Here is a 57,671-nt window from a genome sequence, read left to right as displayed (position 1 = left end):
CGCTTTTGTCTGTTCGAGGGTCCGCCCACTGGCGGTCCAGTCGGCATCGGCTTCGGCCTGCAGCCGGTTCCATTCCGACTGGAACTCGGCCACGAAGGTCCGCACGAGGTCCGGCGTGAACAGGGCGGACTTCAGACCCTCCAGCACGCGGGCCTCTAGTGCCTGGCGAGCGATCGTCCGGTCGTTGTCGCAGGTGCCGCGGTTGCGATGCCCGGCACAGCCGTAGCGGGCCTTGCCGACGATCGTGTAGGTGGCTCCGCAGGCGCCGCACTGGAGCAGGCCGGAGAGCAGGTGACGGGGGCGGTGCTGACAGATCGATCGTGCCGTGGCCCGCTGGTTCTGCCGAGACCCGGCCGGGATCATGGATGGACCAGATGCTCTTCAATGATGCTGGCTCGGACGTTTGGCATGAGATTCGCTATCGCTCGTTCCGCTCAGGCCTGCCGCGTGACTCCGGAGGCGAGGAGTGTCTCGATCTCTTCCGCGGAATAGCCCGCTTCACCGAGGATTTCCGCACTGTGTTCGCCCAGATGCGGTGGCAGTGTGCGTACTGATGACGGTGTTCTCGAGAAGCGCACGGGGGGATTGGTCATCCGCAGCCGGCCTTCGGTCGGATGTTCTTCGAAGCGCCAGAACCCGGTCGCATCGAGTTGTTCATTTTCAAGCAGCATTTCCTTGCTGTTCACGACCATCACGGGAATGTTGGCCGTACCCAGCGCCTCCTGCCACTCGCCGGTCGTGCGTGTCGCGACCATGTCTGCCAGCAAGCCGTAAATCTCCTGCGAATGCCGTACCCGCGTTGCCAGATCGGCAAATCGGGGGTCGTCGATCAACTCGCCTCGGCCGGCAATCGTGAGAAAATCACGCCAGTTCTGATCCGTGTAGGGCAGAACCGCCAGATAACCGTCTTTCGTCCTGTAAGGCTTTCGCGCCGTATTGAGCAGGCGGGCGTAGCCCATCTGGTCGATCGGCGGATCGAATGCGGCGCCGTACAGGTGCTCGACCATCACGTAATCGACCAGCGATTCGAACATGGGAACCTCGATCGCCTGTCCCCCTCCGTGTCGCTCGCGATGCAGCAAGGCAGCCAGGATCGCCGAAACGACGTAGTGTGCGGTTGTCTTGTCGGCAACGATCGTCGGTACGTATCGAGGCTCGCCGGCGGTGATTGTCTGCAGTTCGGCTATGCCGCTCGCTGCCTGGATGATGTCGTCGTAAGCCGGCGTGTTGGCCAGGGGACCGCCGGATCCGAAGCCGTAGGTCGCGCAAAAGATCAGTTCCGGGTTGGCCTCCGCGAACGCCTCGTAGTCCAGACCGAGCTTCTTGGCGGCCTTAGGGCGGAAGTTATGGAGTAGGACATCCGCAGACCCGGCGATCCTGAAAAGCGCCTCCCGACCGGCATCTTTCGTGAGATCAAGGACAATGCTGCGCTTGTTGCGGTTGGTGGCCAGGAAAAGAGACGCCATGCCGCTATTCCGTCGTGGGCCGGAGTAACGGGTTGTGTCTCCTGCGGGAGATTCGACCTTGATGACATCGGCGCCCATGTCTCCCAGCATCTGAGAGGCCCAGGGCCCGAGAATGACCGTCGACAGATCGACGACACGCAAACCTTCCAACGTTCCCGCCATCAGGGAATTCTCCTAAACGTCCGCGACTCTACGAAAATGCGCCGGGATCAGCTGATTGCCGATGTCATGCCGCACCGGTCACCCAGGCAACGATACAGGAACTTGGACCCTCGGTGCCCCCTACGAGGCACGAACAATCAAGATCTGGTCGGCAGCAGGCGCACATCAAACCATATGTCCAATTCTGGCCGGTCAGGCAGTGCCGCTTTCCCCCTTTGGTCATTGCGCAGCAGATCGATGCTGTCATGCCTTCAGCGACGTTCTGAGCCGGCTATCGGCGAGGGTCGATCATCGCGACGATATTTGTCCAATGCATTCGAACGACCTTCGCATTCGAACAGTGAATGTCGTCCCGTGGCCGCCCAAGATCTCGCGGTTTTGATGCGGGCCCTGGCACGTCGAGTTGATCAGCGCATGCCGCCCGAGTTCAGGGTGAAAGGTTGCCGATACCCGGATCGTGCGACGGGAAATCCATTCTCCAAATGAATGATAAAGCTCCAACTTCGCATTGGACAAATGGCGGTTCGGTTCCGATTAGATTGGTCGCAGCAACACGAAGTGGCGAGGATCGGCAAAAAGGCCGCGTCGGAGAAATCGGCCGCAGTGTGCGTAACGAAGCTTTGGCGGTCTCGCGGACAGGTCGTCACTACGCTCCGCATCCTGTCGGAAAGAATGGACAAGGAAAAGGCAGACAAGATGGCGACGTCAAGGCCGAGAGGCATGTACTATGAAGAGTTTGAGATCGGCATGGAACTGCGCACGCCCCGGCGCACGGTGACGCTCACGGATATCGTCAACTTTGCGGGCATAACCGGTGATTTCAACGCGCCGCACAGCGATCACGAATTCTGCAAGACCCAATCCTACGGGGAGCCGATCGCGCACGGTCCCTTGGTGTGGTCGATGGCCGGCGGGCTTGGCTATGCGAGCGGCATCACCGATGGAACGGTTGTGGCGATGCTCGGTGTCGACAAGTGGCGGGTTCACCTGCCGGTGAAGCACGGAGACACGATCCATGTCGTGCAACGCGTGATCGCCATGCGAGAGACGAGCAAGCCCGACAAGGGCATAGTGACGTTCGACCGCGAGATCCGTAACCAGCGTGACGAAGTCGTGCAGTCGGCCATCGCGACGAACATGTACCTGAGGCGACCGCCGGCCGAAACCGCACAGGGATGACCGGCGTGACCCAGAGAAGGAACGGGATCAGGGGCGCGGTCGCCGTCGCGGGGATCGGGGAGACGACTTACTACAAGCATGGTCATGCCGCCGAGTCGGAATACGTCCTGGCATTGAAGGCAATTCTCCGTGCCGCAGAAGATGCCGGCATCGATCCGAGAGACATCGACGGCTTCGCCTCCTATTCCAACGATCGCAACGACCCTTCCCGCATCGCCGCAGCACTTGGGATTCGCGAATTGCGGCTCGCAAACATGCACTGGGGCGGGGGCGGTGGTGGCGTGGCAGCGGCGATCGCCAACGGCGCGGCCGCCATCGTGGCGGGATTCGCCGAATGCGTCGTTGTCTTCCGGGCTCTTGCGCAGGGGCAGTTCAGGCGTTTCGGCGAAGCGCTGCCAGACCGCGCGGTGACAGGGGACGCAGCCTACCTGTCGCCATACGGGGTGCTGTCGCCGGCGCAGAAATATGCAATGCGGGCGACCCGTTTCATGCACGATTACGGCATCGGAAATGACGCACTGCGCGCGATCGCAATGGCGTCCTATAACCATGCGCAACGGAATCCGCGGGCCATCAGGTACGGGCGGCCGCTGGACCGACAAACCTACGACGAGAGCCGCTGGATCGTCGAGCCGGTGAACCGGCTTTATGACTGCTGTCAGGAGAATGACGGTGCCGCCGCCCTGATCCTCGTGTCAGCCGAACGCGCGAAGGATCTGCCGAAGAAGCCGGCCTATATCCTCGCGGCCGCGCAGGGCTCGGAATATCGGAGCGCGGCGCCGGCTCTGAATTCCGCGCTAATGCCCACGGCGTCCTTCTCGACGGTGGCGCCGCGCCTCTACGAGGCTGCCGGCCTGACGCCCGCCGACATCGATGTCGTCCAGAGTTACGAGAATTTCACGACCGGTGTGCTGATGGCCATCGTGGAACACGGTTTCTGCAGCCCAGGGGAAGCAGACGAGTTCTTCACGCTGGAGAACCTGAGCGCGCCATCCGGACGAATGCCATTGAATACCTCGGGCGGCAACCTTGCCGAAGGTTACGTGCATGGCCTCGGCCTGCAGCTTGAGGCGGTGCGCCAGATTCGGGGCGATTCAAGCAACCAGGTGCCGAACGCCAAGCTGGCGCTGACGATTGGCGGCCCCATGGTCAGCCCGGTCAGCAGCCTGATCATGGGATCCGAGGAGACCTTGTTGTGAGCGGAGCATTCTATCTTCCCGAAGGCATGCCGGCCCCGGAGCCGGCGGCGGACGGCCTCGATGCGGCGTTCTGGAAAGGCACGCGCAACGGGGAGCTTCGAGTCCAGCGATGTGGCCAGTGCGGAACATGGCAGTGGGGACCCGAATGGCTCTGCCATCAATGCCAGTCGTTCGATATGCGCTGGGAGAAGGTCGAGGGCAGGGGGATCATCTACAGCTGGGAGCGCCCCTGGCACCCGGTGCATCCCGTGCTTCGCGAGTTCGGGCCGTATCTGGTGGTGATGGTCGAGCTGCCGCATGCCGGCGGAGTTCGCATGATCGGCAACCTGCTGGGACCCGTTGGGCAGGAGGTCGAGATCGGGGCCGAAGTGGAGGCGGTGTTCGAACCGCACGACGAGGCCCCCGTCCCCTATACGCTGGTGCAGTGGCAGCATGTCTCGTGAGCAAGAAAGGCCGTCTCCGGCAAGGCCGTGACGAGCATCGGGGTGTCAGCTGGATGATACATTCTGAAGACTGGATCGCGTATCACGCCGCCGCTTCCCCGGATCGCGAAGCGCTGCACGACCTGAGTTCGGGGCGGCACTTCAGCTATAGCGAAATGGACGGGAGAGTCCGCCGCGCCGCGCTTTATCTCCGCGGCGACCTCGGCGTCGAAGAGGGCGATCGGGTTGCCGTCCTGAGCCAGAACGACAGCGACGTGTTCGAGATACAGTTCGCCTGTCGCCGTCTCGGCGCGATCTTCGTTCCGCTGAACTGGCGGTTGGCGGTTCCGGAACTCGAGTATATATGGGCAGATTCATCGCCGAAGGTTCTGCTGTACGGCGAGGAATTCTCGGACGTCGTTGAGCAACTTCGCGAGCGCGGTGGTATCCGGACGACGGCGAGCCTGAACAACGGTAAAGAGAGCGAGTACGAGAGCGGCCTTTCTCGGGCGGACGGATGTCTCGAGTCAGTACAGCCCGGGCTCGACGACATCTGGACCATCCTCTACACCTCCGGCACCTCCGGCCGGCCGAAGGGCGCGCTGATCACTTACAGCATGGCGCTGTTCAATGCGGTCGATTGTGCGATTGCCGGCGACCTCACTTCACGGGCGAAGAATCTCGTCCTGCTCCCGACCTTTCACACCGGCGGGCTCAATGTCTGGGCCAACCCGCTGTTTCAGGCCGGCGGCTGCAATGTCGTGATGCGGGTCTTCGAGCCCGCCCTCCTGCTGCAGTGTCTGAGCGACAAGCAACTGAACATCACGCACACGCTGGGCGTGCCGACAAATTTTCTGATGATGGCGCAGGAACATGGCTTCGCGGACGCCGATCTTTCACACGTGAATTGCCTTTGCGTCGGCGGCGCGGCCGCGTCGGAAGCTCTCATAAGGGATTACGACGCGGTCGGCGTCAAACTTCGGGCAATGTACGGCATGACCGAGATCGGCCCCCTCGGCCTGTCGCTGCCCGGCGACAAAGGCCTCGCGAAAATCGGGTCCTCAGGTCTGCCAACAATGCATACGGAGATGAAGATCTGCGAGCCAGGCGGTGGTGCGGTAAAGTGTGGCGACGTCGGCGAACTGATGATCAAGGGGCCGTCGGTCACTCCGGGGTACTGGAACAAGCCCGAGGAATCTGCGGCGGCCTTCAGCGAAGATGGTTGGTTTCATACCGGAGACGCGGCGCGCCAGGATGAAGATGGCTTCTACTATATCGTCGACCGCTGGAAGGACATGTTCATCTCCGGCGGCGAGAACGTCTATCCGGTCGAGGTGGAGAACGCCATCTATCAGTTGAAGGGTGTTCTCGAGACTGCGGTTGTCGGCGTCGCGGACGAAAAATGGGGCGAAGTCGGTCGCGCCTTTGTCGTTCTGAAGGAGGGTGCCAAAGTTGATGAGGCCGCGGTAATCGCGCATTGCAAGACGCGCCTCGCGGGCTACAAGGTCCCCAAGCAGATCCGACTGGTCAAAGAGTTGCCGCATAACGCGACGGGTAAGATCCTGAAGCACCAGCTTCCGAGAATCTAGCTGACGGAAAACAGGCGACGGTGGGTGGCGGCGGTACTTTCGTGTCTCTGTACGAACGAAGGGTCCTCTGGCGCCGGGGCCTGGAGATCCTGTTCCAGTCTTCCGCCGCCGTTGCCCCGTAAGGGGGACCCGCGATGCCACGAACAGCCCGCCCGCCCGACAGGCCGTTGAAACGCTGCCTCTGCGTCGGGTGGCGTCAGCCAGTACTCCGGGTCGGCTCCCGCTGAATTGCCATTCATAACATGAATATCTGCCCCCTCGTTTAGCATTGGACATATGGCAGCCTGTGCCCTTTCTATGAGCCTGCTGCGTCATGGGAAGGAACAATCTCGTGTCCGGCGCTCGCGGGAGGGAGGCGTCGTCGGGATCGGCGGCACCCGGGTACATCGCAATGAAGCCTCTGAAAGAAAAAGCGCGGGATGGCCAGGCCGGCCTCAGAAAATCCCGGTGATCAAGGGAAGAGAAAGGACCGTAGATGCGAAATCGGACTAAGCGACTCGTTCAGGGCGCGGCGATAGTCGGTACGCTGCTGGCTTCCGGCAGCGCCGCCCTGGCGGAAACAAAGGTGGTCTATGGCAGTTTCATGCCGGAACCGCATCTGGTCCACAAGGCCGGCCTCGAGCCCCTGTTCAAGGAAGTCGAGGCTGCCACCAATGGATCATTGACGTTCGAGTTGTTTGTCGGGGGAGCCTTGGGTGGGGCCAAGGCAAGCTTGTCGAACGTTCGAGATCGTGTGACAGATTCGGCCCTGATCATGAATGTCTACGTGAAGAGTGACCTGCCGGCGAGTTCGTCGCTGACCGAACTGGCGGTGCTCGGGACGGATGCCATGGCGATCGCCGGGGCCAGTAACGAGATGCAGCTCCTGGCCTGCGAGCAGTGTGAGAAGGAACTCGCCCGCAACAAGGTCAAGGCACTGGCCTACTACTCCACCGCCACCTACAACCTCATGTGCACCAAGCCGGTGTCGACCCTGGAAGACATCAAGGGGCTCAAGATCCGTGCCGCAGGCGCCTTCGGGGCGCTCGCCTCCGAACTCGGCGGTACGCCGGTTTCGATTTCCGCAGGCGAGATGTACGAGGCGCTGCAGCGGGGGCAGGCCGATTGTACGCTCGGCGCTGCCGCGCATCTCAAATCCTACAATCTTCAGGATGTCATCAAGTCTGTGGTTGATCTCCCGCTCGGGACCTTTCATGGCGTCCTGGCATTCCCGATCAATGCCGGGACTTGGCGGGACATGACCAAGGACGAGCAGCGGGCATTGATCAAGGCGATGCCAGGGCTGGTCAGTCGATTGGTCGTTGGCTACGAAGACGAAAGCGCCGAAGCGTTGGCAAACGCGAAAAGCAACAACGTCTCGGTGCTGAAACCCGGTCCGGACCTCGTTGCCAAGGTGGCGGCGCATCGGAAAGGTGAGTATGACCGCGTCCTCGCTTATGCCAAGGACGCCGGTGTCGAGGATGCCGAACAGATGGTCGACCGGTTCATCAAACTGGTCGACAAGTGGGAGAAGCTGGTGATCGGCTTCGATCGCGAACCGGCCAAGTTCGAAGAAGCCCTTTGGGAGCATGTGTACTCCAAACTCGACGTGATGAACTGAGCCGGTCGGGTGTCGGCAGGGTATCCGCCGACACCCGTGCCTGGTCGTGCCGTTGCAAAGATCGGCTGCTCCGACACCACTCGGCTTCTGGCGATCAACAAGGTTGCAGAATAGATGAAAACCCTTGAGCGCGCGTGCTCATCACTCTCAGACATTGCTGCCTTCGCCGGTGGCCTGGCGCTGGTGATGATGATGCTTCAGATCACCGTCGATGTGCTGGGGAAGTACCTGTTCAATGCGCCTGTGCCCGCGACGCTGGAAACGGTTTCCAGCTACTACATGGTTGCGCTCGTCTTCCTCCCGCTGGGCCAGGTGACCCGGCAGCGAGAGCACATCGAGGTCGAGCTTTTCACGCAGCATCTGTCGCCGCGAAAGCTGGCGGGCGTCACTGCATTGGCCAGCATGATTGGCCTGATTTATGTGGGCATTCTTGCCTGGCGTTCCATGGACGAGGCCATCTACATGACCGAGATTCGGGAATCCTGGGGGACCGAACTCTGGGACATGCAGGTCTGGCCGACGCGATGGTTCGTCACGGTCGGCTGTGTTCTGATGGCGTTCTACCTGCTTCTGCACGCGATCGACGACTGGGCGTACGCGATCAGTGGGCGGCGCTTGCTCGACGCGGTGAACGAGGGCGGCCCGCAGAGCCCGTCGTCGGTTGATCCAGAGTCAGCGCGGTAGTGGATTCCATGGATAATCTTACACTCGGGTTTGCAGGGGTCGGTGTCGTACTGGCTCTCCTGGCGATGCGCGTTCCGATAGCCGTGGCATTGGGGGGCGTCTCGATAGTCGGCATCGCGATGATCCGCGGAATAGGCCCGGCGCTCGGCGCTCTTGGCACCTTGCCGTTCGATTTTGCCGCGAACTGGTCCTTGTCTGCCATTCCCATGTTCCTTTTCATGGGGTCCATTGCCTTCCACACGGGCCTGACAAGCAGCCTCTACAATGCCGCCAGGATATGGTTGAATCGCCTGCCGGGCGGGCTCGCAGTTGCGACCAATCTCGGCGCGGCGGGCTTCGCTGCCGCGTCCGGTTCCAGCCTCGCAACGGCCGCGGCGATGGGACGTCTCGCCATTCCCGAGATGCTGAAGTTCGGCTACGACAAGGCCCTGGCAACCGGAACCGTTGCCGCTGCGGGCACTCTCGGCGCACTCATTCCGCCTTCCGTGGTGTTCATCATCTACGGGTGGTTCACGCAGCAGCCCATCGGGAAGCTATTGATTGCGGGCATCATTCCCGGGCTCCTGACGGCTCTGGTCTATACAGTAATGATCGTTGGTCGCTGTATAGTAAAACCGTCACTGGCGCCGCAGATAAAGATCGACGTGAGCTGGGCGGACAGATGGCGTACGCTGCGACAGGTCTGGCCATTGCCGCTTCTGATTATGGGGATAGTCGGCGGAATTTATGGTGGACTGACCACTCCGACGGAGGCGGGGGCGTTCGGGGCGTTCCTGGCGCTGGTCATCAGCTTGGCGCAAGGCCGGCTGACATGGTCGAGCTTCCGGAAAAGCGTCGAGGAAGCGATACGGACGACCGCGGCTGTGTTCTTTATCGCAATCGGAGCCATCCTGCTGAGCCGGTTTCTTGCCCTCGCGGGCGTTCCGGCGCATATGGCCGTTCTGGTGAACGAGTTGGGCCTTTCGGAAATCGGCCTCATCGTCGCAATGTGCGCCGTCTATCTCGTCCTCGGCATGTTTCTGGATCCACTTGGCCTGATGCTGCTGACCCTGCCGGTTTTCCTGCCGGTATTCGAAGTCATGAATCTGGATCTGATATGGATCGGGGTGCTGGTCGTGAAGCTGATCGAGATCGGCTTACTCACACCGCCTGTCGGGCTCAACGCCTATGTCGTCAAGGGTGTCGTCGGAGACTCGGTCCCTCTTTCGACAATTTTCCGCGGCCTGCTGTGGTTCATCGGCTGTGAAATCTTCATCATGTTGCTGCTGGTCGGATTTCCGGAACTCTCGACCTGGTTGCCGGGTCTGATGCGCTAGGCGCGCTTCCCCACCACCGCACGGTTAACAGCTTGAGAAGGAGGCTGCGGCGCCATTCTTCTTCTCCGCCCCGCCATTCCGGGGTGGCGCGCGGCGCGCTACAACCGGCCGGTGATTGCGGGCCTTGACCCGCACAGCGGAATTCGTTCCGATCCTTGATTGTTGCCTTGCATGAACTGAGCGAATGGATCGGGATATGGCAATCGGCCTCAGAAAGCTCCGTCACGTGGTCGAAACCGCTCGCTTCGAAAGTGTAACCCGAGCTGCCGACGCCCTGTTGATCACGCAGTCAGCGCTTACACGAAGCATCGCGGAAGTGGAGGCGGAGCTGGGCATACAGCTGTTCGTTCGCCTTCCGAGAGGTGTGCGGACAACTGAGGCGGGGCGCAGTTTCGTCGAGAAGGCGCTTCGCATCATCGGCGATGTCAATTCGCTCGTGTCGGGTGTCGAGGATTACCGCAATCTAAGGTCCGGACGGCTTCGTCTCGGCGTTGCGCCTGCCGGCTATCAGCGGTTCGTCTCGGAAGCCGTGGCCTCACTCGCCGGTGAGAATCCGAGTCTCGCGGTCGAAGTGACCACTGGCTCTTCGGAGACGCTGGCGCCAAGGCTGACCAGCGGAGAGTTCGACGCGATTGTCGGGCATGCCCGATTGCTCGGTCGCTGGCCGGACCTCGAGGTCACCGATATGGCGGATTTCTACCTTGCGATGATGGTGCGCAAGGGGCACCCGCTATCGGTCAATACTAAGCTGCTCGAAGCGGATGTACTTAAATTCCCGCTGTTGCTTCCGTCGACAATCGAACCACTTCAGAACGGTATCGCGCTCCGTTGCGCCCGGAACGGCCTGCCTCCTCCGAATCCCCAGTATGTCTTCGACGATTTCGAACTGGTGTCGGCGATCATCGACCGTACGGACGCCTATACCCCGGTCATCAGCCTGAATCCGTCGTTCGGCAGACTGCGGGAGAGGTTCCTGCTGATACAGGACGTTGTGGAATTGCCGTCCCAACATCTCGGCTTTGCCGTCAGCCGCACGCGGTCGCAATCTCCGGCAGCGATTGCCATGATGGAGAAGCTCAAGGCGACGCTGGGAACTCGGCAATCGTGATGCGATTTGATATTCATTTGATGAATGATAAGGAGTTTCGTTCGCATTAGACAAATGGCAGGTCGGTGCTCGACAATCCGGGTATCAAGCCTCGTCGGAGGCATCTCCCAAATGCCAGCGGATAATGAACGCCTCTACCACTGCAATCCACAGACTTGGATCGGCGCCCTGGAATCCGTTTCGGGCTGACGGCGAGGTTGCAACAAGACAACCGAGCCCGGGCCTGGCGAACCGGTGGCCACTGAGAGCGTCCGCCCGATGATCGGTGAGTCTGACGCGACTGAAACGCGGGTGGAAGAGCCGCTGCCAGTCCGGAATCTTGTCGACGCGGTCTCGGAGGCTGATCTCCGCGTTCTTCTGATGGTCGTCTTTCATCTGACCGGCGATCCGAAATGGCTGGACGCACCCTTTCGTCCGAAGCGGGACGTCAAGCTGATCGCTGACGAGGACGCCGGTCTTTCGCCCGAGGCGTCCGCCGAGATCCGAGGCCAGGCGGTCGCCCTGTTGTCGGATCCGGAACGCCAGCCGGCCATCGACGACCCCGGAAACGAGCTCATGGTCCGGATGATGAGCGCCTGTCTCGGTGAGGCGGTGCCTCCGGAGTACGCACCCATGATGAGGGAGGAGATGGGGTTGTGCCGCCGCCAGGTCGACTGGAGTGGTGAGGCCCCTGCGGCACTTGAGTCGGCCCGGCCGGTCATTATCGCCGGGGCCGGAGCCAGCGGGATTGCGCTGGCTGCAAACCTCGAGACGCTCGGTATTCCTTACCGCATCGTCGACAAGAACGATGATGTCGGCGGCACCTGGTTCGAAAATGTCTATCCCGGCTGCGGTGTTGACACGCCGAACCACGCCTATTCCTTTTCCTTCGGAAAACCCTATCGGTGGAGCCGCTATTTCGCTCCCCGCCGGGAGATTTACGACTATCTTCGCCGATGCGCCGACGAAGCGGGAGTGAGACGGAAAGTCGAGTTCCGGACCCGCGTCTCGCAGGCCGACTGGGACGAAACGGAGCAGTGCTGGCGCGTCCGCATTGAGGGTCCCCAGGGCGGGGAACTTCTGCAGGGATCGGCCCTCGTCAGCGCTATCGGTCAGCTCAGCCTTCCGTCCGTTCCGGAGATTCCGGGCATGGAAACCTTTGAGGGCCCGGTATTTCATTCATCCGCCTGGCCCGACGATCTCGAACTGTCGGGCAGGGATGTGGCGGTTGTCGGCACAGGTGCTTCGGCGATGCAGATCGTGCCGTCGATCGTCGACCGTGTGAAATCGTTGACCGTCTACCAGCGAAGCCCGCAATGGGCGCGGCCCATCCCGCGATATCACGACCCGATCGGAACGGGCGCCCAATGGCTGCTGGAAAGGGTGCCGTATTACGCCGCCTGGTATCGGTTCGCGATGTTGTGGCGCTACGGCGACGGGCTTCTCCCGACGCTCAGGAAGGATCCGAACTGGGATCATCCGGAGCGATCGCTGAATCGGATAAACGACCGTCATCGGGAAGAGATGACGAAACACATCGTTCGTGAACTTGGCGACCGTCAGGATCTGCTGAAGAAATGCATTCCGAACTACCCGGCCTATGGCAAGCGGATCCTGCTCGACAATGGCTGGTATGGGGCCATTACGCGACCGAACGCCGAACTCGTGACCGACAACCTGCTGCGCATAACCGCTGACGGATTGATCGCCGGGGACAATAACTTCCGGAAGGCGGAGGTCATCGTTCTCGCGACCGGTTTCAAGGTCGGGCTGATGGCCGCCCGCTTGAACGTTACCGGCCGGAGCGGACGCCGACTGGCCGAGGCGTGGCACAACGACAATCCCACTGCGCATCTCGGAATAACGGTGCCGGGCTTCCCGAATTTCTTCTGCATGCAGGGCCCCAATACGGGTCTCGGCCATGGCGGCAGTGCAATCTTCCAGGCCGAGTGCCAGGCGCGCTATATCGCCGGATCCCTGGTGCGAATGTTCCGGGAGGACATCGCCGCGATCGATGTCAAACAAACGGTGCATGACGAGTATGTCCGCCGCGTAGACGCCGAACACGAAGCGATGATCTGGACGCATCCCGGAATGTCTACCTACTACCGCAATCGCCAAGGGCGGGTGATCTCGGTCATGCCGTGGAGGCTGGTCGACTATTGGGCAATGACGCACGAGCCTGATTTCGATGATTACCACCTCACCTTTCGTGACGGCGGAAGGGCGACTGAATGAAGAAGTCGACGCGCTCGGGCAATTGTCCGTCAGCCACCTGAAGGTACGAGGTCGTGAAATGAGCGAAACCGAAACGACTCGGCAATTTGGGCATCCCGATGACCGGGGTGTCGTGACTTGCCGGATCGAATCCCGGGACGGCGGCGAGGTCGCGCGGATTACGCTCGATCATCCGGGCAAGATGAACTCGGTCGGAAGCGCCATGATGACCGCGCTTACGGAGGCGTTTGCCGGCCTCGGCCGGCGGCCGGGATTGCGTGCGGTGGTGATCCGGGGCGCGGGCAACAAGGCGTTTGTCGGAGGCGCCTTCCTTCCCGAACTGTTCACGCTCGATCCTGCGCAGGCGCGGGACTTCATCTGGCGAATGCATCTCGTGTTCAAATCGATACGGGATTGCCCGGTGCCGGTGATCGCGGGAATTCACGGTTATTGCCTGGGCGCCGGGACTGAACTCGCGGCGGCGTGCGACATTCGAATTGCTGATGAAACGACGACCTTCGGCATGCCCGAAGTCAGGGTCGGCATGCCTTCGCTGATCGAGGCGGCGCTGTTGCCGTTGCTGATCGGCTGGGGAAAGACGCGGGAAATGCTCATGACCGGCGCCAATTACTCCGCGCGGGAAGGGTTTGATATGGGGTTCTTCCAGACAGTCTGCGAGGCGGGAGGCGTCGATGCGGCAGTCGAGAGGACGGTCAGTAATATTTTTGCCGCTGGCCCGCTGGCTGTCCGAGCCCAGAAGCGGCTCATCAATACCTGGGAGGAACTCACGCCGGACGAGGGCATTGCACTCAGCGTCGACTACATGGCCGAGGCCTACGAAGGCGGCGAGCCCCAACGAATGATCGCGCCGCTGATCTCGAGAAAGAAGTCGTGACAGTCATGATGTGTCTTCGGTCCGGAAAGCACCGCGTCTTTACCCGGAAGGAGTGTTGAAGTGTCGGGACCGTTGGAAGGCGTCAGAATACTCGATTTTTCCCGATTCATTGCCGGGCCCTACTGCGGCGCGCTTCTGGGCGATCTCGGTGCCGACGTTATTCGCATCGAAAAAGTGGCAGGTGGCGAGGACCGGTATATCACGCCAGTGTCGGAGGACGGGATTGGCGCGAGTTATTTGCAGATGAATCGGAACAAGAAGTCGATCACGCTTAACCCGAGGAAGGAGCGAGGCAAGGAAATCGTTCGGAAACTCTTGCGCACGGCGGACGTCGTTCTCGTCAACATGCCACCGGACGCCCTGGTCGAACTTGGGCTCGACTACAAAACGCTTCGGGAGACAAAACCGGACATCATCTTGACCTCGACCACCGCGTTCGGTGAGGGCGGCCCCTATGGCAATCGCGTCGGATTCGACGGCATCGCCCAGGTGATGAGCGGCGCCGCCTATCTCGCCGGATCTCCCGGACGTCCGCAGCGTTGCGTCGCGCCGTATGTCGATTTCGGCACCGCGATGGCAAGCACGATCGGCACATTGGTCGCGATCATGGAGCACCGGAGATCCGGGAAGGGACAAGAGGTCGGCTGCGACCTCCTTGGTACCGCTCTGAACGTGTTCAACATGCAGTTGATAGAACAGGCGATTACCGGAGTCGGACGGGTAGCGACGGAAAACCGAAGTCCCACGACCGCGCCGACCGACATCTTCCGCTGCACCGACGGTTGGATCATGATCCAGGTTGCCGGCCAGCCGCTCTGGAGGCGGTGGATCGAAATGGTCGGCGCGACGGAGTGGCTGACGGACGAGCGTTTCAAGGATGATCTGAGTCGTGGCGAGAATGGCGAGGTCGTCAGTGCGCGAATGGCCGCTTGGTGTGCCGAGCGGACCGTGAGCGAGGCGCTGACCGCGTGCGAAGAGGCGCGCATTCCGTGCGGGCCGGTATATTCACCGCAACAGACCCTCGACGATCCGCATGTCAGGGAAAGGAATTACTTTCGGCCCGTGACCTACCCGGGAGTCGATAAACCCGTCCCAATCGCCGACACGCCGTTTCGGTTGTCCGGTTCGGACGTCCGGATCAGGTGCCGTGCGCCGTTACTGGGTGAGCATACGGACGAGATCCTGAACGAGCTTGGCTACACCGGGCCGGAGATTGCAGAACTCCGGGAATTGCGCGTGGTCTGACTGGAGCGCCGCCCACGGAAACTGCGCCCGAACACTACCGAGAACAGGTATGAAATGGATTTAAGTTACTCAAGAAAGCACCGGGAGTTGCAATCGGAGGTCCGTGCATTCGTGCGCGAGAAAGGCCATCTGTCACCGAAGTTCGGCGGTGGGCGCAAGCGACCGAACCGGCAGGAACTCGACTGGCAGGGACTTCTGCTGGAAAGAGGCTATATCGCTCGCTCTGTCCCGCGGAAATACGGCGGATTTGGTGCCGAGCCCGATATTCTGGAAACGGCAATCGTTGCGGATGAACTGTCGAAAGCCGGGGTTTCCCCCGGCCTGCTCAATCAGGGTGTGCTTATCGTTGCGCCGACAATGCTGGAGTTGGGAACGGAAGCGCAACGCGAACGCTGGGTCGCGCCGACCCTGCGCGGCGAGACGATCTGGTGCATCGGTAATTCCGAGCCCGAGGCCGGCAGCGATATGGCAAATGCCCGAACCAGGGCCGTCGTCGAGGGCGACACGTTCGTCATCAACGGGCAGAAGATCTGGACCAGCTCCGCGCATTACGCGGACATGATGCTGTTGCTCTGCCGGACGGAACCGGACGCGCCGAAGCACAAGGGGCTGTCGTATCTTCTGGTGCCGATGGACGCCGATGGCATCGAGGTTCGTCCGCTCGTCACCATGACCGAGCGGGCCGAGTTCAACGAGACCTTTCTCTCCGATGTCCGGGTGCCGACGGACCAGATCGTCATGGGGCGTGGCGATGGCTGGAAGGTTGCCATCGCGTCGTTGAAGCATGAAAGGGTGATGCTTGGCGATCCGAACAAGCAGCTGCAGCGCTTTCACGCCATTCGGAAGCTGATGCAAGGCGTGACCATCGACGACCGGCCGGCGATCGAAATGCCGGAGTTCCGCGATCGTCTCGTGCGTCTGCAAGCCGAAGTGATGGCCGCGAAATTCCACCACATGCGATTACTTACCCTGCATGACAGGGGGGAGGATGCCGGGGTCGCGGGCCTTGTCCAGAAACTCTACGGCACGGTACTGAACCACAAGCTCAGTGCGCTCGCAGTCGACGTTCTGGGCGAAGGCGGTCTGGCGTACGACCCTCACGAGATCTCGGAAGATGACCCGGCGACGACCTGGCAGATCGACTACATGTACGACATCGGGCTGATCATCGGTGGCGGGACGTCGCAGATTCAGAAGAACATCATCAGCGAACGCGGGCTCGGCATGCCGCGCGAACCCAAGGTGCAGTTGTCGGAAAAGCGAGCCTAGGCGATGGAATTCGGATTGGACGAGAACCAGAAACTGATCGAGCAGTCGCTGCGCGGATTCCTGTCGCGGACCGTGACGCTGGACAAGATCCGTCAGGTCGTGGCGGACAGAGGCGGGTTCGATGGGGCGCTCTGGGACGGAGTTCTTGCGCTCGGGTTGCCGGGCCTGATGGTGCCCGAGGAATTCGGTGGCGCCGGGCTCGGGGTTTTCGAGGCCGCGCTTGTCGCCGAGGCGCTCGGTCATGCGGCAGCTCCCATCCCGTTCGTCGCGACGAACGTTGTCGCACCGCTGGCGATCAGTCTGATGGGGACGGCAGAGCAGCAGGGGGCCTTCCTGCCAGCGGTCGCCGCCGGCGAGGCAAGGGTCGCTTTGGCGGCGGGTGCGCTCTCGGGTGCGACGGGAACGACCGACCTTCACCTTGTCGGTGGACGCCTGTCGGGCCGGGCGAGCGGTGTGATCGATAGCGGCGGCGCAAGCCATGTGCTCGTGCTGCTTGCGGATGGACGCGCGGTTATCGTTGCCGTCGACGATGAGGGCGTAGAGCTGTTGCCCTGGCCTAGCCTTGACCGGACGCGACCGCTCGGGACTCTGGTGCTTTCCGACGCGCCGGGCGAGCTGCTCGACGCGAACCCGGACGTGATGGGAGCGGCGCTTGGTCTTGTCGATACGGCCCGCCTCATGCTTGCGGCCGATACACTGGGTGCGGCCCAGCGCATGATCGAGAAATCGGTCGAATATGCGAGTCAACGTGTCCAGTTCGAGCGAGTGATCGCCAGTTTCCAGGCGGTCAAGCATATGTGCGCGGAAATGGCTGCCAGTCTCGAGCCCTGTCGTTCCCTGATCTGGTATGCCGCACATGTGCAGGACACCGGAAGCGCTGATGAGCGCCGAACAATGGCCTGTCTGGCAAAGGCCCATCTGTCCGAGGTCGGTCGCGACGTGGCTCGTACCGCCACCGAGGTTCATGGCGGGATGGGTTTCACCGACCTCATGGGGCTGCACTTCTGGTTCAAGCGCATCGGCTACGACCGACAGGTTCTGGGCGGCCCGGAGCGCTGTCGCCAGGAGGCGGTTGAAGTACAGGACTGGCTCGCCGCCTAGCTGTTTGCGAGGCGCGTGCTTTCCCGAAAGCTGGGGGCCGGAAGTAGCGAGACAGACCCGGATCTTGGCCGCCCCGCACTCTTTGCATCGCGAAGGACTTCCGTGAACCTTTGAGTCGGGGCGCGATGTTTCAGCGGTCGGGAACAGCCCTGTCGTTATGGCTGTCTCGCGGGCCTCATTCAGCAAGGACGAGCAACGGCGCTTCCGAATTCGAGTGTGCAGGACACGGGAGTGGTTGCGTGATGCAACATCGTCGGCGACGCGAGGCAGATGGTGATGTGAGGTAACTCTCGCTTTGTCGCGGGACGAGTCTTGGCCTGACAGAGTGCTTGCCGAAGCCGCCGATGACGGACGACCAGGCCCCGCGGAGGCCCATACAGAAGTCGCTTTGAACGTCCCGCAGTCTGGTTTTCCGTCCGGCCTGACTGATCCCTGGGATCAGGGGCTGGGTTCCGGCCGGCGTGCGTGCATGTTTCGAGAACTCGCGAGAAGAAGATTTCCGGTCTGGGTCTATTGCGGAAGAGGTTTGAGTTTGATTGTCGAGGCAAGCTGCCGTGATTGTTGCTGAGAGTTGTTTGGTGACAAGACCACTGGCCACTCGTCTGGGTCCTCGGAAATCATTGCGCCATGATTGCCCCACGGCAGGATCTTGGCCGATAAGGGCCAATCGCCCTAGAGCGCGCCGAAAAAGACCAGGAGTTCGCGCAAGGCAAGCCCGCAAGTCAGTGCAAAACCCAGAATGCCGATCCAGCGGCGGCTGTGCATCGGGCCCGCACCTGCCCTGGTGCCGAGCACCACGAGCGAAAGGTTGACGGACGCGAAGACCAGCAGCGTCAATGTCGTCGTGGCCCGTGCCAGCGTCGCAATCGGGAAGGCGAGCGCCAGCGCCGCGACCAGTGTGGCGACAAGCCAGATCGCCACGAAAGGCGTGCGCCGAGTGCCGATACGGCCGAGCAGGGCGGGCATCATATCTTCGCGGGCCATGCCATAGAGCAGACGGCTCGCCATGATTACCTGGACAATCACACCATTGATGACCGCGATCAGGGCCATTGTCGACAGCCATGTGCTCGACAGTCCCGTCAGTTGTGTCCACATTGCGGCTAGTGGGGCGGAACTGCGCGCCAGCGCATCGGTGTCGGGTGCGCCAATGGCAATCAATGCGAGCAAGACGTACAGCGTGGTGGTGACGGCCAGCGTGCCGAGGATCGCCTTGCCCATGACGCGGTCGGGATTGACCGTTTCCTCGGCCATATTGACGATATCCTCGAAGCCTATGAAGGCGAAGAAGGCCAGTACCGCTGCGGTCACGATACCCGAGACGGGCAGTACGCTGCCTGTTCCGAACGCGGCCGTCCACGGCTCGATGGAAACCAGCTGCGGCATACCGGCGACGATCAGAGCGAGCAGAATGCCGATTTCCACGATGGTAATCACGGCCGCCACGCCCACACTTTCCTTGACACCCCGCTGAACGAGAAGGCCGATAGCCGCAACTGAAACGAGCACCGTAACAGAATGCGGGATCGCGATGAGCTCCGCCACATAGCCAGTGAAACCGACAATGATGGTCGCGCTCGAAACGATGCCGGTCAATGCAACGCCGATCCCGACGGGCAGTCCGACACCACGGCCGAACGCCGCTTTGACGTAGAGAGACGCACCCGCAGCCCTAGGAAACCCGCGTGAGAGGGTGGCGTAACAGATCGCTGTCACACCGGCGATAGCGGCGGCGGACAGAAAGGCGAGCGGTGCTCGTGGACCGGCAAGTCCGACCACGGTGCCGATCATGACGAAAATGCCGGCCCCGACGGTCACGCCGACGCCATACAGGATGAGCAACGGCAACCCGAGCACACGCAGCAATGCTCGCTCGCTGTGCTTGTCCGTTTGGTCGCCCATACGGCGGTGTCCTTTCCTGAAGCGAAATCAACACTAATTGACTGGTCCCACAGCCTGGCTCGCCAAGCCGGGCGGTTTCCGGCTGCCGGCCTCAACCGCATAGCAACACTAAGCCGAGGGGCGGCGTGAAACTAGGCCACTGGCGTAAGGCGGGGGCGACAGCAATGGATCCGATCGGGACCTTTGTTATATCGGCGGCGATAGGTTGGGGATCAGGTGATCTCGCCAGTCCCGGCGTTGACGGGTTCGAGCGCAGGGCACGCAAAGTGAGCTAAACGCTCTCCACCAGATCCGGACAAGTCCACATGCGTCAGAACGTGCTGCTGGCGCCCGTCGAATGCGAACGGCAGCCGGAGATGAGCACCGAGGGCGTCTGGAAAACTCGGGGCTATTCAGTTTTAGCACCGGGAGTACTCCTCTGTTCCCCGCACGCGCGGGGATGAATCGCCGGAATCTTTGAGCCCGGGGCCATTTCGCGTCATTCAGATCACCGCGTGCAGTATCAACTCTCGTTGGTTGCGCGCCCCCGCAACCACCTTGATCGAACAGGCCGTATCCTCACCGGATGCGGCCTGTTTGCGTCTGGGATCCCCCGCCAGGTCCCAGCATCGCCACCAGGTCGCCCGAGAGCGCGACCTCTAGGCCCTCGCCGTCGCGGCGGAGCACGACCGTCTCGATCAGCGAGCGCAGGATTGTGGTCGCCTCGTCCCGGAGGTCGGGCGCTCCGAGCGAGGCCTGGAGTGCCGCGACTTTCTCCGCGTAGAGCTTCGAGAGGTTGGGATGGAAGCGCGGGCTCCTGGCCGGTGCCGCCTCGATCTCCGCCTGCAGCGCCTTCTTCTGCCGGTCCAGCGCCTCGAGCCGTTCCTTCACCGCCTCGGCGCCGCTGGGGGCAGGACGGAAGGCGCGATTTCGACGAATTCCTTGAACGGTCCTTATTGCCGCTTGATGGTATTGTCCCAACCGGGGTGCCCACGCCGGGCCGGATTCCTGACCCTGCCGACGGAGGCGGCTCCCTTCCGCCAACCGCCCGTATCAGGGGGCACGAAGCTTACGACGAGGCTGAAGCGCGGAAAGGGGCCGGAAAGGAAGATTCTAGCTGGAACCTGGGAGACCGCAAAGAGCTTCAATGAGGCCGGGCGCTATGGCCCCCGGAAAGTTTCCCTGCCCGGCCCGGCGGTCAATGGGGCCGATGTGGCTTCAATGGGGCCTTGGCGTGCTGCCTTGATCGCACGAAGAAATCCAGGACCTCACCTGCATTGTCGACAGCTGCCCCTAACCAGTGACGCCGCTCGCGGGTAGCGATGATCTTTTCGTCGGGTTGCCGGAAATCGTTCGGTGCGGGCCGCATGCGGCGCAAGTTCATGGCGATAGATGCGCCAAACCTGAGGAGCCGGCATCCTGCGCACTCACAGGAAATTTCCAGACCCTGCTCCGCCAATAGATCCTCCACGTCTCGCTTAACGCAAAGTGAAGCGGACATGGAGCCATGCGCCGTGACGAATGATTTCAAGTGGAGCGCGGCGGAGTTCAAAGCGGCTGTCACTCATTCCGGCAGAATACCGCGGATATCGGTGAGTATCAGGACGTCCATGTGGGAATGCCTTCTGACGGGCCGGCGCGCGACTTCTGAGTAGAATCCGAGTCTGACGTATCCCGGGGGTCTTGTGGCATCTTTTCGCTTCGATGTTTCAAGTTTCAATGCCGTAGGGCTGTTGCTGATCCGGCCCGAAGTTAGATCTGAAATCCCGTCAAGTACCGATCCGAAAACGAAAATGGAGCCCGTTCGACACGCTCGACAAGGTGGGCTGATTACTTTGGAGAATAAAGTGGCTATCGAAACCCAAGAGCTTGTTCAATATCTCCCACATCTCCGGCGTTTCGCCTGGTCGCTGACCCACCGCGCCGCGGAAGCTGATGATCTCGTGCAGGATTGTCTCGAACGAGCTGTCGGACGGATCGAGCAGTTTCAGCCCGGCACCAACCTGCGCGCCTGGCTCTTCAAGATCATGCACAGCATTTTTGTGAACGGCTGCCGTCGCCGGGCGCGTCGCGGCACCGAGGTCGAGTACCTGGAATGGCGCGACGGTCCCCCGTGCGCGCCGGTTCAGGAACGGCGTCTTGAGATCCGCGACTTCCGGCGGGTGCTGATGAAGCTGCCCCGGGACAGCCAGGTCATATTGATGCTGGTCGGGGCCCAGGGGGCGAGCTACCAAGAGGCTGCCCAGATCCTCAAACTGCCGATCGGCACGATTCGTTCGCGGCTGTCGCGCGCCCGGGAAACCCTGCGCAAGCTGCTGGACCCGAGCGTCGAAACAGCGGTTGCCGACCGAACGGCGAAGAAAGTCGGTCGGCGAGCGTCCATGCCCGTCGCGGCCTACGCCTGAACAATGCCAAATCATGCGAGTTGTCGAACGGCCCAAGTTCGGTGAACTGCGTTGACCCGCCAGGTTGGTGGCCGGTCCGAGCAGGGGCCGCTACCATCGGTGTATGAGCCCAGACCCTTTCAAGCACTGCCATTCTCAGCCCGCGAGGTCATCCGCAGCTTCGCCGCGCTGCCACTATCGCCAATGTCCGCACGCAGGATATCGGCCGAGGGAATTTGCCACGCGCTCCCTGAACGGGTAGCGCGCCTGTCCCGGACGCATCTCAATGGGTCGCGGCGGTCGAGCCGGCAGGCGGCCGCAGTGACAGGCAGAGGATGATCGCCACGCAATTCAGGCCGGTCGCTATCCCGTAGGCGAGTGCGAAACCGCCGGTCCAGTCGGCGAGGAAACCGGCGCCGGCCGGACCAAGCACCTGGCCCGCCGCGAAGACCAGCGTGAGGATGGCGAAGACGCCGGCCGCCCTCTCCGGGCCGAAATAATCGCCCGCGGCTGCCGAAACGATCGTCGGGAGGCTCCAGGCCGAGAGGCCGAATAGCAGGACCGAGGCCAGGAGCCCGATCATACCCGTTCCAGCGGCGATCAGGGCATAGGCAACAGCCTGGGCGGCCAGGGCCGAGACGATGCCCGCGCGATGGCCCCATCGGTCCGATACGTTCCCGAACAGCGGGCCCGAGAGAATACTGAGCCCGCCGACAACCGACCACAGCACGCCGGCGGTGGCCCTGGGGACCGACAGTTCATCGATCATCGTCGTCACGATGAACGTCATGTAGGTGATCATGGTGACGGCAAACAGCGCATAGATCGCGCCGAGGCGGAGGAGGATCGGCCCGCTCCGGATGGGCTTCGGCGGCAGGTCAGACGCCGCGCCGCGGCTCCCGTTCGGTCGCCCGAAGGGGGTCAGCCCGATCTCTTCCGGCCGATTCCGCAGCAACACCAGGGCCATCAGGAAGAACGATCCCGTCAGGCAGGCGAACATCAACCAGATGATCTGCCAGGAGGCAAAGCCGAATGCGCCGCTCGTATGCGGCACGATCAGCCCCGAGAACAGGATCGCGACCCCGGCACCGGCGGTGGCCACGCCCGCGGCCCGAGCCCGGTGCGAGGGATGGAACCAGTATGACGGCAGGGTCATGGCCCCGATGAAGGCGGCGCCACTGCCGAGGCCGGTGATGAAGTAGCTCGCCGACAACAAGGTGTAGTCCCGCACCAGGGACATCGCCAGCAGGCTGAGGGCCACCAGGGCCATGCCCCAGACACACAGACGCCTGGGGCCCAGCCTCGGCGCCAGCCATGGCATTGGCGCGACGATCGAGAGGTATCCGAGGAAGTAGCTTGTCCCAAGGATTCCCTGTTCGCGATAGTCGAGAGCCAGGTCCGCCGCCATTCCCGGCAGGATCATTCCGAATGAGAAACGCGCCAGGCCGATCACGCACAACACCACGAGCATTGCCGTTCCGGCAATCACCCAGGCGTAGTGGACGCCCGGCTGGCGCTTGAGGCTCATCGTCTCGACGCAACACTGGCCGGATCGACGACGTGAAAGTGTTCCCCACGGGCGTGGATTACGTCACGTAGCCTGACCGGATCGTCGCTCTTCGCCGCCATTTGGGATCAAATTCTGAGCATGCCCGCGGAAATGCCGGAAGCAGGCCGTTGGTGGATACACGCAGACATGCCGAAAGCTTAGTTCAAGTGTCGACGGACAGGAACAACGGCCTTATTCGCGATGCCGAGCATTGGATTTCAACAAGGGCATGCGACCTTGCACGGAATATTGCCAAACAGTGAGTGATCGAGTGTCGGCGTCCAAAAATGAACGCCGCGAACGAGAAAGCGGATTTGGCCGGTGTTCGCGCATCATGCAGCCGGCCACATGCCCATAGGTTGCAGCGGCAGTGTTGCGCGGTTCTCGGTTCTGTCGAAGGAAATCAGGATTGGCGCCATTAAGTGCCGCGCGTTTCGAGATGATCGGTCGCGTCTGCCTTGGCCGGGCCGGCTTCCAGTTCGATCGCCATGCTGGCCAGGGCAACGCCCTCCGGTCTCGTTGCGGGCCTTGCGCAGATGGGCGATCTTGTTCGCGCTTCTCGGAACGTGATGATTGATTGACGGGATCGGTTAATTTCGCCGCCAGATGGGCGTCCCGAGATCGATCTGGTCAGGATCGGTGAGGGCACCGGCGCCGGCACCGATCGCACCGCCGATGAGTGCGCCGGTAATGGGATCGCCGAGCAGCAGGCCGGCCGCCGCACCGCCACCCGCCCCGATCGCACCGCCGCTAAGGGCGCGGTCTCCGGTCGTGTTGCCACAGGCCGCCATGCCCAGCGCCGATAACAGGAGTGTGGTGGTGAGAAGAATGCGTTTCATGATCTGTCTCCGTGTGAACGTTTGCGGCGCGCAAGAGGCGCCAAAATTGGCTACTTCACGATAAGATCGTTCTTTACTGAAACTACGCCGTTCACTGACTTCGCGACCACGCCGGCTTGTGTGACCATTTCCGGCGTATCAACGAATCCGCTCAGCTGGACGACGTTCTTGTAGGTCGTTACATCGATCTGCAACACCTTCAGCGCCGGGTCCTGCAAGATCGCTGACTTGACCTTGCCGGTGATCGCGGAATCGTCGAGATACGCACCGGCGCTCTCGTTGTTACTTGTTTCGGCACAAGCGGTGAACGCGAGCACGGACGCGAGCGCGATGGCCGGCATACTGAGATGTCTGTTCATCTGGTTTCCTCGATTGCGTTGTGTGAAGATGATCGCGGTCTCGGCAGGCTGCACCTGCGCTGCACGTTCCGGGGCAATTCTGAAGATCTTGCGCTGCCTGCGCCGAGCGTATCCCGCCGTCGCAATCCGGCTGTATCGCCTCGATCTTGACCTCTGGCCGAGTCCGCTGTCGCTGCATCGGCCTGCGTCCGGCTCCGCTCGACACCTTGTCTCGGTGACCACCGGAGAGGCAGCAGACTGCATCGTAGGCAAATCTGTTAGAGGACGAGTTACAGCATATAGAGCGACGTGATCCTCGCGATAGGATCGGAAACTACCTACCCGCCCGTCCATGCGGCCTTTTCGACTTTCGGGTGCCGCCAACGGGGCATCAGATGGGTGTACTTTCGAGCGCCTGCCGGCGTGTCCACACTGGATACGCGACCGTCGGCGGGCATTGCCGAACGACCATCACCGGATCGCAAGTTTCGTTTCCTGCCGATCGCAGCCCTCGGCCATGATCGGATCCCTGCGGGTGTGGCGGGCGCCAGTTCGGGCGAGTATCGCCGGTTTCGTGACCCGGAGCAGCGTGATCTTGTCGCCGGCGAAATGCTTTCGCGGCGCGAGACGGAGCCAGGCAACTAGGCTGGACGCCCGGTACTGTGAAACCTGACCAGATATGTCTGAGTAGAATCCGAGCGTGGCGCGCCGGGTTCACCGGCGCCTATGCTGCCTTGGTTCGGCCGGAAGTCGGCCGCGCGTCTGATGGGCGTACAAGCAATCGCGCCGTTCATGACTGCCAGAACAGACCTTGAAGGCACCGTTCCCGTGAACTCGCGCATGGTTTCGCCGTCGAGCAGTCCCGCTCAGGGCTTGGCTGTCGCGGCTTGACACCGGTGCCTCGCGCCGTCGCTGGCTGCGACAGTGCGTGCGTAACAGAACGACACATACAGGGATTTCACCATGGACAAGGATCGCATCGAGAACACGGTCAAGCAGGCCAAGAGCACCATCAAGGATGCTTTTGCTCTGCAGGCAAGGCGCGCGGTGATGCCAAGATGGCGAATGAGGGCAAGCGCAACACCCTGGAAGGCCAGGGCCGGATTGCCACTGACGTCGCGGAGAACGCTATCAAGAACACCTTGAAGGAATAGCGCCAGGCACTTCGTTCGCTTCGAGACTGCCGATATCAGGAGCCAATCGTGAACGGGCCTACCGCGCGGGAAGATGTCCTCCCGGTCTCATCGCGGAGGTTGGTACCTGCTGACACCCGATCCCAGACACACGGCCCCAGTGGAGAACGCACATGAGCCTTAGCACCATATTGCTGGTCGTCCTGGTCCTGGTCCTGCTCGGCGTGCTGCCGACATGGGGCCACAGCGCGAACTGGGGCTATTTCCCGAGTGGCGGTGTGGGAATCCTGCTCGTCGTGGTGATCTTCCTGGTCTTTACCGGCCGGCTGTAACGCGACGGTCGGACCATTGACCGCAAGCGCGTGTAACCGACCGCGCAATGAAGACGGGGTGGCGGTCAGGTCGAAGGACCGCCGACCCGTTTTCGTGGCTGGCCGCACAACGGCCAGGTTGACAAACGGTCGGAACTCACCGGTGGTCTGCCTGACCGGCGGGCTTGGCTGGACCGAGTGGAACCGGGGTGCATCAGGCCGCTCCGGTGATCTCATCGGTCCAGACGCGAAAACTCTCGAGGGTATTGGGGCCAAACGTCGTCGTGATGGCGACATCCGCTGCGTCGCGGCCGCGCGCCAGCAGGATCCGGCCGATGCGGGGCATGTTGTTCCGCGGGTCGAACATATGCCAGTGCCCATCCAGATAGGCCTCGAACCAGGCGGCAAAATCACCGGGCGGATATGGCGGCGCAGTCCCGACGTCGCTCAGGTATCCGGTGCAATAGCGGGCAGGGATGTTCAAGGCGCGGCAGAACGCCACGCCCAAGTGGGCGTAGTCGCGACACACCCCCCGACCTTCCTGATATGCTTCCGATGCGGTCCGGGTAGCGCGCGCGTGCTCGTAGCCGAACGCGATGTGCCGATGCACGAAGTCACAAATCGCCTGGACACGCTCCCAGTCCGGCTTTGCCGTTCCGAAAAGCGTCCAGGCCAGATCGAGCAACCGATCGCTGTCGCAGAACCGGCTCGGCAACAGGAAAACCAGCGCCTCTTCCGGAAGCTCTTCAACCGGAACTTGCTTCGCGTCGCGTGCTACGGAATCAGGCAGGCCATTGTCTCGCACAATGAAATCGCCGGAGATCCGCATATGGCCGGCCGGGGCGAGTAGCCGGCTGCACCAGTTGCCATAAATGTCGCGATAGCCGGAGACGGGAACAGGCGGGTCGAGCAGGATGTGATCGGGCATTTCGAGATCGGACGCCCGAGTGAAATGAACACTCAACATCAGGATAACCGGCGTCGGATCCGGAAACTCGTATTTCAATTCATAGCCGATCCGGAATTTCATGCTTTCGTGACCCTCGCAAGACCATGTTCAAGCTTTCCGGACGAATTCCATAGCGCTTGACGTGATGCCCGAGTTCCATCAGGTCGCGGGCAAAGCCCTTTGACCATGTGTGCTTGCCCGGCCCGATGGTCCGACGGAAAGGGGCGGGAAATCCCGGACATTGCGCAGTGTCCATTCCCGTTACTCGCCGGGTGCGCCGCGCCTGGCGTAAATGGCAACGACGTCGTTGCCATGATTGTCGTTTCCTTCCGCGATGCAGATACCCGGCGGCGGCGGCGGGGCGACGTTCGAGCGATCGCTGACGACAAACCAATGCGCATGGGGCCGCAATTGTTGATCGAGTTCCTCAAACGTTCGTCATGGCGACTTGTGCTCCCGGCGCGACAAACAGCTATACGAATACCAGGTTCAGCAGCCAGAGCCACGCGGCGGTGACGGACAGGTAGAGAGCAGAAAACGCCGCAAAAGAAACATGTCCGGAAACATCAGGTACCTGCTCGACAACATCTGTCATCAGACGAATCACGGCGATATTCCTGTGCGGGCCAATCCGATCGGAAGTATCGGCGATCGACGCCGGCCGCGGAAACGTCGGAATCTACCTATATGGACCTTTCGACCGGACACTGCGGGCGGGCTGGGCGACCGCCTCCGAATCTGGGTAGTTTCCGAACCTTTCGGATCGCATTGGCAAGCGGCTAGCCTGAGCGTTGGCAATGTTGGAAGGGGAGAATTCCGATGGGTATCGCAGGCCGGACGTATCGCAATCGATTGAGGCTCGTTTTTGACAGCGACGTATTCCTCGTCAATGTCGCACCCAGCACCACGATCGGTGATGTTGCCGCCCTGTTACGCAGCCATTTCGATCGTCGCCACGGGAACCTGGCAGGCATCAGTGTGACCTTGCCTTCGAGGCGGCCGCCGGGTCGCCCGCATGATGTCCCGGACGTTCGGCATACGCATGCCTCGTCGGGGGGGCGCCCGGCGGGTACCCGCGCCGACGCGCGAAGAAACACGGCGCTCAGTGCTGCGCTTGCCGAAAAGCGCCAATAGCGCGCCGCCGATCATGGCGGCTGGGTCCAGTGCGGGGTGCCAGATGTCCAGTCCGCAAATCGGCCGGGCAGCAAGGGTGCCGCGAACCCGTTGAATTCGCCCCGCAACCACAAGCCGCCGTGTCGCCGCCCGCGCGGTATTGACGCCGCGTTCGCACCCCGACGTCATCGCTTCAGGCTTGTACTGCCAGCTGAGTTTCCGTGCGTGCGTCCTTTGCCGCCCGTTCCGGGAAACAGGCTGTCTCGGAGTCCACGGAACCGGCAGCAGTTCAGCCCGACATCCCTGACGCCACGCGGATCGACGCGGACAGGTGCGAAAGCTACTTAAACCCAGACTTTCCTGCTACATTCCTGCATTGTCGCATTGTACTGCAGGAATCCAGACAGACGCTGCGGATCGTTGCCAATGCGTCGTTCCCTACGCGAGCCATCGTTCCCGAAGGGAAAATCAAATGCCTACGGGTCGCACTGTGCGGGGCAAGGCCGTCCGATCGAAATCCGACCGACATGTCGCCGTTTCGCGCGCCGTGGGCAGCTTTCCAGTCGTTGCAATCGGTGCTTCCGCGGGTGGCCTGGATGCCTGTCGCAGGCTGCTGGACGCGCTGCCGGCCGGTCACGGCATGGCGTTCGTATTCGTGCAGCACCTCGATCCGACCCACAAGAGCATGTTGGTGGAACTGTTGTCCGGCCACACGTCGATGACGGTACGTCAGGTCACCGACGGGATGGCGATCGAGCCCGAGCATCTCTATGCCATTCCACCGGGCACCTATCTATCCGTCGTCGACGGAATCCTGCACCTGTCGCAACCGCAGGCCCGGCATGGCGCCCGCCTGCCGTTTGATTTCCTGCTGCACTCGCTGGCGGTGGACCTTGCCGAGCGCGCCATCTGTGTCGTGCTTTCCGGTTCCGGCTCCGATGGCAGTCTCGGCCTCGTGGCGGTTCGCGATGCCGGCGGGCTCGTCGTCGCGCAGGACCCCGGGGAGGCCGACTTCGACGGCATGCCGCACAGTGCCATCGCTACGGGCGCGGTCGACCTCGTACTGCCGGTGGCGAGAATCCCGGCGGCGCTGACGGGACATGCGCGCGGCAAACCGCCGCCGACGACGCGCGGCGGCAAGCCGCCTGCGGACGAAACGAGCGAATGGCTGCCAGAGATCGTCGAACTGCTGCGCATGAAATCCTCTCACGATTTCACGTTTTACAAGCCCGGTACGCTGCAGCGCCGGATACAGCGGCGTCTGGCGCTGGCTGCGGATGCCGGCAACGACATGCACCGCTACATCGAGATGTTGGGCAACGATCCGGCCGAACTCGACATGCTCGTGAAAGACCTGCTCATCCATGTGACCGGCTTCTTCCGGGACCCCGAGGTGTTCGAGGTCCTGGCGAACGAGGTCATCCCGGATCTGGTCCGGGACCATCCGGCCGATCGGCCGCTGCGGATCTGGGTCGTCGGCTGCAGCAGTGGCGAAGAAGCCTATTCGCTTGCCATACTCATTTTCGAACAAATCGCGGCGGCCGGGCGCAACATCAAGTTGCAGGTCTTCGGGTCGGACATCGATCCCGATGCGATCGCCAGCGCCCGCGATGGTATCTACCCCTTGACCATAGCGGCCGACGTATCGCCGGCGCGGCTCGAGCGGTTCTTCACCAAGGAGGATCGGGGTTATCGGATCGTGCCTGAGCTACGCGCGATGGTGGTGTTCACCGTGCAGGACGTGCTGGCCGATCCGCCGTTCTCGCGGCTGGATATGGTGTCATGCCGCAATCTGTTGATCTACCTGCGCCCGGAAGCGCAGGCGAGAATGATCGCGATTCTCGACTTCGCGCTGCGCAAGGACGGCACGCTCATCCTCGGCAAGTCGGAATCGATCGGCACTGCCGATGATGGTCGGTTCGAGCCATTGTCAAAGGTGGATCGAATTTTCCGCCATGCTGGTCACGGCCGTCCGGGTACGCTCGCCGTTGCGCTGAGCCAGGGCGTGCAGGCACCGTTCCACCCCGGGGCCAGGTCGCCGGCGGTGCGCCAATCGGCACTCGCCAGCCTTTGTCAGCGCCTGGTCCTGGAGAGCCATGCACCGGCCGCGATCCTGATCGACCGCGCGCACCAGTGCCTGTCCTCGGTCGGACCGACAGAGCGCTATCTGCGCGTGGCGCCGGAACAACTGTCCAACGACCTGCTTGCCATGGCCCGTGCGGGTTTGCGAACCGCGCTGCGGTCAGCCATCCATCGTTCGGGTGAGCAGAACATACAGGTCGTCGTTGACGGCGGCCGCATGCAGCGCGACGGCAAGACCGTGGACTACCAGATTTCCGTCGAGCCGGTCCGGAACGAGGGCGACGATCTGTTCCTCGTCTGCTTCGTCGACAAGCCGCGGCCGCCGCCGAGGCGCGGCCAGCCTGAAACGCCGGGGGACGCGGCCGGCGTTGCCGAACTCGAACGCGAGCTGTCGGCAACCAGGATCGAGCTGGAAGGCGCGATCGACAGCCTCGAGACTGCGAATGCAGAGCAGAATGCACTCGCCGATCAAGCGCGGTCGCTCAACGAGGAATTGCAGACGACCAACGAAGAGTTGCTGACGTCGAAGGAAGAGCTGCAGTCGCTGAACGAAGAGCTGACGGCGCTCAACAGTCAACTGCAGGAGACGCTGGAGCAGCAGCGCACCACCGCGAATGACCTGCAGAACGTGCTGACCAGCACGAACGTGGCGACCCTGTTCCTCGATCGAGACCTTCGCATACGCTACTTCACGCCGGCCGTGCGGGCGATCTTCAGCATCATTCCCGGCGATGTCGGACGGCCCTTGGCCGACCTGAGGACGCTTGCGGTCGACGAAACACTGCTGGCTGATTCCCGGGCCGTTCTGAGCACACTCGCAGCGATCGAGTGCGAAGTAGAGGTCATCGGCACCACCTGGTATGCCCGCCGCGTGCAACCTTATCGTACGCAGGACGGCAGCGTCGGGGGCGTGGTTGTCACTTTTACCGACATAACGGAGCGCAAGCGCGCCGCGGCAGGGCTCGAAGAGGCGCGCCGGGAAGCGGATCAGGCGAATATTGCGAAATCGCGCTTTCTCGGCGCGGCGAGCCACGATTTACGCCAGCCGTTGCAGTCGCTGTCCTTGTTGCACGGGATGCTCGTCCGCAAGGTCGAGGGAGATGAGCCGCAGCGGCTGCTCGCGTTGTTCGACCTGACGCTGGGGGCGATGTCCGGCATGCTCAATACGCTGCTCGACATCAACGAGATCGATTCCGGCACCGTGCGTGCGGATTATTCCGCTTTCTCGATCGGCGAACTGCTTGCCCGGCTGCGCGATGAATTCGGCTACCATGCCGAATCCCACGGTCTCAGGCTGCGGGCCGTTGACTGCAGCGCTGTTGTATACAGTGACCCGCACCTGCTCGAACAGATGCTGCTCAACCTGCTTTCCAATGCATTCAAATACACCAGGAAGGGCGGGGTGCTGATCGGCTGCCGCCGGTATGCAGGTATGTTGAGCGTCGAGGTGTGGGATACCGGCATCGGCATTCCCGACGAACACCTCGGCTCGATCTTCGATGAGTATCACCAGATCGACAACGCTGCGCGCGAACGCAGTCGGGGGCTTGGACTAGGGCTTTCGATCGTCCGGCGCCTCGGTCATATGCTGGGACACAAGGTCCGCGTGCGCTCGAGATATGGCGAGGGCTCGGTCTTTGCCATCGAGATCGGCCTGCCGCCGGCCGGGATAGCGCCGCAGCCCCTGTCGAGCCCCGGTGGCACGGACGACGGCATGGCGTCGGACGTTGCGCGCCGGGGTGAAATTCTCATTGTCGAAGACGATCCGCACGTGCGGGAGCTGCTGAGAGCCCTGCTCGCGGACCATGGTTATCACCCGACAGTAGCCTTGGATGGCCTTGAGGCGCTGGACATGGCTGAGCACGGCGCGATCCAGCCCGATTTGCTGCTGACCGACTATAATCTGCCGAACGGCATGACCGGATTGCAGGTCGCGACGGGTTTGCGAGCGATTCTGCATCGCGACGTTCCGACGATCATCATCACCGGCGACATTTCCGCAGGTACCTTGCGGGCGATCGCAAGCCTGCGGTGCCTGCAGCTCAACAAGCCGGTCAGGTCGGCGCACTTGCTGCGGGCGATCGCGGGTATGCTGCCACCGTCGCGCGTGCATGCGCCAGAGCGTCAGGCCGACATGGACGAGGAGCGATCACAGCCGGTCATCTACGTTGTTGACGATGATAGCCACATCCGCGACGACCTGCGGGCCATGCTCGAGGACGATCGCCGGATCGTGGAAACCTATGGGTACGGCGAGGCGTTCCTGGACGCCTATCGACCGGGGCGTCCGGGTTGCCTGTTGCTGGATGCCAACATGCCCGGGATGAGCGGACTGGAGTTGCTGCACCGGCTTCGCACCGCCGGGCATCGGTTGCCGACGATCATTTTCACGGGCAGCGGCGATGTATCGGTGGCAGTTGCGGCGATGAAGGGCGGGGCCATGGACTATCTGGAAAAGCCGGTTGGCCGTGACGAACTGCTTGCCCGCATCGACCGCGCGCTCGAGTTATCGAAGGATACCGCCAGGCTCGCAAGCTGGCACGACGAGGCGGCGGCCCGTGTGGCGGGGTTAACGCCCCGACAGCGCCAGGTCATGGACATGGTACTGGCCGGGGTCGCCAACAAGAATATTGCCGCCGACCTCGGCATCAGCCAGCGCACCGTAGAAAATCATCGCGCGACGGTAATGGACAAGATGGAGGCGCGCTCGCTGCCCGACCTCGTTCGCTTGGCGGTGGCTGCGAGGCCCGCCGCCGGCTAACCATGCCTGGAATAGCTCCCCGGGGGGGGGGCGCTTCACTGAGGCAGGTTATCCTGTTCCCCGTGCTTCCGATCTCCACCGACCGCTGCCGCTCTGCGATGCGCAAGAAATCATCCCGCGTTCAAAGTGGGGCAGGTGATTGAAATAGGGCAACGATCGCGACCGGCGCGCGAAGCGACATACTGGAGGCAGGCATTTTTGTTTGCCTGCCAAACTTGGCACCCGCATACGGGTGCAGGCATTCGGAGAAGCAGACGAAAGCCCCAGTCACCTGTCCGACTCCGGAAGCGAGTTTAGATCCGCTCGACTTCGTCATCGGCGCCAGCGTCCCCAAGGCCCTCTTGCGGCCACCCCGGCGCCGGATCTGGAGCTGTTCCTCGGCGTACAACCGCCGCGGCTTCTTCTGGTTCATGACAAGGCCCTCCCGGGCCAGCAATAGATGGTGGCGCCGGTAGCCGAACCGCCGGCGCAGCCGCGACAACTCGCGCAGCCGCGTCCGGATTTCGCCGTCGTCCGGCCGTCGCGGGCGGTAGCGCGCCGACGAACGATCCGCTGCCAGCACCTTCAGCCGTTTGGCCTCCGACACCTCCAGGCCGCCGTACTTCGAGTTCCACTTGTAGAAGGTCGCTTCGCTGACCGCGTGGCGGCGGCAAACGTCCGCCGTCTGCGTCCCGGCTTCGTGCTCCGGCAGAATTCCGATGATCTGTTCTTCCGTGAACTGACTGCGCTTCATACGTCCGTCTCCTTCGATGACGGACTCTATCAATTCCTTGGAGGAGTTTTCCGGTCTCACTCAGACCTGATTTCGTTCCCCGCAAAAGTAGCGATGAGCCGGAGCGGGCCGACGGTGGCTGGCAATTGAGCCGAGCGTCTGAACAAACGGGTGGATTCGAGGTTGACGCCGCTCAAGTTTCTTTAAATAATATTTTTTGAATAAAAAGTTTCATTCAATGAGATTTTGTTGTGTCTCAAGAAACGCAGACCATATCCCGCGCTGTCACATTGCTGCGTTCGCTGGCCGACGCCGGGCAGCCTCTTCGATTGGTCGACCTCGCGGCGCAATCAGGAATTCATAAGGCGACCATCCACAGATTGCTCGGTGGTCTGGTGAAAGAGGGATTGGTGCAGCGATCGACTGACCGCCGATATTCCCTCGGCGCCGAGGCGTGGATGATCGGCAATGCGGCAAACCGTCAGTTTGACCTGGTCCATGCAGTTCAGCCGGAACTCAAGGCGATTGTCGACGTGACCCTGGATGTTGCGTTGTTGATGGTCAGGGTCGGCCAAGGTGCGGTTTGCATGGCGAGGGAGGAGGGCAGCTATCCGCTCAAGCCTTCCAGTCTGCAGGTTGGCAGCCGAAGGCCATTGGGGGTCGGCGCGGGCAGCTTGGCGATACTGGCTGCAATGGATGATGACGCCATAGACAGCATCCTGACCCAGAACGAAGACGCCCTTCAGGGTTACCCCAGTTATTCGATCGAGAAGATACTGGAAATGGTGACCGACGCGCGGCGGTCCGGGTTCGCCTATGTCGATGGTCTCATCATCCCTGAGATGATCGCGGTGGCCGCGCCGATTCTTGATCCGAAAGGCAGTCCGATTGCGTCGATCACCTGTTCCGCAATCAATTCCCGGCTGCGTGGGGCGCGACTGGATGATGCTTGCCGCATGGTCGTCGACAGTGCTGCCCGGTTGAGCGCCAGTCCCCTGACGTTGAAGACGGCACCAAACAGCTTTCCGGAGACGACCTGAAACGACGAGATGATGTCGATCAAGTGGTCGGCCGGATGCTCGGACACGTCAGATCAGAATGATCAAGAGGTATCTAGAATATTATGAACAAGAAGCCGATCAGAGCAATCACAGAGCAAGAAATTGCGGCTTACCGCGAAGACGGGGTCGTCTGTTTGCGGAAAATGTTCGACGCAGAATGGGTCGAGTATCTGCGCGAGGCTATTCAGAAGGACATCGCCCGACCCGGGAAGCTGAAACGCGACGTTAACCGTGGCGGTACGGGAGAGTTTTTCTCAGATACATTCGTCTGGAAGAACATCGAGGACTTTGAAGCATTCATCTTCGACAGCCCGTCGGGCGAGATCGCCGCGAGCCTCTTCGGGGCCGAGAAGGTGAACATGTTGTTCGACCAGATCCTGATAAAGGAGCCCGGAACGAGCACCGGGACGTTGTGGCATCACGACGCGACGTACTGGCCGATCAAGGGACATCAGGTCTGCACCCTGTGGCTCGCGCTGGACAATGTCTCCCTGGCCAACGGGGCGGTCGAATATGTCAAGGGCTCTCACCTCTGGAACCATCGCTATCGCCCTGAGAGTTTCACCGGCGAAGCGACGTACCAAGGGCAGGACCTGCCCGGGGTTCCGGACGTGGAGTCCATGCGGGACACGCTCGATATCGTCCATTTCGACTTGGAGCCAGGAGACTGCACGATCCATCACGGGCTGACCCTGCATGGGGCGCCGGGCAACACCAGTTCGAGCTTGCGGCGCCGGGCATATGTCTCTCGTTGGTGCGGCGACGATATCGTCTACGACCCGAGGCCGAACATCCAGAAAATGCTGTACGACCCCGACATACAGCCCGGTGGCCCGTTGGATTGTGAGCTCTTCCCGGTCGTATGGCCGGATTCGGCCCAATCGCCGCGAACATCTGCCGTCGATTGAATGGGGCAACTTCAAGCAATGAAGCGGCCGTCCTTCATGACCATGTCGATGCCGCGAGGATATCCATCCTCACCCGGAGCATACAGACATGAAATGTCGTCCAGGGGGTTGGTGTTGAGCACCAGGAGATCGGCGATCGCGCCCGGGGTGATTACGCCGAGATCGCCTGCCAGCATCATCATCTCCGCATTTGTCACAGTCGCGCTTCGGAGAACTTCGGACGGACTCATGAATTCGCTTCGAAGAAAGATCTCGCGGGATTGGCGCCCATGAAAGGGTCCTGTGACGTCGCTGCCAAAGCAGATCGGCACTCCCGCGTCTTGGCCGATTGCGATCGCATCGCGGCTGCGATCCAGAAGCTCGGTGCTGCGGTCTATCGTTCCCTGGGGGTAATGTTGCGCCTCTCCCTCCTCCTTGTAGGCGTCGAATACGGCCAGGGTCGGAACAAGGAAAGCGCCCTTATCGGCCATTCTCCTGGCGGTGTCCGGAGTGATGTAGCAGCCATGCTCGATCGAGCGGATGCCGGCGCGCACCGCGCGGTCTATCGCGATGTCCGGAAAGGCGTGGGCCATGACATAGGTTCGCGCAATGAAGGCTTCCTCGACGGCCGCAGTCAATTCTTCCATGGAGAACTGGGCGTTGGTTATCGGATCGTGTGAAGAAAATGCGCCGCCGGAAGCGAAGAGCTTGATCTGCGTGGCTCCTTTCCGGAATTCGTCTCGAATGGCGCGACGAAGTTCCGGGACGCCGTCGACGATGCGTCCCAGACTTCCGGGCAGCTGGCAGCAGTGGCATCCGACGAAGGAGTCGGTCAGCGATCGCATGTCGGCATGGCCGCCCGTCTGGGTGATGGCTTTGCCGGAAAAGAAAATCCTCGGCCCGGTAACAAGCCCGGACTCGACGGCGCGGGCCAATCCCCAGTCGGCGCCGCCGGCGTCCCTCACTGTCGTGAAGCCGCGGCGAAGCATGTTCTCCAGAATCGGTATCGCCTTTGCCGTAATCAATGACATTGGCCAATTCTGGTTCTCCGAGAAAGTCTTGGCAACTCCAACCACATGTACATGCGCGTCGATCATTCCCGGCATTACAACCCGGCCGCCAAGATCTACTACATCAGATGTAGTGTTGCTGTTTCTATTCGATTCGATTCTGGAAAATCGTCCGTCTTCGATAATTATACTGATCTCATCAGACAGAGACGAGTCGGAGACGTCAAGAATTCTGCAATTCTCCAGAATCATCATTGTGTTTACTCCATTGTCAGTAGAAATGTGGTGAATACAAAAAACAAGAGATCATGTCAACCCTAACAGAGAGAGGCGTAGAGAGTAATGATAAATAAAACAGGGGCAAGAGGCCTGTGTGGTCTTCTTGTTGCCATGGTTGTGGTTCTGGGAAGTCATCCGATTTCCGCAAAAGTTGTTCTGCGGATGAATCATCAACTATCGGCTCAAACGCTTAGTTCAGAGGTCGATGCATGGGCGGCTCAACAAATTCTTGAGCGGACGAATGGAGAGGTCGAGATCAAGATCTTCTGGTCGGAGGGTTTGGGAAAGTCCTCCGAGAACCTCTCGCTGCTGAAGAACCAGGCGATGGATATGGCGGCCTTCTCGCCAGCCTATTTCCCGGCTCAATTGCCGTTCCACACCGCTCCGAATTCTCTTCCGATGGCCATCGACGGCCCGAAGCAGGCCCAGGTTCTGATGGACCGGCTCGTCGAAGAGGTGCCGGCTTATCGAATGGAGCAGGCGGCAAACGGGATTCGATTGATTTCGATGCACATCATCAATCCCTATATCCCCATTTCGAAAGAACCGATCACCTCGGTGGCGGACATGACCGGCCTGAAAGTGCGCACATGGGGCAAGCACATGCCTCGGATGGCAGAAGCCGTCAGTGCAACGCCGGTCAGCATGTCAGTGCCGGAAATCTACGAGAACTTGTCGCGCGGCGTCATCGATGCGAGCCCGTTCGCCATTGATCTGATGGTCACCTACAAGCTCTACGAGGTCGCAACCCATGTGGCTGATGTGTCTCTGTGGTGCGGCCCGTCCTACGGTGTGTGGATCAACGAAGGCGCATGGAGAAAGCTGACGGCCGAGCAGCAGAACGTCATTCTCGAGGTCTACGAGGAAGCGAAGAAACTGGACCTCGACAAGGCGAACGCCGCGGCCTCCGAGGCGAGGGCGAAGCTTGAAGGGCTTGGTGTGACTTTCCACGAAATGCCCGAGCAGGAAAAGCTCGCATGGAAAGAGGCGCTTCCTGATTTCTTTGGTGAGTGGATCGCCGAGATGGAGGCGCTGGGAAAAGGGGATGATGCCAGAAAGTCCGTAGAGATCTGGAACGACGTCATCGCCAATGTGAGCCCCAGATAGGGGCATAGGATCAAATTGCCGCCTCGGCGTCCATCGGCGCCGGGGTGGCAATTGTTTCCGGGGGTTCCATGGCCCGGTCGGCGTTCCGTCTGGTGACTGCCGCAGGACCCGGGCATGAGCGTCAAACTTCCTCCGGCACTTTCTCACTAGCGCGGATGAACTGCACATGGGCTTCCTGAATTATCTGGGGCGAACCACCGACAGACTGAACGCGCTGGGGGCGATTGTTGCCGGCGCAGGTTTGGCGGCGATGATGCTGATCGGCGCATTCGATGTTCTCGGCTCGTCATTGCTCGGCAAGCCCGTTCCCGGCGCCTATGAGTTGACGGAGACCATCATGGTTGGCTCTGTCTTTCTGGCGCTGGCGCTGGCCCAGTCGCAAGGAAGCCATATCCGTGTCGATGCGATCGTCAAGACGATGTCTGCCCGTCCTCGCCATGTTTCCGAAACGGTCGCCCACTTCTGTTCCGTACTTTTCTATCTGGGCATCTGTGTCTTCGGGTGGGACGGCTTCTTGCAGAGCATCGATGAGGCGGCCGTATATCAGGGGCTCATCGGGCTTCCCGTCTGGCCTGGACGCCTCGCGCTGGCCGTGGGGGCCAGCATGGTTGTCGTGCAGGCCGCGCGAGATGGTCTGCGGAGCGCGTCGAGATGCTGGCGCTAAGGCGATGACGTTGCTCACTGATACTCGTTGGACGTTTGGATCGATATGGACCCGATAGTTCTTGGCCTGGGTTGCCTGGGCGGATTGATTGCCATGCTGGTTATCGGCGTTCCCGTCGCCGTGGCCATGGGCCTGACCGGGATTGCCGGAATGTGGCTTGGCTTCGGCGAGGCCTTCACATTCGGGCAGTTGCGCAGCCTGCCCTTCGCCATTACCGGCAACTACGGCTATGCGGTGTTGCCCCTGTTCATCCTCATGGGTGTCTTCGCGCAACGCTCGGGTATCACGACCCAGCTGTTCCACGCCGCAGACCTGTGGCTACGGCGGTTGCGGGGCAGCATGTACCTGGCGGTGATATGCGCGTCCGGCGTTTTTGCCGCGGTCTCCGGATCGACGGTCGTGAATTCCGTCGTGTTCACGCGACTCGCATTTCCGGAAATGCTGCGTCTGGGTTATTCGAAGCGCCTCTCCGTTGGTTCGATCGCCGCATCGGGCACGTTCGCAGCGATGATCCCTCCGTCGATCGTGATGGTGGTATACGCCATCGTCGCAGAACAATCCGTGGGGCAACTCTTCCTCGCAGGGGTGTTCCCGGGCCTCTTGAGCATCGCGGCGTTCTCTTTCGGAACGCTGGTGCTCGTTCGACTGCGCCCCGAGCTTGCGCCGCAGCTTGGTGAACAAGTTCCGTTCCGCGAAAAGATTCAGGCAGCCAAAGGAGTTTGGGGGGTCCTGCTTCTGGTCGTGATCGTCCTTGGCGGGATTTATGCGGGTTTCTTTGCCCCTTCTGCCGCTGGAGCCGTGGGGGCTTTCGGCGCTGCTGGGATCGCATTGTGGCGCTTCCGGGGGCGATTGACCGGTTGGTTCGGGCAATCGTTGGCCGAGGCGGCTTCCGTGAGTTGCATCATATTCGCGATTCTTATTGGTGGACTGATATTTTCGAGATTTATCGTTGTGACAGGGATGGTCGACTATATTGGAAGTTCAATAATTGCCATGGAAATAGGGCCCATAGGCTTTATCATCATTGTATCAATTCTATATATTATTCTGGGAATGGTGGTTGATACAGTATCCATGATGTTGCTCACTCTTCCCTTCTTGATGCCGATTGCGATTCATCTTGATATAAATTTAATATGGTTTGGAATTGTTATAATTAAACTCGCAGAGATTTCTGCAATAACCCCACCGATTGGAATGAATTTATTTGCCGTAATGAGTTCAACCGGCGGAAAGGTCGGTTATACGGACATCGTTAGAGGCGTGATTCCGTTTATTGTATTGGAGTTGATGATACTGTTTGCGATCATTTACTTTCCGGTACTGTCGACTTGGCTCCCAAGCAAAATGTTCTAAAGAAGGTTGTCGGAATGAATCGATATCTGAAGTACGAAGTCGAAGACGGTGTGGCCCGTATCACGCTCGATCGACCAGAAAGACTGAACGCCTTCTCCATTGAATTGTATGAGGATTTGTTCTGGTCGCTCGTCCAGGCGGAGCAGGACGAAGCCGTCGAGATCGTGGTCATAACGGGAAGCAGGGAACGGGCATTCAGTTCTGGTGGAGACCTGAAAGATCTCGCCGCGATGTATCAGGATCCGAAGCGCCGCGCCCGCGTCGGGTACTTGTTCACGCATGCCACGATGAATGCATTCACGCAGATCGAGAAGATGAGCAAGACCGTTATCGCCCGGATCAACGGTCTGGCGCATGGCGCCGGCGGCATTATTGCCGTTTTCGCGGACTTCGCGATCGCTGTGCAAAGCGCGACGATCCGCTTTCCCGAGCCATGTTCCGGAATAGCCGATCCCTACGCGGCCAGTCGGCTCCCGTTCAAGATCGGCATGTCGAAGACCAAGGAAATTCTCTTGACCGGCGAGGCGGTTACGGCGGAGCGAGCGGAAGCCATCGGTTTGATCTACAAGTGCGTTCCTTCGATGGAAGAACTGGATATCCAAGTCGCCAGTCTTGTTGCGCGCCTGCGTGCCACCGATACCACCGCAAGGGGGTGGGTCAAGGAGGCTGCGAACAGTGTATTCCCGGCGCTCGATCCGACCTGTCAGATCGTTTCCGTCGGCTCGGAATCCGTGGGTAAGGCATCGATTGCGTTCTCACAGCGGCATGCGAGTGGACGTGGGCATGAGTGACGTTGGCGGTTATGCAAATCGTGAGCCCATGGACGGAGACGTTTGGAGCAAATGGGAACTGGTCGGGTCGACCGAGCTTGACCGACTTCATCTGAACAGACTGAACGAGCAGCTGAGTTATCTTGCGAGACAATCGCCGTTCTATCGTCGGAAGTTCGAGGAAGTCGGGCGGCGGGCGGGTCCGCTGAAAAGCCTAGAAGAACTGGCCGAGTTTCCCTTTACCGACAAGGCGGAGATCCGGGACAGTCTGGCCAGTTCGCCGCCGCTTGGCGAGCATTGTGCGGCTCCGTTGGATACGGTCGTTCAGCGCCAGGTCTCTTCAGGCACAACCGGCGTGCCATCCTATATGGCCTACACCGAACGCGACCTCGAGAGTGTTTCGGAAATGCAAGCCCGCTGCTTCTACGCAGCCGGTTTTCGGCCGCGGAATCTTGTCTTGCACGCTTTCGCCATGAGCAAGGGGTTCGTTGGGGGCCTCCCGATGTGCCAGGCAGTTGCCTATATGGGGATGTCACTCCTTCCGGTCGGGGCGGAGAGCGGCGCGGAGCGAATTATCCAGATCATTCGGGCGCAACGGCCGGCAGCTGTTTTCGGCGCGCCTAGCTTTCTTGAGTATCTGGGTGAGTTCTGCAACTCCAGTGGGGGCGGTCAAGCTTCGGACCTTTCGATAGAACGGATCGTCGTTGGTAGCGAGATAGGCGGCGGTGTGCCCGCTACGCGCGCCAAACTCGAAACCCTATGGGGCGCGAGCGTAAGGGAAATGTACGGACTCTCGGACCTGGCGAACGGTTTCTGGGCCGAATGCCGGTTCGGGCAAGGTATGCATTTTACAGGTCAGGGCTTTATTCACCCGGAACTTGTCGACCCGGGAACGCTGCAACCGATACCGCTGACAAGCGGGGCGATCGGTGAACTTGTCTATTCCGCGCTCGGACGGGAAGCGACGCCGTTATTGCGCTTCAGATCATATGACTTGATCGAGGTGGTTGGCGAGGACTGCCCGTGCGGGCGCACGTCTCCTCAGATCCGCGTGCTCGGACGAACCGACGACATGTTCATCGTCCGGGGCATCAACGTATACCCGAGCGCCCTGAAGGATGTTCTCAATTCCCTGTCGCCCGTGGCGACCGGCAAATTCCGGATAGTGAAGAATTTCAAGGGGCACTCCACTGCGCAGCCTCTTCATTTGAAAGTCGAAGTGACGGGCGACTTCCAAGCGGCGGCGCGCCAGATTGAAACGGCCCTGAAGGCACGACTCAATATCAGGGCAAAGGTTGAACCCCTGGAAAAGGGCGCGTTGCAGGATCCACCTGGCACGAAGGCGAGAATTGTGGAGGATGTGTCGGGCGAATAGTTCGGGACGCGCGTAGGGCTGTGCCGCGCATTTCGGCGGTTTCTTTGCAATTCGTTTCTCAGGGGGCGTGGGGCCAGTCACGCTCCTTTTCTAACGGCAGCAATCGAGCCGGCGTTTGCGGCCGACTACTGCCGTCCCTCGAGCTACGGCAAGGGCTTTCCGTCTTCGCCGAACAGCGCGGCGGTTTCGCGCACCGAATGCGCGATCTGCTCTTCCGAGAAGGCGCCGAATCCCATGACCACACCGGGCGGACGCCTGCTTTCAATGCAATAGCGGGAGAGGTTGGCCAGTTCGATACCCCGGTTCGAGGCTGCCCTGTAGAAAACCTCGTCGTCCACGTCCTCGTTGAGCCAGCCGATTGTCTGCAAGCCGGAATCGGCCGCTTCGACGCGGAGGAGGCCGTCGAGTTCGCGTTTCGAATGGTGCAGGAGAGCCTCCATCCGGGTCCTGTAGAGGCGCCGCATGCGCCGGATATGGCGCCCGAGATGGCCTTCGGTGATGAACCGGGCCAGAACCTGCTGTTCGATCGCACTGCCATGCCGGCCGGAAATCGCCCGTACGGCGACGATCGGGTCGACGAGTTCCGGTGGCGGGACAATGAAGCCGATCCGCAGGGCAGGGAACAGCACCTTGCTGAAGGTGCCGACATAGATGACGCGATTGCCGCCATCCAGCCCCTGTAACGAGGGGATGGGTTTTCCGACGAAACGGTACTCGCTGTCGTAATCGTCCTCGAGGATCCATGCGCCCGTCTGGTTTGCCCATTCGATGACCGCCAGGCGCCGCTGCATCGACATGACGTGGCCAAGCGGATACTGCTTGGACGGGCAGACGATCGCGAGACTTGCGTCCGGCGCGCGTCTGCGGGCTTCCGCCACGTCGAGCCCCTCGCTGTCGACCGGCACCGGGACCAGCGACACGCCCGCGCTCTGCAGGGCTGCCAGGGACCCGAGAAAGCAGGGATCCTCGATCCACGCCTGGTCGCCCGGCCGGGCCAGCACGCGCATCAGGATATCCATCGCGTGCTGCGCGCCCGCGGTGATGATCACCTGGTCGGCCGAGCAGCGTACGCCCCTCGACAGCGAAATGTGATCGGCTATCGCCTGTCTCAGGCGCAGTTCGCCGATGGCGTCGGTTTCGCCCATCAGCCGGGCCTGGGTATTCGTCCGGCCGGCGTCGCGCAGCACCTTGATATGCAGCCTTGTCCAGGCCTTCAGATGCTCGGGATCGAGAGACGGAAGGTTGGCGCGGAACGGGCGAACGGGTATGGCCGTCCGGAATTGCGGGTGGAGGAACTCGAAGTCACGATAGACTCGTCGCTGCGAGACCGTACGTTCCGGATTGTCCTCCGACACCCGGACGGCCTGGTCGGTCGGTACGACGTCGGCGACGAAATGTCCCGACCCCTGTCGCGATTCGACGCAACCTTCCGCCAAGAGCTGTTCATAGGCCAGCAACACGGTGTTCCGGGCGATCCCCATCTGGGCGGCCAGTACCCTGATCGAGGGCAACCGCTGGCCGGCGCGCATCTCGCCCGCGACGATACCCTCACGGATGCGCCGATAGAGCTGCTGGTACATCGGCGGTTCGTCGCGACCGATCGCCGCAGCGACGGAAACGGGGAGATCCTTCGCGATCCGGTGCATCAACTGTACCCATCGATATTGCAGAAAGTGCAACTTGTCACCGTAACGCTTGAATGTCTAGCTTCACGGGCTGATACGGAAACCGGATAAACGCGACAGGGGGTACGGCGATGAAGAGTCTGATGAGTTTTGCCTTGGCCATCTTCATGGGCATGGCGTCACTGGCGATGGCGGAGGAGGCGCCGCGGCGGGGCGGCACGCTTCAGTCGGTCCTCTGGCCAGAGCCTCCGGGCATCATGACCGGGATCTACACACAATCGTCCGCCCTTCTGCCGACGACCAAGATCTTCGAAAGCCTTCTGACCTATGACTTCAATCTGAATCCGCATCCCAATCTCGCGGAATCGTGGGAAATCTCGCCGGACGGCCTCAAATACACCTTCAAGCTGCGCGAGAACGTCCGCTGGCACGACGGCGAGGCGTTCACGGCCGATGACGTGGTTTTCACCTATGGCGATTACCTGATCGAGGTGCATCCGCGCGCCCGTGCCGTTTTCGAGCGGGCGCAGGTCAGCAAGCTCGACGACCACACCGTCGTTTTCGAACTCAAGGAGCCCTTCGCGCCGTTGATCCGCAGCTTCGACCTGTGCTGCCTGATCGTTCCGGAGCATCTCTACAAGGGCACCGATTTCCGCAAGAATCCGAACAACCTCGCGCCGATCGGAACGGGGCCGTTCAAGTTCGATGAGTGGAAGCGCGGCGAATACATCCACCTTGCGCGCAACGACGACTACTGGCGCGACGGGCTGCCCTACCTGGATGACATCTACTACCGCTTCGTGCCCGACGCGGCGTCCCGCGCGCTGGCGCTTGAAACCGGACAGATGCACATCGCGACCCAGAACGACCTCGAGCTTTTCGATGTCGACCGGCTTTCAAAGCTGCCGCACCTGGACGTGACGACCAAGGGCTGGGAATGGGGTTCGCCGATCGTCTGGATCGAGATGAACCTGCGCAAGGAACCCTTCAGCGACAAGCGTTTCCGCCAGGCGATGATGTACGCCCTGGACCAGAACTATTTCCGGGACGTTATCTTCCAGGGATATGCAAAGGTGGCCACCGGGCCGGTCCATTCGGCCTCGCCGTTCTACGAGCCGGATGTTCCCGCCTATCGGCAGGACCTGAAGAAAGCGGAAGCGCTGCTCGACGAGATGGGCCTGAAGCCCGATGCGGACGGCAAGCGGACGACCATCAAGCTCCTCGGCCTGCCGTATGGCGAAATGTGGAACCGCTCTGCCGAGTATACCCGGCAGGCGCTGCGCAAGGTGGGCATCGAGGTCATTCTCGAGCCGTCCGATCCGGCCGGCTGGGCAACCAGGACCCGGAACTGGGACTTCGAGATGACGATGTACTTCCTGACGACCATGGGCGATCCCGCCCTCGGCGTTTCGCGTACCTTCCTCTCGGACAACCGGAAGCAGGGCGTCCTGTTCACCAATCACGCCGGTTACGCCAATCCGGAGGTCGACGCGCTGTTCAACAAGGCCGCGGTGTCGGTTGACGAGGAGGAACGCAAGCAACTGTACTCGCAGGTACAGAAGATCCTCGTCGATGATGCGGCTGTTCTGTGGCTGGTCGAGCTGGTGTGGCCGACCGTCTACAACAAGAAACTGCACAACGTCGTTACCGGCGCGTCCGGACCCAACAGCAGCTTCGCGGATGCGTGGCTCGCCGAATAAGGCTGAACGATGCGGTTCGTATACGCGTTCGCAGCATGGTTGCCACGGGCACTTCTCGTGCTCGTGGCAATCGGGCTCCTCAATTTCTTCCTGATCCGGCTGGCGCCGGGCGACCCCGCTTCGGTCCTGGCCGGGGAGACGGGCGCCTCCGATGCCCGCTACATCGAGGAAATTCGAAAGAGCTACGGGCTCGACCAGCCGCTCTGGCTGCAGGCTGCAACCTACCTGCGCAATCTCGCGACCTTTGACCTGGGTGTCAGTTACCGGATGCAACGGGATGTCGCGGACATCATCGGCGAACGGATACCCGCAACCTTGCTGCTGACCTCGACCGCCCTGGTACTGGCCATCATCATCGGAACCCTGCTCGGCATCCAGGCCGCCAGACGGGCCGGGACATGGCAGGACACGGTGATCAGCGCTTTCGCCATGCTGTGTTACGCGACACCGGTCTTCTGGGTCGGTCTCCTGCTGGTCCTGCTCCTGTCCGTTCATGCCGGCATCCTGCCGCCCTTCGGCATGTCGGGCCTGATCCCGAAATCCGGATTCGCGGCCGTCCTGGACGCGTTGCACCATCTCGTCCTGCCGGTCATGACCCTCGCGCTGTTCTATTTCGCGGTCTATGTCCGGCTCGGCCGTTCGGCCACGGTCGAGGTGCTCGGTCGCGACTTCGTCCGCAGCGCCCGTGCGAAGGGCTTGTCCGAACGACAGGTGCTCCGCCGGCACGTCCTGCGAAACTCCGTCATCCCGGTCGTCACCATGGCAGGCCTGCAGGTCGGCCAGCTTCTCGGTGGGGCGGTAATCGTGGAATCGGTGTTCGCCTGGCCCGGCATTGGCCGGCTGGCGTTCGATGCACTGATGCAGCGTGACTACAACCTCATCCTCGGCATCTTCTTCGTGTCCTCGATCATGGTCGTGCTGGCCAACCTGATCACCGATCTCGCCGTGCGGTCCATCGACCCGCGTGTCGGGCGCAGCTGAGCAGACGGGTCAAAGGTGAAACTCATGCATTCCTGGCGAATTGGTGTCGGCGCGGTATTGCTCGGCCTGATCACCGTCATGGCGATCGCTGCGCCGCTGCTTGCACCCTTCGATCCGATGGCGATCAGCGGACCCCCGCTGCTGCCTCCGGACGCGAGCTATCTCCTCGGAACCGACATGCTCGGCCGGGATGTTCTCTCCGGGATGATACACGGGGCGCGGGTCTCCCTGATCGTGGGTCTCGTCTCCGCCTTGTGCTCGGCCGGGATCGGCATCACGGTCGGTGCGATCGCCGGTTACTTCGGTGGTGCCATCGACCGGGCGCTGGTCCGTTTCACCGAATTCTTTCAGGTCATTCCGTCTTTCATGTTCGTGATCCTGCTGGTCGCGATCCTCACGCCCAGCCTGCTGAGCATCACGCTCGCTATCTCGGTGGTCATCTGGCCCCCCGTCGCCCGTCTTGTGCGGAGCGAGTTCCTGACTCTCAAGACCCGCGAATTCGTCGAGGCGGCGCGTTCCCTCGGCCTGTCGCATGGCAGTGTCATTGTGCGCGAGATCCTGCCCAACGCGATGCCCCCGGTCCTCGCGGTAGGCTCGCTCATGGTTGCGACGGCGATCCTTACCGAAGCATCCCTCAGTTTCCTGGGGCTTGCCGATCCCAACATGACCAGCTGGGGCTACATGATCGGTTCCGCACGCCCGGTTTTCCGTCACGCCTGGTGGCTCAGTGTCTTTCCCGGGCTCCTGCTGTTCCTGACGGTTCTTTCGATCACGCTGCTCTCGGAAGGGTTGGGCGACAAGTCGAATCCGTCCCTCCGCGGCCAGGCGGGGCACTGACGCGATGAGCCTTCTGCGTATCGAGGATCTCAGGATTGCCTTGCCGAAAGGCGGCGACCGGGCGTTCGCGGTCGATGGTGTGAGCCTGCATGTCGATCAGGGCGAGACGCTTTGCGTCGTTGGCGAGTCGGGTTCGGGCAAGTCGCTGACGGCCAGTGCCATCGTCGGCTTGCTGCCATCCCGGAGCCTGCGGGTCGCCGGCGGGCGCATCCTGTTCGAGGGCAGCGACACGCTGCGGATGTCGTCCCGCGAACTGCAGGACTTGCGCGGCGGGCGAGTCGGTTTCGTCTTTCAGGATCCCTTGTCGTCGCTCAATCCGCTCGAGCGGATCGGCAAGCAGGTCGAGGAGGTGTTGCGCCAGCATCGCTGGACGGGCGATCACCGGCAGCGCGTCCTCGAGATGCTCTCCGCCGTGCAACTGCCGTCGCCCGAGAGCCTCGTCGAAGCCTATCCCTGGCAATTGTCGGGCGGGCAGCGCCAACGGGTCATGATCGCGACCGCGCTGGCGACCCGACCATCGCTTCTGGTCGCCGACGAACCGACGAGCGCCCTCGATGTCACCACGCAGGCCCAGATACTGGAACTCCTTCGCGACCTGACGAAACAGCACGGCATCGCGCTGTTCCTCATCACCCATGATTTCGGCGTGGTCGCGAGGATGGCCGACAGGGTGGCGGTGATGAAGAGCGGCAAGCTGGTGGAGTACGGGACGCGCGACGCGGTTCTTCGCACGCCGCGCGAAGCCTATACCCGCAAGCTTCTCGACGCGGTGCCGCCGCTGCGGGCCGGCCCGGCGCGCCCCGCCGGTGAACCGGTCCTGAAGGCAACCGGCCTGACCAAATCCTGGGTGACGCGTGGCAGCCTGTTCAGGCCGGGGCGAACTGTGGCGGCGCTGAAGAACGTGTCGATGTCACTCGGACACGGCAACACGCTGGCCGTCGTGGGAGAATCCGGCTCCGGCAAGTCAACCCTTGCCCGGGTTCTGATGTGCCTGACGGGGGCCGATTCAGGCCAAGCCGACCTTGTCGGAATCAACGCCAACTATCTCGGATTGCGATCGCGCGACCTGGCGACGGTGCGCCGGAATATCCAGCTCGTTTTCCAGGATCCTTACGCGTCCCTGAACCCGCGACGCAGGATCGGCGCGGCGGTCGCGCAAGGTCCACTGGCCCAGGGCGAGAAGCCAGGCGCGGTTCACGCGCGAGTGGCAGAACTCCTCGGCAAGGTGCAGCTCGACCCGTCCGCCGCCGACCGCTACCCGAACGAGTTCTCGGGCGGGCAGCGACAGCGCATCGCCATCGCGCGGGCACTCGCCATGCGGCCGCGCGTGCTGATCGCCGACGAGGCGGTCTCGGCGCTCGACGTATCGGTGCAGGCCGAAATCCTCACGCTGCTGAAGGACATCCAGCGCGACGAGGGACTTTCCATGATCTTCGTCACGCACGACCTGCGCGTGGCCGCTCGCATGGCCGATCAGGTCATCGTCATGCAATCAGGCTGCGTGGTCGAGCAGGGGGCGATGCAAGACGTCCTGACGGCGCCGCAGCACCATTACACGGCCGCCCTGATCGATGCGGTGCCAAGCCTGCCATCGATCTCGGTGCAACAGTGAATCCCGAGAATCCCGGAGAAGAAAAACATGACGCAGAACGTTGGCCCCTGGCGGGCGGTTGTCGAAGCTCTGAAATCCGAGGGGGTGCGTTATGTGTTCGGATTGCCTGGCAATCCGAAGCATCTGGTCTACGACCTGACCGAGCATTCCGATATCCGGTTCGTCCTTGTCAGGGATGAGAAGTCGGCGGTGGCGTGCGCCTATGCGTGGGGGCGTCTGACCGGCGAGCCGGGAGTCGTCTTCTCCAATCCCGGTCCCGGCATCACCAACCTCGTGACCGGCCTGCTGGAAGCGACATCCGGCTCGGTGCCGGTTGTCGCCATCAGCAATGGCGTGGTGCAGATCCACGACGGTATGGGGGCATTCCAGGAACTGGATTCAAGGACGCTGATGATGCCGGTGACCAAATGGTCGAACCGGATCAGCGATATCAAACGGGTGCCGTGGGTGATGCAACGGGCCTTCACCGTCGCGCGCAATGGCCGGCCGGGCGCGACCTTCGTGGAAATACCGTCGGACCTCGCGGGAACTTCGGCCGAGATGCCTGATTATGTGCCCTCGGTTCCGCGCCAGCGTTCGCGACCGGAAGAGAATGCCGCGAAGGCGGCTGCCGACCTGATCGCCGCGGCACAGCGTCCGACGATCCTGTGCGGCGGCGGCGCCATTGTCGCTGGTGCCTACGACGAGGTGGCCCGCCTTGCCGATCGGATCGGGGCGGCGGTCCTGACGACGCCGAGCGGAAGGGGAATCTATCCCGAGGACGGGCCGCTCTCGCTGGGCCAGGTCGGCCTCTATTTCTCGACCGCCGGGAAGGCATGGTACGACAATTCCGACCTGGTGATTGTCGTCGGATCGCGCCTCGAGGCCTTCAGCACCAACAACTGGTCGTTCCAGGCGAAATCCGCCCGGCTGATCCGTATCGATACGGATCCCGAGGCGCTGTCACTGAACTCGCGCGCCGATGTCGATCTGGTCGGTGATGCGGCGCTCGCCCTTCAGGACATCGAGGCGGCACTGAACGCGACAGACTACCCGGCTCAGAAGGAGCGGGTGCAGGAGATCGCCGGGATCGGACGTGCCTTTACCGAGAAGGCGCGGGCCGAGGCCCGGACCCCGTCGCAACCGATCCGGCCGCCGCAGTTGCTCGACGCGGTGAACCGCATATTCGGTCACGACACCATCCTCATGAAAGAGAACGGTGCGGCCGACCTGTGGTGCTACTACTGGCCCTATTATCAGGTTCTCGACACTGGCGACTGCGTGGCCATGGGCGAGCAGACCGCCATGGGCATGGGCGCCATAGGTGCCATCGGCGCCAAATTGGCCAGGCCCGACAAGCAGGTCGTCTGCTTCATCGGCGATGGCGCCATGCAGATGGCGATGGTCGAGATGGCGACCGCCGCCGAGAACCGGTGTGGCGTGACCTGGGTCGTTCTCAACAACCAGAGCTTCGGCTGGGTCCAGTACAACCAGGTGCTGACGGGCAGGCCCCGCATCGGTACGGGGTTCGACCAGGCGACCGATCTTGCGGCCGTCGCCCGTGCGCAGGGGTGCCATGGCATTCGCCTGGAGGCGCCGGACAAGGTCGACGAGGCGATTGCCGAAGCGCGTTCCCTGAATGCCAGGGGTATTCCGGTGCTGATCGACGCCCAGATCGCCCGTCACGACTACTACAAGGACTTCGTCGACATCCATCGGGCGAGCATCGCTTCGGGCGAGCTCATCGACTGAGCCGCACGCGGTCGGCGGGAACAGCAATCATTCGAGAGGTTCCAGAATGTCGGAAGCAGAGCGGCTGAATGCCGTCGGTGCGCCCGGAGGGACGGGCAAAGCCGTGGAGGACTACGCCGAACTGGCGCTCTTCATCAACGGGAGGTTCATTGGCTCGGGCGAAGGGCGAAAGTCACAGGAGGTCGTCAATCCGGCGACCGGCGAGACGATCGGGCGGTTGCCGCACGCGACCGTAGCCGACCTCGATGAGGCGGTGCGCGCGGCTTCGGCCGCGTTCGCGGACTGGCGTCGGGTGCCGGCAGTCGAGCGCGGCCAGATACTGCGCCGGGCGGCCGAACTGGCGCGAGAGCGCGCGCCGTCGATTGCCCGCGGGATCACGCTCGATCAGGGAAAGCCGCTTGCCGAGGCGCTCGGGGAAGTCAACGCGTGCTCCGAACATGCCGTCTGGCATGCCGAGGAATGCAAACGCATTTACGGACGACTGGTGCCGGCTCGACAGGCCGGGGTTCGCCAACTGGTCGAACGCGAACCCATCGGTGTCGTGGCCGCGTTCACGCCGTGGAATTTCCCCTTCAATCAGGCGATCCGGAAAATCGCCGCCGCGCTCGGCGCGGGCTGCACCATCGTGATCAAGGGCGCGGAGGAGACGCCGAGTGCGCTCGTCGCCCTGGCGCGTCTCTTTCAGGATGCGGGCCTGCCCGACGGTTGCCTGAATGTCGTCTGGGGCGTGCCCGCGGAGGTCTCGGAGCATCTGATCCGGGCCGACGCGGTGCGCAAGATATCGTTCACCGGGTCGGTGGCGGTCGGGAAGCAGCTCGCGGCCCTGTCGGGTTCGCTGATGAAACGTGCGACCCTCGAACTCGGAGGACACAGTCCGGCCATCGTCTGCGCCGACGCCGACATCGACGCGGCGGCGACGTTGCTGGCGGCCCAGAAATTCCGCAATGCCGGCCAGGTTTGCATCTCGCCGAGCCGGATTTATGTGGAGCGAGCCGCCCACGACCGTTTCATGGACACGTTCCTCGACCGGGTCCGGGGCATCAGGGTTGGCGACGGCCTGGCTCCGGACACGACGATGGGGCCGCTAACCCACGCACGGCGCGTCAGGCAAATGACCGAACTGGTCGAGGATGCCGTCAACCGTCAGGCCCGCGTGGAATGCGGTGGCGAGGTGCTGGACCGGCCCGGCTACTTCTTCGCCCCGACGGTCGTCACCAATATTCCGGATAGCGCCTACCTTATGACGCTGGAGCCGTTCGGGCCGATCGCGTCGGTGACGACGTTCACGGCAACCGAGGAGGTGCTGACCCGGGCGAACAGCCTCGCCTACGGCCTGGCAGCCATGGGCTTCACCTCTTCGCCGAAAACGTCGCAAGCCCTTTCGCAGGGCCTGCAGGCCGGGATGGTCAGCATCAACCACTGGGGCTTCGGGGCGGCAGAAACGCCGTTCGGCGGAATCCGGGACAGCGGATGGGGCAGCGAAGGCGGCATCGAGTCGTTCGACGGGTATCTCAACACGAAACTGGTCAGCGAGACCTACTGAGGGAAAACATGCATATCAAATCCGTCCAGGCTCGTTGGATCCATGTCCCGATCGCCAAGGAGAAACGGCATGTCTCCGATTTCGGAGAGGCCAGCTCCTTCGACTGTGCACTGGTGCGTATCGAAACGCGGTCCGGTCTTGTCGGCTGGGGCGAGGCGAGGGAAGTGGTCGGCAGTTCCGGCAACCACGCAACGCTGGTGACCGCGATCAACGAACTCTATGGCCCGATGCTCGTGGGGCAGGACGCCTGCGACATCAATCGGCACTGGGAGCTGATGTATAACGGCACACGTGGGCACTACGCACTCGCTCACGGACGGGTATTCCCCGCGCTTGGCCGGCGAGGCGTTTCCATCGCCGCGATCAGCGGCATCGACATGGCCCTCTGGGACCTGCTCGGCAAGCACCTGAAGGCGCCGGTATGGCAGTTGCTGGGTGGCCGCAAGGCGGATCGCATGCCTGCCTATGCCTCGGGCGGCTGGGCCGATGAGGCCGGCATCGGCGCGCAATTGGCGGGTTATGTCGAGAAGGGCGGCTTCTCGGCAGTGAAGATGCGGGTTGGCGTCATCGATGGCAGCCCGGAGGCATCGGCGCGCCGGGTTCAGGCGGCTCGAAGGACGCTTGGACCGGATATCGGGATTGCCTGCGATGCGCATGGCACGTTCTCGGTGGCCGAGGCCAAGCGCTTCTGCCGCCTGGTGGAAGACTGCGGCCTCCTCTGGTTCGAGGAACCGGTGACCGCCGACGACAAGGCGGGGCTTGCGCAGATCCGGGCGCTCACGTCCGTGCCGATCGCGACCGGGGAGAGTGATTTCACGCGCTTCGATTTCCGCGATCTCGCGGTTCTCCAGGCGGCCGATATCTTCCAGCCCGATCTGGCGATCTGCGGCGGGATCAGCGAGGCCATGCGCATCGGTGCGATCGCCTCGGCGTGGAACCTGCGCCTTGCCCCGCACCTGTGGACCGGCGCGCTGGCCTTTTCCGCCGGCATGAGCGTCGCTGCGGCTTCGCCGGCCGGCTGGCTGCTGGAGTTCTCCCTCGGCGCCAATCCGCTGCTGCACGACATGGCGCACGAGACGTTCGAGGCCCGGGATGGGGACATCGAGATTCCTGATCGGCCCGGCCTGGGTGTCACGATCAACGAGGCCTTTGTCGAGCAACATGTCGTGGCCCTCTAGAGGGCGCCGCGGGAAGGATAGAATCATGCATGAAATCGTCGCGTCCGCGGACATCGAAGGAATCTCGAAGACCGTTCGATCCCCGGCCAACGCCTTCATCGACGGACGCCTGCAGGCGGCCCGGTCGGGCAGGCGGTTCGAGACGCTCAACCCGGCCACGGCTGAAGTGCTTGGCAGCGTGGCTGCGTGCGATGCCGCCGATGTCGACCTGGCCGTGGCGGCGGCGCGTCGCGCCTTCAACGAGCGCAAGTGGTCGGGAGCGGCCCCGGAGGATCGCAAGGACGTGCTGCTTCGCCTTGCCAATCTCATCCGGGAACATGCGGAAGACCTGGCGATGCTGGAATCGCTGGACTCGGGAAAGACCATCACCGACTGCCGCGCCGAGATCGGCGAAGAGGTGCCCAGGTTCTTCCAGTGGTATGGCGAACTGATCGACAAGACCTTCGGCAAGATCGCGCCGACAGACGAAAGCGCGCTGGCGCTGATCATGCAGGAGCCGATCGGCGTTGTCGGACTGGTCCTGCCGTGGAATTTCCCGCTCCTGATGGCCGCCTGGAAGGTGGCCCCGGCGTTGGCCGCCGGTTGCAGCATCGTCCTGAAGCCGGCTGAGCAGACGCCGCTGACCGCGCTCCGCCTGGCCGAACTGTCTTCGGAGGCCGGGCTTCCGGATGGTGTGCTCAACGTAGTGCCCGGGTTCGGCGAAACCGCCGGCCAGGCGATCGGCCGGCACATGGATATCGACGCGATCTCGTTCACCGGATCGACCGAGACCGGCGCGCTTTTCCTGAAATATGCGAGCGAAAGCAATCTGAAGCCGGTTGCCCTCGAGATGGGCGGCAAGAGCCCGTTCATCGTGCTCGAGGACGCGGACATCAGTGAAGAGTTGATCGAGAATGCGGTATCTGCGGCGATGTGGAACGGCGGACAGAACTGTTCCGCGAACATGCGCCAGTTCGTCCATCAGAGCCGCAAGGACGAGTTCCTTGGTGCGGTGATCGAGCGTGTAGGGCGGATCAGGGCGGGAAATCCGCTGGATCCGTCAACCGACATGGGAGCGATGGTGTCGGCCGAGCATCGCCAGCGGGTACTGGGATATATCGCGAAGGGTGTCAGCGAGGGCGCCCGTCTCGTTACAGGCGGCGAGGCGCCCCTTCCCGGCATGGCGGGCTATTTCGTGCGGCCGACGGTGTTCGACCGGGTCACGCCGGCGATGACGGTGGCGCGCGAGGAAATTTTCGGGCCGGTGCTGGGCGTGATGTCCTTTTCGGAGCCAGAGGAAGCGCTGGCGATGGCGGCGGATTCCGTTTACGGGCTCCATGCGACGGTCTTCACCCGTGACATCGATCGGGCCCTGCATTTCGCGCGGCGGCTGCCTTGCGGCACGGTGTCGATCAACCGTTTCACGGAAGGCGATATCAAGACGCCCTTTGGCGGATACAAGCGTTCCGGATCGCTGGCTCGGGATAACGGCACGGAAGCGCTTGAACAGTATCTGCAGAAAAAGACGATCTGGATAAGCCGTTCGAAGGCCGGCGTCGGCGCGACAAGCGCGTGACGCGATAGTCCGGGCGTATCTGAGAGACGGAAGAACCGAACCATGACAAACCCATCGGGCGAACTCGGTGAACTGAGCGCCGTCGAACTATCGGGCCTGTTCAGATCGGGTGAGGCCTCGCCGGTAGAGGCGGTGACCGCCGCGCTGTCGCGCATCGAGCGATTCAATCCCGATGTGAACGCATTCGCCCATGTGACGCCGGAGATAGCGCTCGCGGCGGCAAGGGAAGCGGAGCGGCGCTACCTCAAGGGGGAACCACTTGGTGACATCGACGGTCTGCCGATAACGATCAAGGAACTGACGCCGGTCATCGGCATCCCGCAGCGCAACGGCTCGGCACTTGGCTCGACAAGTCCCGCCCGCAAGGAGCCGCTCGTTGTTAGGCGCCTGCGCGGCGCAGGTGCCGCGATCCTTGGAACGACCACCTCGCCGGAGCTCGGCTGGAAGGGTGTCACTCACGGCCCGGCAACCGGTATCACGCGGAACCCCTGGCGCAAGGACCGTGCGGCCGGTGGTTCCTCCGGTGGTGCGGCGGTGGCGGCGGCACTGAACATGGGCGTGTTGCACGACGGGTCGGATGGCGGGGGATCGATCCGCATTCCGGCCTCGTTCTGCGGCGTCGTCGGTTTCAAGCCGACATTCGGCTGGATTCCTCCCGCCGCCGCGAACCCGCATTTCGAACTCGGCCATCGCGGCCCGCTCGGCCGGCATGTCGAGGACACGCTGCTGTACTTCAACGCCGCGGCCGGCGGCTCGACCGAAGCGATGCTCGGCTATTGTCCTTCGGAGGTTCCGGATTGGCGACCGTGCCTTGCCGAAGGAGTCCAGGGGCTGCGCGTCGGCTATAGTCGGACCCTCGGCTACGGCCATGTGGACCCCGACGTCGCCGCCACGGTCGATCGTGCCGCCGAGCGGATTGCCGGACTGGGGGCCATCGTCGAGAGTGTCGATGGCCTGTTCCCTGATCCTCACCAGGCGTATCTGACACTCTGGTGGTCGGCCGCGGCCAACATGATCCGCAAGATGGCGCTGACGCCCGAGCAGCACGCGATGCTGGATCCCGGCCTGGCGCGGGTCGCCGAGGCGGGTAGGCAGTTGACCGCGGACGATTACATAGAGGCGCGTCTTGTCCTCGGGGAGGTCCGGCGGGCGATGGCCGAGTTCCATCGAAACTATGACGTGTTAATGCTGCCGACAATGCCGATTACCGCGTTCGAAGCCGGATGCGACGTGCCGCCGAGTTCGGGAATGGCGGAGTGGAGCGAGTGGTCGCCCTTCACCTACCCGTTCAACATGACCTCGCAGCCGGCAATCTCGGTTCCCTGCGGCTTCGATCGGGCAGGCCTGCCGGTCGGCCTTCAGCTTGTCGGCCGGGCCTATCGGGACGACGTGGTCCTGCGATTGGCGGCGGCCTATCAGACAGCTTACCCGGAGCCGCTGCCAAACCGTCCGTCCGACTAGGCGCTGCCATGCCCGCCTGGCAGTCTTCAAAGAGCCTCTGTGCACTCCGGGGTTTGATGACCGAGACCGCGACGTCGGAGTTGCGAGACCGTTCCCCAGCGCATCGCCACTCTCGATATCCTCGGCCACGATGACCAGGCGACCTGGGAGCCTCCCGTCGATTGATCAGCAGCACGTTCGCCACGACCTAATGTCTTAACGGCGCCGACAAAAGGGGGGCGACCTCACGGCGAAGAGCATTGCCGCCAGCAGGATTGCCGCCGACGGTCGCACGATGTGCTGAAGGGCCGGCGAGCGGGCTTGCAGAGCATAGAGGGACTAGAAGCCGGCCATGAGGGCGCCTCGCCAGAAGGCCGCCGTGAGGGCATCGCCCGCGATAAGACGGACCAGTATCGCGTCGCTGCCGGCCGGGTCCTCTCGGCCGGACCCGGGTGGCTTGCCTCACGGGGAGACCGACGGGGCGGAGACGGTGTCGGGCTGCCTTTCCCGCCAGGCCGCGAAAGGCTCTCCTGAACCCAGATGGTGGTGATGGTGGCGCCGGATCGGCCAGGCGGACGGGTCCGCAGCCAGCAGTCGATAGCTCGATCGGTAGTCGAATCCACCCTGCGCGGCCTGTTCACGGTCGGCCGCGAAAACAACCTCCCCGATCCCGGCGTAGAGCGCGGCCATGTAGCAGAGTGCGCAGGGTTCGCCGGAGGCGATCAGGAGAGTACCATTGAGCCGGGCGCTCCGGCGGTGACGGCAGGCATCGCGAATGGCGACCACCTCCGCGTGGGCCGTCGGGTCCCGATCCTCATCCACCCGGTTCACACCGCGGCCCAGTATATCTCCCCGATGATTGGCTACCAGGGCGGCAAAAGGAATTCCGCCCTCGCGCACCCGGCGGGACGAAAGCGCTATGGCCTCCCCGACAAGTTGATCGAGCAGGGCCTCGTTGATTGCTGTGCTCATCAGTCTGTTACCTTTCTCAAGACATGCCCGGAAAAAGGCACGCGCTTCTGAACGACGTTGACGATTTCTCGGATTTGCCAGGGCTCAGGAAAGCCTTCGATCCGGGTCGACCCAACAACGATTGTTGGCACCACCTTGATCCGGAGCTCTTCGATCGCTTGTCGCAAGGCTTCCTGGTGTGCTTTCACGTAGGTGCCTCGCATCTTCCCTTGGCGTCGAGTTCTGGCGGCGATCGTTCATGCGACCTTGCGCTGCGCGGGCCGCTCGGCAAGCCTCCGCACCAGCGCGTCTATTTTCTTTTCGGCGCTTTCGATCGAGGCCTGCAGGCGTGCATCCGCAAACTCGTCGTACTCGATCGCAACGCTGTGGACGTCGGTAATCCCGATATAGCCGAAGGGCACCGCGATCCCGCCCTCCACGTGGTTCATATTCTCAAGGCGCTCGCCCGGCTCATAGCCGTAGTCGCCCCGCGAGGAGAGAATGACCAGCGTCTTGCCGTCGGTGA

The 57,671-nt window shown here is 62.1% G+C and carries 46 protein-coding genes and 1 pseudogene (2 of these 47 running past the window's edge); 32 read left to right on the top strand and 15 right to left on the bottom strand.

Going from position 1 to position 57,671, the window contains the following annotated elements:
- Both OCH7691_RS15455 and OCH7691_RS15450 read right to left on the bottom strand, forming a co-directional pair.
- On the bottom strand, window positions 1-363 hold the 5' portion of the coding sequence (locus OCH7691_RS15455) for a recombinase zinc ribbon domain-containing protein (RefSeq protein ID WP_085884423.1). Its footprint begins 54 nt before the window's first position; the window shows 363 of its 417 coding nt (coding positions 1-363); its start codon is at window positions 361-363; its stop codon lies off the left edge, out of view.
- A gap of 71 nt (window positions 364-434) precedes the next feature.
- On the bottom strand, window positions 435-1,628 hold the full coding sequence (locus OCH7691_RS15450) for a CaiB/BaiF CoA transferase family protein (RefSeq protein WP_085884422.1): 1,194 nt from the start codon (window positions 1,626-1,628) through the stop codon (window positions 435-437).
- A 672-nt stretch (window positions 1,629-2,300) separates the two neighbouring features.
- Here OCH7691_RS15450 and OCH7691_RS15445 point away from each other — a divergent pair.
- The 13 genes from OCH7691_RS15445 to OCH7691_RS15385 all read left to right on the top strand — a co-directional run bounded on the left by OCH7691_RS15445 (window position 2,301) and on the right by OCH7691_RS15385 (window position 17,431).
- Window positions 2,301-2,807 carry a MaoC/PaaZ C-terminal domain-containing protein gene (locus OCH7691_RS15445; RefSeq protein WP_217808052.1) on the top strand — a complete coding sequence of 169 codons (507 nt, stop codon included), beginning with the start codon at window positions 2,301-2,303 and terminating at the stop codon, window positions 2,805-2,807.
- Window positions 2,804-4,006 carry a thiolase C-terminal domain-containing protein gene (locus tag OCH7691_RS15440; RefSeq protein ID WP_085884421.1) on the top strand — a complete coding sequence of 401 codons (1,203 nt, stop codon included), beginning with the start codon at window positions 2,804-2,806 and terminating at the stop codon, window positions 4,004-4,006. Before OCH7691_RS15445 ends, OCH7691_RS15440 begins: the two co-directional genes overlap by 4 nt.
- A complete protein-coding gene (locus tag OCH7691_RS15435) occupies window positions 4,003-4,449 on the top strand; it encodes a Zn-ribbon domain-containing OB-fold protein (RefSeq protein ID WP_217808051.1) in 447 nt (148 codons plus the stop codon). Before OCH7691_RS15440 ends, OCH7691_RS15435 begins: the two co-directional genes overlap by 4 nt.
- Window positions 4,446-6,017 (top strand): acyl-CoA synthetase, encoded by a 1,572-nt coding sequence (locus OCH7691_RS15430; protein WP_139839723.1) that lies wholly within the window; start codon window positions 4,446-4,448, stop codon window positions 6,015-6,017. The genes OCH7691_RS15435 and OCH7691_RS15430 overlap by 4 nt, the downstream gene beginning before the upstream one ends.
- Window positions 6,018-6,492: 475 nt before the next feature.
- Window positions 6,493-7,617 (top strand): C4-dicarboxylate TRAP transporter substrate-binding protein, encoded by a 1,125-nt coding sequence (locus OCH7691_RS15425; protein ID WP_085884419.1) that lies wholly within the window; start codon window positions 6,493-6,495, stop codon window positions 7,615-7,617.
- A gap of 114 nt (window positions 7,618-7,731) precedes the next feature.
- A complete protein-coding gene (locus OCH7691_RS15420; RefSeq protein WP_085884418.1) occupies window positions 7,732-8,301 on the top strand; it encodes a TRAP transporter small permease in 570 nt (189 codons plus the stop codon).
- Window positions 8,302-8,309: 8 nt separating this feature from the next.
- The gene (locus OCH7691_RS15415; protein ID WP_085884417.1) at window positions 8,310-9,617 is read left to right on the top strand and encodes a TRAP transporter large permease; all 1,308 of its coding nucleotides are present in this window, start codon (window positions 8,310-8,312) and stop codon (window positions 9,615-9,617) included.
- Between the two features lie 196 nt (window positions 9,618-9,813).
- On the top strand, window positions 9,814-10,725 hold the full coding sequence (locus OCH7691_RS15410) for a LysR family transcriptional regulator (protein ID WP_176245083.1): 912 nt from the start codon (window positions 9,814-9,816) through the stop codon (window positions 10,723-10,725).
- A gap of 234 nt (window positions 10,726-10,959) precedes the next feature.
- A complete protein-coding gene (locus OCH7691_RS15405; RefSeq protein ID WP_217808050.1) occupies window positions 10,960-12,942 on the top strand; it encodes a flavin-containing monooxygenase in 1,983 nt (660 codons plus the stop codon).
- Window positions 12,896-13,816 (top strand): enoyl-CoA hydratase-related protein, encoded by a 921-nt coding sequence (locus tag OCH7691_RS15400; RefSeq protein ID WP_085884414.1) that lies wholly within the window; start codon window positions 12,896-12,898, stop codon window positions 13,814-13,816. Before OCH7691_RS15405 ends, OCH7691_RS15400 begins: the two co-directional genes overlap by 47 nt.
- 60 nt (window positions 13,817-13,876) lie before the next feature.
- Window positions 13,877-15,061: a CaiB/BaiF CoA transferase family protein gene (locus OCH7691_RS15395; protein ID WP_085884413.1), complete on the top strand. Its 1,185-nt coding sequence runs from the start codon at window positions 13,877-13,879 to the stop codon at window positions 15,059-15,061.
- A 54-nt stretch (window positions 15,062-15,115) separates the two neighbouring features.
- On the top strand, window positions 15,116-16,330 hold the full coding sequence (locus tag OCH7691_RS15390; RefSeq protein ID WP_085884412.1) for an acyl-CoA dehydrogenase family protein: 1,215 nt from the start codon (window positions 15,116-15,118) through the stop codon (window positions 16,328-16,330).
- A gap of 15 nt (window positions 16,331-16,345) precedes the next feature.
- Window positions 16,346-17,431: an acyl-CoA dehydrogenase family protein gene (locus tag OCH7691_RS15385; RefSeq protein ID WP_217808048.1), complete on the top strand. Its 1,086-nt coding sequence runs from the start codon at window positions 16,346-16,348 to the stop codon at window positions 17,429-17,431.
- Between the two features lie 672 nt (window positions 17,432-18,103).
- On the opposite strand, the gene OCH7691_RS15380 is transcribed toward OCH7691_RS15385, so the two are convergent.
- Window positions 18,104-19,333: an APC family permease gene (locus OCH7691_RS15380; RefSeq protein ID WP_085884410.1), complete on the bottom strand. Its 1,230-nt coding sequence runs from the start codon at window positions 19,331-19,333 to the stop codon at window positions 18,104-18,106.
- 558 nt (window positions 19,334-19,891) lie between these two features.
- Window positions 19,892-20,203, bottom strand: coding sequence for a hypothetical protein (locus OCH7691_RS15375; RefSeq protein WP_085884409.1), 312 nt, complete (start codon window positions 20,201-20,203; stop codon window positions 19,892-19,894).
- A 956-nt stretch (window positions 20,204-21,159) separates the two neighbouring features.
- Here OCH7691_RS15375 and OCH7691_RS15370 point away from each other — a divergent pair.
- Window positions 21,160-21,717, top strand: coding sequence for a sigma-70 family RNA polymerase sigma factor (locus OCH7691_RS15370; protein WP_217808047.1), 558 nt, complete (start codon window positions 21,160-21,162; stop codon window positions 21,715-21,717).
- A 262-nt stretch (window positions 21,718-21,979) separates the two neighbouring features.
- Here OCH7691_RS15370 and OCH7691_RS15365 read toward each other — a convergent pair whose 3' ends face one another.
- The 3 genes from OCH7691_RS15365 to OCH7691_RS15355 all read right to left on the bottom strand — a co-directional run bounded on the left by OCH7691_RS15365 (window position 21,980) and on the right by OCH7691_RS15355 (window position 24,443).
- The gene (locus OCH7691_RS15365) at window positions 21,980-23,224 is read right to left on the bottom strand and encodes an MFS transporter (protein WP_085884407.1); all 1,245 of its coding nucleotides are present in this window, start codon (window positions 23,222-23,224) and stop codon (window positions 21,980-21,982) included.
- Window positions 23,225-23,835: 611 nt separating this feature from the next.
- Entirely contained in the window at window positions 23,836-24,084 is a 249-nt protein-coding gene (locus OCH7691_RS15360; RefSeq protein WP_085884406.1) for a YMGG-like glycine zipper-containing protein, read from the bottom strand.
- A 50-nt stretch (window positions 24,085-24,134) separates the two neighbouring features.
- A complete protein-coding gene (locus tag OCH7691_RS15355) occupies window positions 24,135-24,443 on the bottom strand; it encodes a BON domain-containing protein (protein WP_085884499.1) in 309 nt (102 codons plus the stop codon).
- Window positions 24,444-25,728: 1,285 nt separating this feature from the next.
- Between OCH7691_RS15355 and OCH7691_RS15350 the strand changes: the two genes are divergently transcribed.
- A complete protein-coding gene (locus tag OCH7691_RS15350; RefSeq protein ID WP_085884405.1) occupies window positions 25,729-25,887 on the top strand; it encodes a DUF3309 family protein in 159 nt (52 codons plus the stop codon).
- Window positions 25,888-26,080: 193 nt separating this feature from the next.
- On the opposite strand, the gene OCH7691_RS15345 is transcribed toward OCH7691_RS15350, so the two are convergent.
- Together OCH7691_RS15345 and OCH7691_RS23770 are read right to left on the bottom strand one after the other, a co-directional pair.
- The gene (locus OCH7691_RS15345; protein WP_085884404.1) at window positions 26,081-26,896 is read right to left on the bottom strand and encodes a transglutaminase-like domain-containing protein; all 816 of its coding nucleotides are present in this window, start codon (window positions 26,894-26,896) and stop codon (window positions 26,081-26,083) included.
- A 391-nt stretch (window positions 26,897-27,287) separates the two neighbouring features.
- Complete coding sequence (locus OCH7691_RS23770; protein WP_281251923.1) at window positions 27,288-27,422, bottom strand: hypothetical protein; 135 nt, start codon at window positions 27,420-27,422, stop codon at window positions 27,288-27,290.
- Between the two features lie 978 nt (window positions 27,423-28,400).
- Here OCH7691_RS23770 and OCH7691_RS15340 point away from each other — a divergent pair.
- Complete coding sequence (locus OCH7691_RS15340; RefSeq protein ID WP_085884403.1) at window positions 28,401-32,771, top strand: chemotaxis protein CheB; 4,371 nt, start codon at window positions 28,401-28,403, stop codon at window positions 32,769-32,771.
- A 310-nt stretch (window positions 32,772-33,081) separates the two neighbouring features.
- Here OCH7691_RS15340 and OCH7691_RS15335 read toward each other — a convergent pair.
- Window positions 33,082-33,504: pseudogene (locus OCH7691_RS15335) on the bottom strand (transposase); the annotation flags it as partial.
- A 230-nt stretch (window positions 33,505-33,734) separates the two neighbouring features.
- Here OCH7691_RS15335 and OCH7691_RS15330 point away from each other — a divergent pair.
- Complete coding sequence (locus OCH7691_RS15330; protein ID WP_085884401.1) at window positions 33,735-34,523, top strand: IclR family transcriptional regulator; 789 nt, start codon at window positions 33,735-33,737, stop codon at window positions 34,521-34,523.
- 83 nt (window positions 34,524-34,606) lie between these two features.
- Window positions 34,607-35,452, top strand: coding sequence for a phytanoyl-CoA dioxygenase family protein (locus tag OCH7691_RS15325; RefSeq protein ID WP_085884400.1), 846 nt, complete (start codon window positions 34,607-34,609; stop codon window positions 35,450-35,452).
- Between the two features lie 11 nt (window positions 35,453-35,463).
- Here the strand turns inward: OCH7691_RS15325 and OCH7691_RS15320 are convergent, their stop codons facing one another.
- On the bottom strand, window positions 35,464-36,696 hold the full coding sequence (locus OCH7691_RS15320; RefSeq protein ID WP_085884399.1) for a metal-dependent hydrolase family protein: 1,233 nt from the start codon (window positions 36,694-36,696) through the stop codon (window positions 35,464-35,466).
- Window positions 36,697-36,783: 87 nt separating this feature from the next.
- Here OCH7691_RS15320 and dctP point away from each other — a divergent pair, with 87 nt between their 5' ends.
- The 5 genes from dctP to OCH7691_RS15295 all read left to right on the top strand — a co-directional run bounded on the left by dctP (window position 36,784) and on the right by OCH7691_RS15295 (window position 41,992).
- Window positions 36,784-37,827 (top strand): TRAP transporter substrate-binding protein DctP, encoded by a 1,044-nt coding sequence (dctP, locus tag OCH7691_RS15315; protein ID WP_085884398.1) that lies wholly within the window; start codon window positions 36,784-36,786, stop codon window positions 37,825-37,827.
- Window positions 37,828-37,993: 166 nt separating this feature from the next.
- Window positions 37,994-38,491 carry a TRAP transporter small permease gene (locus OCH7691_RS15310; RefSeq protein ID WP_085884397.1) on the top strand — a complete coding sequence of 166 codons (498 nt, stop codon included), beginning with the start codon at window positions 37,994-37,996 and terminating at the stop codon, window positions 38,489-38,491.
- 27 nt (window positions 38,492-38,518) lie between these two features.
- Window positions 38,519-39,847 (top strand): TRAP transporter large permease, encoded by a 1,329-nt coding sequence (locus OCH7691_RS15305; protein WP_139839722.1) that lies wholly within the window; start codon window positions 38,519-38,521, stop codon window positions 39,845-39,847.
- Between the two features lie 14 nt (window positions 39,848-39,861).
- A complete protein-coding gene (locus OCH7691_RS15300) occupies window positions 39,862-40,638 on the top strand; it encodes an enoyl-CoA hydratase/isomerase family protein (protein WP_085884395.1) in 777 nt (258 codons plus the stop codon).
- Entirely contained in the window at window positions 40,631-41,992 is a 1,362-nt protein-coding gene (locus OCH7691_RS15295) for a phenylacetate--CoA ligase family protein (protein ID WP_176245082.1), read from the top strand. Before OCH7691_RS15300 ends, OCH7691_RS15295 begins: the two co-directional genes overlap by 8 nt.
- 143 nt (window positions 41,993-42,135) lie before the next feature.
- Here OCH7691_RS15295 and pdxR read toward each other — a convergent pair whose 3' ends face one another.
- Entirely contained in the window at window positions 42,136-43,638 is a 1,503-nt protein-coding gene (gene pdxR, locus OCH7691_RS15290; protein ID WP_085884393.1) for a MocR-like pyridoxine biosynthesis transcription factor PdxR, read from the bottom strand.
- A 122-nt stretch (window positions 43,639-43,760) separates the two neighbouring features.
- Here pdxR and OCH7691_RS15285 point away from each other — a divergent pair, with 122 nt between their 5' ends.
- Genes OCH7691_RS15285 through OCH7691_RS15245 form a run of 9 tightly spaced genes read left to right on the top strand, consistent with a single transcriptional unit; the run spans window position 43,761 to window position 56,215 of the window.
- Window positions 43,761-45,317, top strand: coding sequence for an ABC transporter substrate-binding protein (locus tag OCH7691_RS15285; protein WP_217808046.1), 1,557 nt, complete (start codon window positions 43,761-43,763; stop codon window positions 45,315-45,317).
- 9 nt (window positions 45,318-45,326) lie between these two features.
- Window positions 45,327-46,298 (top strand): ABC transporter permease, encoded by a 972-nt coding sequence (locus tag OCH7691_RS15280; RefSeq protein ID WP_085884391.1) that lies wholly within the window; start codon window positions 45,327-45,329, stop codon window positions 46,296-46,298.
- Between the two features lie 24 nt (window positions 46,299-46,322).
- Entirely contained in the window at window positions 46,323-47,135 is an 813-nt protein-coding gene (locus tag OCH7691_RS15275; RefSeq protein WP_085884390.1) for an ABC transporter permease, read from the top strand.
- A 4-nt stretch (window positions 47,136-47,139) separates the two neighbouring features.
- Window positions 47,140-48,747: a dipeptide ABC transporter ATP-binding protein gene (locus OCH7691_RS15270; protein WP_085884389.1), complete on the top strand. Its 1,608-nt coding sequence runs from the start codon at window positions 47,140-47,142 to the stop codon at window positions 48,745-48,747.
- Window positions 48,748-48,774: 27 nt separating this feature from the next.
- Entirely contained in the window at window positions 48,775-50,478 is a 1,704-nt protein-coding gene (locus OCH7691_RS15265; RefSeq protein WP_085884388.1) for a thiamine pyrophosphate-binding protein, read from the top strand.
- Between the two features lie 46 nt (window positions 50,479-50,524).
- A complete protein-coding gene (locus OCH7691_RS15260) occupies window positions 50,525-52,021 on the top strand; it encodes an NAD-dependent succinate-semialdehyde dehydrogenase (protein ID WP_085884387.1) in 1,497 nt (498 codons plus the stop codon).
- Between the two features lie 8 nt (window positions 52,022-52,029).
- Window positions 52,030-53,199: a mandelate racemase/muconate lactonizing enzyme family protein gene (locus tag OCH7691_RS15255; protein WP_085884386.1), complete on the top strand. Its 1,170-nt coding sequence runs from the start codon at window positions 52,030-52,032 to the stop codon at window positions 53,197-53,199.
- 25 nt (window positions 53,200-53,224) lie between these two features.
- Window positions 53,225-54,754: an aldehyde dehydrogenase gene (locus OCH7691_RS15250; RefSeq protein WP_085884385.1), complete on the top strand. Its 1,530-nt coding sequence runs from the start codon at window positions 53,225-53,227 to the stop codon at window positions 54,752-54,754.
- 42 nt (window positions 54,755-54,796) lie between these two features.
- A complete protein-coding gene (locus OCH7691_RS15245) occupies window positions 54,797-56,215 on the top strand; it encodes an amidase (protein ID WP_085884384.1) in 1,419 nt (472 codons plus the stop codon).
- Between the two features lie 441 nt (window positions 56,216-56,656).
- Here the strand turns inward: OCH7691_RS15245 and OCH7691_RS15240 are convergent, their stop codons facing one another.
- The 3 genes in view from OCH7691_RS15240 to OCH7691_RS15235 are tightly spaced (at most 48 nt apart) and all read right to left on the bottom strand, a layout consistent with a single transcriptional unit that may run on beyond the window.
- Complete coding sequence (locus OCH7691_RS15240) at window positions 56,657-57,166, bottom strand: nucleoside deaminase (protein ID WP_085884383.1); 510 nt, start codon at window positions 57,164-57,166, stop codon at window positions 56,657-56,659.
- Window positions 57,166-57,354, bottom strand: a complete 189-nt coding sequence (locus OCH7691_RS22965) for a hypothetical protein (RefSeq protein WP_139839721.1) — start codon at window positions 57,352-57,354, stop codon at window positions 57,166-57,168. Before OCH7691_RS22965 ends, OCH7691_RS15240 begins: the two co-directional genes overlap by 1 nt.
- A 48-nt stretch (window positions 57,355-57,402) precedes the next feature.
- Window positions 57,403-57,671: the final stretch of an FMN-dependent NADH-azoreductase gene (locus OCH7691_RS15235; protein ID WP_085884382.1), read on the bottom strand. 421 nt of this gene lie beyond the right edge of the window; only the last 269 of its 690 coding nucleotides appear in the window; its start codon lies off the right edge, out of view — the gene reads right to left on this strand; the stop codon is at window positions 57,403-57,405.

The sequence above is a fragment of the Oceanibacterium hippocampi genome (assembly GCF_900172325.1).
Lineage (GTDB): Bacteria > Pseudomonadota > Alphaproteobacteria > Sneathiellales > Sneathiellaceae > Oceanibacterium > Oceanibacterium hippocampi.
The sequence above is the reverse complement of the archived record's forward strand: the minus strand, read 5'-3'. Positions and strand labels throughout refer to the sequence as shown.

Coding starts and splice junctions, on each gene's coding strand:
- OCH7691_RS15450 (WP_085884422.1), bottom strand. CDS start 1,628: ATGGCGGGAACGTTGGAAGGTTTGCGTGTCGTCGATCTGTCGACGGTC.
- OCH7691_RS15445 (WP_217808052.1), top strand. CDS start 2,301: ATGGACAAGGAAAAGGCAGACAAGATGGCGACGTCAAGGCCGAGAGGC.
- OCH7691_RS15440 (WP_085884421.1), top strand. CDS start 2,804: ATGACCGGCGTGACCCAGAGAAGGAACGGGATCAGGGGCGCGGTCGCC.
- OCH7691_RS15425 (WP_085884419.1), top strand. CDS start 6,493: ATGCGAAATCGGACTAAGCGACTCGTTCAGGGCGCGGCGATAGTCGGT.
- OCH7691_RS15420 (WP_085884418.1), top strand. CDS start 7,732: ATGAAAACCCTTGAGCGCGCGTGCTCATCACTCTCAGACATTGCTGCC.
- OCH7691_RS15415 (WP_085884417.1), top strand. CDS start 8,310: ATGGATAATCTTACACTCGGGTTTGCAGGGGTCGGTGTCGTACTGGCT.
- OCH7691_RS15410 (WP_176245083.1), top strand. CDS start 9,814: ATGGCAATCGGCCTCAGAAAGCTCCGTCACGTGGTCGAAACCGCTCGC.
- OCH7691_RS15400 (WP_085884414.1), top strand. CDS start 12,896: ATGATTACCACCTCACCTTTCGTGACGGCGGAAGGGCGACTGAATGAA.
- OCH7691_RS15390 (WP_085884412.1), top strand. CDS start 15,116: ATGGATTTAAGTTACTCAAGAAAGCACCGGGAGTTGCAATCGGAGGTC.
- OCH7691_RS15380 (WP_085884410.1), bottom strand. CDS start 19,333: ATGGGCGACCAAACGGACAAGCACAGCGAGCGAGCATTGCTGCGTGTG.
- OCH7691_RS15365 (WP_085884407.1), bottom strand. CDS start 23,224: ATGAGCCTCAAGCGCCAGCCGGGCGTCCACTACGCCTGGGTGATTGCC.
- OCH7691_RS15360 (WP_085884406.1), bottom strand. CDS start 24,084: ATGAAACGCATTCTTCTCACCACCACACTCCTGTTATCGGCGCTGGGC.
- OCH7691_RS15355 (WP_085884499.1), bottom strand. CDS start 24,443: ATGAACAGACATCTCAGTATGCCGGCCATCGCGCTCGCGTCCGTGCTC.
- OCH7691_RS15350 (WP_085884405.1), top strand. CDS start 25,729: ATGAGCCTTAGCACCATATTGCTGGTCGTCCTGGTCCTGGTCCTGCTC.
- OCH7691_RS15345 (WP_085884404.1), bottom strand. CDS start 26,896: ATGAAATTCCGGATCGGCTATGAATTGAAATACGAGTTTCCGGATCCG.
- OCH7691_RS15340 (WP_085884403.1), top strand. CDS start 28,401: ATGCCTACGGGTCGCACTGTGCGGGGCAAGGCCGTCCGATCGAAATCC.
- OCH7691_RS15325 (WP_085884400.1), top strand. CDS start 34,607: ATGAACAAGAAGCCGATCAGAGCAATCACAGAGCAAGAAATTGCGGCT.
- OCH7691_RS15320 (WP_085884399.1), bottom strand. CDS start 36,696: ATGATGATTCTGGAGAATTGCAGAATTCTTGACGTCTCCGACTCGTCT.
- dctP (WP_085884398.1), top strand. CDS start 36,784: ATGATAAATAAAACAGGGGCAAGAGGCCTGTGTGGTCTTCTTGTTGCC.
- OCH7691_RS15310 (WP_085884397.1), top strand. CDS start 37,994: ATGGGCTTCCTGAATTATCTGGGGCGAACCACCGACAGACTGAACGCG.
- OCH7691_RS15300 (WP_085884395.1), top strand. CDS start 39,862: ATGAATCGATATCTGAAGTACGAAGTCGAAGACGGTGTGGCCCGTATC.
- OCH7691_RS15295 (WP_176245082.1), top strand. CDS start 40,631: ATGAGTGACGTTGGCGGTTATGCAAATCGTGAGCCCATGGACGGAGAC.
- pdxR (WP_085884393.1), bottom strand. CDS start 43,638: ATGCACCGGATCGCGAAGGATCTCCCCGTTTCCGTCGCTGCGGCGATC.
- OCH7691_RS15285 (WP_217808046.1), top strand. CDS start 43,761: ATGAGTTTTGCCTTGGCCATCTTCATGGGCATGGCGTCACTGGCGATG.
- OCH7691_RS15280 (WP_085884391.1), top strand. CDS start 45,327: ATGCGGTTCGTATACGCGTTCGCAGCATGGTTGCCACGGGCACTTCTC.
- OCH7691_RS15275 (WP_085884390.1), top strand. CDS start 46,323: ATGCATTCCTGGCGAATTGGTGTCGGCGCGGTATTGCTCGGCCTGATC.
- OCH7691_RS15270 (WP_085884389.1), top strand. CDS start 47,140: ATGAGCCTTCTGCGTATCGAGGATCTCAGGATTGCCTTGCCGAAAGGC.
- OCH7691_RS15265 (WP_085884388.1), top strand. CDS start 48,775: ATGACGCAGAACGTTGGCCCCTGGCGGGCGGTTGTCGAAGCTCTGAAA.
- OCH7691_RS15260 (WP_085884387.1), top strand. CDS start 50,525: ATGTCGGAAGCAGAGCGGCTGAATGCCGTCGGTGCGCCCGGAGGGACG.
- OCH7691_RS15255 (WP_085884386.1), top strand. CDS start 52,030: ATGCATATCAAATCCGTCCAGGCTCGTTGGATCCATGTCCCGATCGCC.
- OCH7691_RS15250 (WP_085884385.1), top strand. CDS start 53,225: ATGCATGAAATCGTCGCGTCCGCGGACATCGAAGGAATCTCGAAGACC.
- OCH7691_RS15245 (WP_085884384.1), top strand. CDS start 54,797: ATGACAAACCCATCGGGCGAACTCGGTGAACTGAGCGCCGTCGAACTA.
- OCH7691_RS15240 (WP_085884383.1), bottom strand. CDS start 57,166: ATGAGCACAGCAATCAACGAGGCCCTGCTCGATCAACTTGTCGGGGAG.